Raw genomic sequence first — 57671 nt, forward strand, 5'->3', positions numbered from 1 at the left:
ACCTCAACAACCGTTAGCAATGGCAAGTGCCTCCTTAGAGGAAGACTCCCAGGTAGATATGGATGAGGAATCATTTGAAGACGAATCGCTTTCAAGTAGTGTTGTTATTAAGAAAACTGTTGGAGATAGCAATTCACAACCATCCTTCGTCATTAATAGCATTGTAGAAACCGATGGAGACAAACAATCACCGTCAACTCATCAATCCGAAGAGGACGGTGAGGAGGAAGAAAACTCCGGCAGCGTAGTTTATATTCCAAATCCAAGTTCAGATACAAATCCAGAAGCAGAAGCTGATGCAGAAGAGAAACAAATTGAGAGGGCAGCAAAAACAAAGGCAACTTTGCGATTTTTTGCCGCAGTTAAAAAACAACAACCAAGCTCTTATCAAGCTCGAAAACAACATAGATTCTTCAATAAAGCGACTCTACGTGGCACGAGTATTGTTTTTAAAGGAGAAGCACTCAATTCATTGATGGCGGCTGTTGCTGCACAGGAAATTGAATCCACTACCTCCTCCACTCAAAGCTCACTAGCAGTCGTTTGCTAAAGTACTACAAGATAAGCGCTCAAGGACGTGCGCTTATTTTAATAAACTCAATAAGTTAGACAAAGAAAAAACAAGTAAGTCTTACAGTTCAGGCCAACAAGTTATATTATACGCGTTTTCCAATTATATTTAGCAATGCTTTAAAAATTGTCTATATTATAAGTAAGTTGGTCTTTTCAAAGCTAACCATATCTAAAACAGACAGTTTAAAGTATATTGAATAAATGGAGTTATTATGCCAATACATGAACGACGACAACACTTCCGGATCGAGGATTATATATACTTTAACTACCGAATTATGGAATCGGGTGAAATGTGCTCGGATAGAGCCGTTGTCGATGAGTTATTGGGTAAAAATGGACAACGCTATTTGGAAGCATCGCATTATTTCCAAAATATTGACTACGAACTAGCTGAATTAACCCAGGCTATTGCATTAAAAGACCCAGCTTTAGCGCATTATCTTAATCTGTTAAATACTAAAATAGACTATTTGTCTCGACAAATGCTTATGACCAATACCATTCAAATGCGTAAAGTAAACATTAGTCTTGGCGGCATGGCATTTAAAACATCAGAGCTTATTAAAGAAAAAACCAATTTAAAGATGGTTATCTATACTAAGCCCAAAATGATTCCAATTATTTTGGAAGCAACCGTGGTGTATAGCCAATATCAAAGTGAACACCATTATCGTACGGCGGTAACCTTTAATGGTCTAACGGATGAACAAGAACAAATATTATCCCAGCATATTTTACTGGGACAAGTAAAAACTCGCTCCGACTAAAAAGGTTACAAATTAGTTAATCCACAGTAAACTACACCCTTTCTAATAGGTCCGTACCCCTGCGACCTATTAATTACATTGAATCACACTCTCCGACATTCTACAGAGAAATAGAAACCTGTTTGACAGCAAACAGGCTACACTAACTGCGATAAGAGGTAAATTATGACTAGAATCGTACATTGTTGTAAATTAAAGCGCGATGCTGAGGGTATGTTAAAAGCCCCCTTCCCTGGCGCTCTAGGTGAACGAATTTTTAATGAAGTATCTAAAGAAGCCTGGAACATGTGGCTGTCTCATCAAACTATGTTAATCAACGAGTATCGCTTAAATTTGCTCGAATCCAAATCAAGAGAATTTTTAAAAGAAGAAATGCAAAAGTATTTTTTCGGTGAAGGTTCAGAAAAACCTGCTGGATATACTCCAAATTAATCCATTTTGAAACATAATAACCCAAACTGTTGAATGGCCTCAGATTTTTTCATAAAAAATGAAATCAGTGCTTGACTCTAAGGCCATAAAAGGGTTTAATGCATCCCATTGGGGCCAGATAGCTCAGTCGGTAGAGCAGAGGATTGAAAATCCTCGTGTCGGCGGTTCGATTCCGTCTCTGGCCACCATGTAAATCAAATATTTAAATCCCCGTGTAAACTCAATGTAAAAAAACTCGCACTATTTTCCATTTAAGACGGCAGCTATAATCACCTACAAAGAACCTTAACGCGCACTCTGTAATTTTCAAAATTACAAAAATCATAAGCTCTTCGTTGAATCATTAACAACACAGCGCCCTAACATGAGTTCTATAAATGTAGGGTTCGGATTTTTCACAAACTTTAACAACGAACCCAGGATGATCCTGGCTCCATCGGATTTGCTCTTGTACTTCTGGCCGGAGGTCTCATGGTTTATTTTAAACTCACTTCGCAGCACATCCCTCTGGCGCTGTTTTGCCTGCTCAAGATCAAGAGAGCCTTGCGCTCAAAGAGCTTGTTAATGAGCTGATAAAACTTATGAAAGATGCAGAGCGAGGGCCCGAAGATTGGCAAATAACCTTTTAAATCTGCGCAGTCGTAGCTCGCAGCAGATTCAACTACCGAGTTCAGGATAATATAAAGGGGGCTGATAGAGCCCCCCAAAGCCTACATGTGCATGCTAGAGTTATCGTTATGGTCCGCTTCAAACATGAGGGAAGCCACTTGATCGGCCTTCGTTTTATCAATTTTCTTGCTAGTATAATTAACTATATGGAGGAATAGCTCACAAAAAATTTCTTCAGATTCACGCTCACCAATAAAAGTCTCAACCTCAGTTATGTGATTATCAATAGCTTGATTAAAACATTCCAAATCACTCATTGAGAAACGTCGCTCGGGCGAATGCAGATGTAATGATTCTGTAATAGCTCCATATTCCCGGTACGCATGAGCGCAGTGTGGATCAATCATTAGCGCATCAGAATACATTGAATAAGCGATTAAATGAGCCTTGGTAATGTTCATTTCGTATGGGCATTTTTTATAATAATAAAAATGGGCTACAAAAGATAATAACGTTGCCAAAAACTCAGGCTCGCTATAATTTTGTGCTACGCGCTTCATAGCAGATGCAAATATTTGGCTGGATGGGGTTGTCCCCGGTTTGGGCGCCCTGTCTTTTTGTGCAAAAAATGAATTACTTATTGGAGCTTGCAAAATATGCATAGGTTGCCCCAGTTGTTCATTATTTGCCTCTTGCAGTTTAGGTCGTTTTGCTCGTTCTTGCTCTAGCAGGATTAGTTCCTCTTCATCTTCTTCTATCACTCTTCTAGAAGATTTCTTATTTAAATTTTGTGGTTGTGCTTTTAATTGTATAGATTTTTGGATTAATTCACCAATGTCATTAATAACTTGTCTATTCTGTATTAGACGGGGGAGTGCCTTTATGAGTATTCTGTATTGGCGAATGAAATGAGCAGTCTCATTGGAGCTCTTTTGTTCTATAGCAATTAACAATTGATAATTTAAAAGTTCTAAATGATTGGAACTACCTGGTCTTATGTTATTTTCTAATGCATTAAGTCGGATGTAATCTTTCATCTGTACTAAGAAATCTTGGTCTTTTTCTATTCGAAAGGCACGCTCTAATAAATTTAAATAGCCAAGATGCAGTTGCATTTTTATAGGCAGCTCTATTGCTTTACGATACTCTAGAGCCTTTTCTAGCCACGACAATGCCATTAATAAGTTGTCTTCGGCAGGATCTTGCTCGAAAATATCAACTAACCGATCGCTCAAAGCCTCCGCTACACTCGCCAAAACACCATAAATTTTTGCTCTTCGGCGTCTAGCATGCAAATCATTGAGTACAATTTTTGTCAGCGCTTCATCCACAGAGTGCATCCGCTCAAGATGAGCCATTATTTCTTGTCTGAAATCGGCGATTTTTTGATAGCTCCATTGTTCCAGAGAGTTAAGAGATAAATGTGCCGAACAGAAAATAATATCACTTAACGCGCCAGCTAAACCATTATAAGAATAAAGTGACTCAACAAAATTAGGACGTGCGATTATTTGATTTAAGTGGGTAAATGCTTGCTGATAATAAAATAGGGCCTGTTCATAGTTTTCTTCATCTTTTGCAGCGTCACCAAGTTTTTTCTGTGGGCTATCAAAATAAAATTTAGGCATAAAAATCTCTAACTAAAAAAATCAAATTGTATCAAAAAAAACACAACTGATCAAAATCACCTCTTTCTGGATATGAGATTATTGACCCGCATAATATGCAAAGAAAATCCGGATGAATGTTCAGGGCTCCTACGTTTATTCGAATTCGGGTTCTACTTCCATTATTTTTTGATTTGGAGTTTCTTCGCTCAATTGAACGATGGCTTTAGCCCTACTATTAAAACTATAAGTTACATATTCATAACTGGTATTAATCGATACGTATAACTAAGCTCATGCGTCTAGACACAGTATTAACTTCATTTTTCGAGAGGCCTTCTTTAATGTCATTAAGCTTTCTAAAACACCACATCCGTACTATCTCGGCTTTCGATCGACAAAAGGACGGATGTTGGGAAAAACTGGAAGCTCTTCTTATCCTGGTTTTTTCCCTATTCCAGGTAACTTTACACTACCCGGCGGTGTTGCGCTTCCATCACTGTTCTTTCTCGGCGACTTAGTATTTTCTCCTCTCTTAAAGATCTTCAACTGTTGCGAGCCTCCTAGTGCTTGTTTGGGGAGATGGCTAACCGCTTCTCGCCCTTGATCAAAACTACTTGAGCTAGAAGCTGCCTGATCTACAGAAGATGAAAACATTGAATGGCCAGCAGAAACCTTGGGAACACCGGAAGACCCAGCTTGGGGTTCGATGTGGTTTGCATTTTGTCGCCGATGCCCCGTATTAACAACGCTAATCTCATCTGGCAAATCCGTCTCAAACAACATGCCTATCTCTTCAATTGATAGATGGTTCTGCAGTACAATTGATACTCTGGATTTCCTCTCCCCATCATCATTAAACAGACGTATCATCGCTTCATTTGACTGCATGGTCTCTGCCAACAGCTCCTGCTCCGCTTGAGGTACTTCTACCTTTAAAGCAGTAATCGCATTTGATATCAATACCTTAAAATCAACACACTTCTCTTCCCATTCACTTAAGTTTAACAAATTAAACTGGATAATAAGCAAAGATAATTGTAGGTGAAAAACTTTGATAGCTTCAGATAATTCAGTCGCAATAGTATTAGTATTTTCTGCTGAGGATGACTGAGCCTTTTGAGTTGACTTTTTACTTATCCCACCGCCATCAACATTATCTGCTAGTTGATATTGTCGGTGCTCTTCAATACGTTTTAAATTTTCTTTATGTTTCTGTTGCAATTGCTCCCATTCATCACTTGTCATATTTTGTTTAGTTTTGTTACTGTCTTTAAACGATTTATTTTCTTCTTCGACGAGCTGTTCCCTGCGCTTAACAATTGCTTTATATAGCCGTGGAATACACTTATCGATAGTCTCTTCGTTAATAAAATCTTTATTTTTTAATTCAAGCTGTACTCCACCACGAAAGCGCATAGGCTGTTCATAGAGTCGATTAGCATCCTCAAATAGTTCGCTGAATTTTTTATAATCGTTCAGGCAATTTTTTAAATCATGCAACAAGCGCAATAAGGTATCAACATTCTGCCCAGCCCTTTCTAATTTTTCAATTCTCCTAGCAGCGCGCTCAATCAGGCTCTCATATCCCACTATTTCTTTTTGATAACATATCAATCTGATTATGAAATCTTTGCCTGTGACTGTTAACTTGGCCTGTTTCGGTGGAGCCATCTTTTACCCCTCACTATTCTTACCATTATGCTCATTATAGCAAGGACCAGCTTGCTTAGCGAAGCGATGAGAAACATTAAGAATCAAGTTGATGATGATTAACACAGTGATGGGCGATTGAAGAGCAAGTTTTGTCTCTAATTGTGTCTTATTGCTCATTGAAATAAAAATAATTAAAACAATGAAGCACAAAGATCAAATATTGACCACAAAGTTGTTTTTTAATATAATTGAGCCTTCTATAGCTAGTTTCCAGGAGTGCAGCATGGCATTAACAGAAGTTCATGTACAAAATCTACTCTCATCTGATGCAAAAAAAATGACCGAAGACCAGCAAGTATATTTGCTCCACGCCATTCTTGAGGATGCAAAACAACCATTAAACTCACAGCTAGAGCAAGATAAAAATATAATTACACTTATTTCTAGCTGCCAAGAAACCCTTAAGCCAGGAGGATCATTAGGTCCTGCTAGAGATAACGTAAACAAATTAATTGCTCTTCTTGAGCAGACAGAGGGTGGGCAATCCACACTGAATCATTTTAAACAAAATGGGGTCTATCGTATTCTTTATCGCAATCCCAGGATGCATGGTCAGCAATTACCCCAAAATGATGCTTTGAATCAACTTCTACGTGCAGGTTTTACAGGTGTTGGTATCTCTGCAGTAATTGTCGCCTTTTTTGTGGCAACCACTCTTATTGGTGGTGCTCCTTTTTGGCTTACCGCAGTTTCTGCTGGCCTTTTTACCGGTGCCTCAGCCTATTTAAGTGGCATTTTATACGGCGTAGTAAATGATCTTTTTGCAACAAGAGCTAATCTGCCTTACTTTCTTTTAGGCCATCAACCTCAACAACAAAGCATGCTGCGCACCAATGATAAAATAGCTCAAGGTATCGCCTGGGGAGTAGCAGCCACCTTTCCGCTTGTAGCGCTCGCATCCGTCTTATTTGCGGTGGTGGCAACAACTACTGCTTTTTTTGTTCCACTAGCTACATTCCTATTACCTGCCATGATGGTTGCCATGCCTTTAATCGCCATTGGAGCTGAAATGTATGCTCGCAAAATGACCAAGGCTAATGAAGAAAATTATGGTGATAATCTGTACAATATAAGTTTCTACCTAAATGAATACCAACGCGAAGGGCTTAACTTGATGTGTCAAACACGCCAAGAGCTTGCGGCCTGGAAGGCCAATAGTGACCGTAATGTTTTTGGTTTTCATCGCGTGCCCTTGATTGGTGCAGGTGCGTTAGTAGGTTTTGTGGGTTTAAGCGTCTTAAGTGCATTCATCCCAGCCGTGCTTTTTGCTTCACCAATTATTGCTATGGCTGTTCCTGCTGCATTTGCTGGACTTGCCACACTTTCGCTTGCTGTAGGCGGAATTTACACCTACGTTAACCGCAACACATTATTAGATGATCGCTACCGTATGGAGTTTGATGGAGAACTTAAGCCAGATTTATATCTTGATGAAGATGCAGAGTATGTACAAACTGTACTTCACAAATATCCAAGCCCAGCGGAAAAAGCGATGAAAGCAGAGATGACAACCGAAAAAGCTCCTCAAGAGGTCGCTCATTTTGGCCCCGTGATTTCTCTCCCTACTTCGAAACCAACTCTGACCAGCACAACTGAGGAAGAAAAGACGGATGACCTAACTACATCCCCATCTTACTAAGGAAACACATTGCAATGACTTATGACATTCCCTGTTTTTTTTAAAATTATCTACTATAGTTTTAAGACTCTAATAAGAATAATAACAAACGGGGGATGTCATGTTACGTCGATGGACCGCTGTCGCTTTATTATTTTGTACCCTCCCATGCTTTGCTGCTGATGAGCATGAAATAGCCATTACTATTGATGATTTACCCTTTGTTGGTTCAGGCACAAGTACTCCAGCCAGTTTAAAACGCACTCAAGATCGATTTATGGCTATAGTGAAAGCCCTTGTTGATAACCAAGTACCCGCTACAGGTTTTGTGATTGGTGGTGCTGTGGCTAAAAATGAATGGGATCTGTTAGAGACATTCCGCAATCAAGGCTTTGCTTTAGGTAATCATACTTATACCCATGACAGTCTAAACAGCATGAGTGCAAACAAGTACATTGCGGATATTGAGCGAGCAGATGTTAAATTAGCCCCAGTAATGACTGAACCAAAATATTTCCGCTATCCTTACCTTGCTGAAGGAACTGGTGAGAAAAAACAACAGGTGATGAATTACTTAGCAGCGCATCAATACACCATTGCTCCAGTTACTATTGACAGTAAAGATTATGAGTTCAATGCCCAATTTTATAGAATCCCCTATCGCAAGAGAGCACAAAGTATTAATCAATTTAAAAAGCGTTACTTGGCCTACATTTGGAAACAAACTCTGGCAGCAGAACGTAGAACCAACAAGTATAATGGACAGCCTATAAAACAAATATTACTTATCCACGCAAATCTACTAAACAGCTATTGTTTGGAAGACATTATTGAGATGTATAAAAAGAATGGATATAAATTTATTAGTCTTGCTGATGCGTTGAGAGGAGATACGGTGCCTTCATTAAATGCGGGTGCAGAATCTCCGAATCTTGCTGAGCAGACTCCAAAAGAGGCTGTAGTAAATAAGGCGGCGCCTTAATTGTGAAGGGACTCTATCTCGAGGGTATTTTCATTGTAAGTTGGACCATGGCCCAACTTACATATCTCTAAACTAGATATTACTTTGAAGAAACCTGGGCTACACGAGAAATAGCATGCTTAGGTAATAATAACCAATAATGTCCCGTGTTTTTCATATGACCTGCAATCGAGGTTGCGCGATCTCCGTCTCCCCAAAATACATCCCCACGGATCTTGCCACGAATTGCACCACCCGTATCTTGGGCGATCATCAAACGCTGCATAGGCTTATTTTCATCAGGTTTAAGACTATTTGGACGTGTCGTATTCAACCATAATGGAGTTCCCAAAGGAATCCATTGCTTATCTACTGCGAGAGAGTACCCCGGGGTCAACCATACACCTTGCGCCCCCAAAGCCACTCCTTGATTCATTTTACGGAAAAATACAAAAGACTTATTTTCGTTAATGACTGGATTTAATTGTTTAGGATGTTCCGTCAAATAACGCTTAATTGCTTGCATAGACGCATTATGTCGAGTCATAACCCCTTTTCTGATTAAAACTCCAGCAATAGCCGTATATGGCTGTCCATTTTGTGCATCGTAACCTACAGAGATACGCTCACCATCTTCAAGTTCAATAAGCCCTGAGCCCTGAATTTCTAAAAACAGGCGGTCAATAGGACTATTAATCCAAACCAAGACTTTAGCTTTATCCTTTAAAGCTCCTCTAGTGATTTGAGCACGCGTATAATAAGGAACGAGTTGTTTTTTTACCAAACGGCCTACAATACGGCGATTTTTCAGATCTCCGGAAAACATTCCTAAATCAGAAGTAATTAAATCGTCGGGGGTTTCATATAAAGGCACGCTAAATTCCTTCGATTTAGTATAACTGCCCTTAATTGTTGGAACATAATAACCAGTAAACAAACCAGGTCCAGACTCCGGATCAAAAAACTCTACCGGTTGAAACCATTCTTCAAAAAACAATTTAGCTGATTTATCAGTAATCGAATCTATGCTTAAAGCAGCAGCACAGGCAGGTTGCCAATCTTTTACTTGCAGCTCAATATGATCAGTTCCAACCACTTGCTCGGGATTTTGCTTCACAAAAGCACGACAAGAAACTTGAAATGTTGCTAATGAGCGCTTCAAATCGGCAGACGTCCATCCAGGAAGTTGGTTAAAAGTAACCGGCCTGAACATAGATGCCGTTTTTTGCGGTTCTACAGGTTGCTTAAGTTGCTTGGAATGCCAAAACCACCAGGATGTTGTACCTAGTGCAGCAATGGCGACGAATAATGATGTATATAGTATTTTCTTTTTCATAGAGGACAATTTTTACACGTTATGGAGGATAATGCAACCAAAAGCTGGTTATTTTTAAACCAAATTATGAGCTACAGCTTTTAAAAGGTCAATAGTATACCCCATCAACCAATTGATTTCATTTATTTTATTGAGGGAAGTACCTAGACAGCTCCTAAATAACGCCAACTACTAATCCCTAAGCGAATTAGACGCTCCTTGCCCACACAATTCGCTATTGTTCCTGCACTAAGATAACGAATTTGCAAAAAAGAAACCGCTATCCCCTCCTCCTGTGACACCACCGAAATGCGTTGATGATGGCTTGCTCGTTTTTGCCCTTGCTCATAAACCACCAAACAGGGAAAGGAACCTAAATCCTCGATAAAATACTGATAACTTAGCTCCCCATTCTTAAAAGAACAGCCTTGGTGCTGCAACAAAGTATCCAATGCATGATTGGCGTCGTCTTGATGGCGAATGCAACTCGAGGCAAAAAATTTTTGCTGCGCTAATTGGAGAGCTACTGCCTCTAACTGATAAAAACGTTGGTGCAAGGCCTCTTGATGATTACTTGTTTTGAAATAGAGCAACAGATGCTGCATGGAGCTTACTACCAACAAACTAATAACTGCCGTAATTAGTAAGACAATTAGAAAAATAAATCCCTGGTCCTTTCGTTTCATGAGCCCCGCACCGTAACCATAATATCCTGCATGTCTCCCTCTACAAGCCCCAAGGTTACTTGCACCACAACAGTTCCATGTCTGCGTTGCCGACGGCTATGTAAAGACCGAATGAATGAAGTAAGCTCCTCTGACTGGCCAAGTTGGTAAAATAAAGCAGGTTTTCCTTCAGCATTTTTCTTAATAAACCAACGCTCCTCCCAATATTCACCTACATAAACAGTACCTCTATACTTAAACTGCAAAGGCTTAGCTAAAGTAATTAATACTCCTTTTGCATGGGGCTTCATCGTGAAACTTTGGTGTATTTCTGCCTGTTCACAGTCCGCAATAATTAAGGGGTGTTTTTTATTAAATGAAGTAGCATGAGGCACAAGAATCTGCTGTGTATTGAATATGCTTCGTACCTCCGCAAACTGCTCATGCATGCGATTGATTTGCAGTAAATATCGTGGTCCATTTTCGATGTATAAACCAGGAACCGACTTCCCCTGTTTTTTTAGATTTAACTGCTCGATGCCCAGACATGGGGTAAAGCCCGCCCTACGAATGCTGTCACTCAATAAATCACTAACCCAGCGCAGATCAAAATGCGTGGCAAGTAGGCGTTCCATTTCCATATAACCCTGTTTACTTTGGCCATAAAATTGCATCAGCGTCGTCATGAGCAAACTTGCTAGAAACAAACCGATTAATACTTCTGATAAGCTAATTCCTGACTGATTCTTCATGAAGAACCTGTTAACTTCTGATGGTGTCGAGTAAGAACATTCAGTTTGGCAGCATGATGTATACGCAATACCATGTCTTGAGCGTTATCTTCAATCTGTAACTGATAGCCTGGAGGAGGAACAGGAAGCTGTTGCAGCTGAGCGAATAAGGCTTCGTCAATTGCATCCAAAAACCACGTGCTTTGTTCCCGCCAGATTATTTGTCTGAGTAATTGCTTACTTTGCCATTGCTGCTGCAATAAAAATAAAGCGACCAGTGTCACGAGCAAAAGCGATGCCAGCACTTCGACAAGGGAAAATCCCTGTTGCTGATTCATAGTCCATAATTCCTGAGGTTGGTTAACCTGCGCAGAATAGCGCCCTAATTAGCAAAACTCAAGTAGATACTGTTTCTACATAATATTGACTTAATCTTTATCCCGTACAATACAATTTTTTTTAATAAGAGTGTTATTGATGAACAAAGTTGTCATTATTGGTGCGGGGCCCATAGGACTCTACCTTGCTTACAAACTGATGCAAAAAGGAATTAAAGCCTCCATTTTTGATCCGCGCGCAGGTGTTTATTTACGCCCAGGGCATGTGAACAAAGAAGATCTGCAAAAGGTGTTGAAAGAAATAAATGAAACAAAACCAATAACGAAACGCGTTCATATCAAAGATGTTGAGCGTGTACTTTATAAAAAAATCCAATATCTTAACATTCCGGTAGAAAAGAAATTGTTTGTTCGTTTAAGCACAACCGGAAAAGGCGTTATTGTGGCCAATGATGAGAACGTAGAAGAGTTCATCGAATGTGATTTCGTTTTTGATTGCACCGGCTCGAAACGAAGCGTGGTCCATGCAGTAAATAACATCATCTCACCGAAACCATTTACTATCAAACCCATTGTCACCGAAGTTAATGTAAAAAATAACTTTCTTGCCTATGTCAAAATGGATGAGGCCCACAAAAGCCTGATTGACCTATTTGAAAATAAAGCAAACCGATTTAACCCTGACATTGAAGAACCACTTCTTTATGCCCGAAGGATAGAACAAGTTCGCGCTTTAGGCTGGAAGGAACTGGGTTACCCTAAATACTATAGCGTCAACTTTGGTGAAGAAAAAGTGTGTATCTATATGGAAGCTCCCGATAATTTACCAAAAGAGCTGGAAAGTGCCTGGGTTGAAACGTTATTGCGTAGTATGTCTGGATTTGATTCCATCTCCTTTAAAAAATTAGAACCCTCGAAAAAACCGCGTTTTGTCCAGTTTCAAGTTTATCCGCAGGAAGTTAAAGAAGTTGTCTTTGAACATAAAAACTATCCGACTGTAATCCCGCTGGGTGATGCACAAATGGAACCCCATTATCGCCTAGCTTTAGGATTAAAATCAGGCATGGGACGAGTGGATTTGCTCATCGATCATATCGAAGCACATCAAAATAATATTGCTTATTTTGATGCTCAAGAATATTTTGAAGTGATTAAAAAAAATCTCAAAAATCATAGAACTCGAGTAACATCTCATTTTGAAGACCGTGCGCAATATCATGCAAACTGGTTAGTACAAGCAGAGAAACATTATGAGGACGCGATTCAAAAAGCAAAAGAACAGCAAGAACCTACAGCCCATTTTGAAAAAACACTCATAGAAATCAAGGCACGAAATAATTATCAACAAGTACAACAACGGCTAGCAGAGCTTGGTAACGAAGAGAAGATCCGCCAACAAATCGATGCTAACCCTGAGAAGATGAAGCTGCAATTAGAATCTATATACAAGCTACTAAAGGAAGCACAGGCTAATTTACCAGAGTCATTTGCTACAGAGCATGCGAAATTAGCACAAAATTTAGTGCATATTGCTAAAGTATGGAAAGAACTCGGTAATCATTATTTTAAAAAACAATTGTTCACCACTACTAAGCTCATGTTTGAAAAAGGTTTAGCCATTTACGACGAGATTAAACTACAAGAAACACATGCCCTGGCAGAATTGACCCTTTATTCCAATTTAATTGTGTGCAAACGTAAATTGAATGAGAATGAAGAAATTATTGGACTTGGAAAAAAAGCCTTATTAATATATCCGAAAAGTCCAGAGCTCATGGTGATTAGTAGAAAAATTCTAGCCAATTTGCTTATTTCCATGGAGGAGCAGGTAAATACGGGTATGCTTCACTCACAAGAGTTCAAGGTGCAAACTCAAGAGCTTTGCGAATTACATCCTGAATTAGTTGACCAACAATTAAAGAAAAATCTAACTGGCATGGGTAATATTACCCATTATATGCAAGAGTTTGGCTTGTTTAAACAGGATATTAAGGTAGATAAACCTAACCCACAACCAACATCCATTACCTCTAATTTTATCATGTAATTATTTTCTCTTGATTACCCTTACAATTAGCTTTCTCTTCGAAGTTAATTGTAAGGGTATCATTCGCAACAAAAGTCCCATCTCCCGAATTAAAGTGTTTGCATCGTGACAGAAAGCATTGCCTTAGGTAATATGAAGTCAATTACTAAGCAAGGAATGTTTATGGCAGTTAATTATCAAGAAGTACCTCATCCAGGAATACGTTCATTGGTTCCTTATAAACCAGGAAAATCCATCGAAGAACTGGCTCGTGAGAAAGGGATTAGTGACATTATTAAATTAGCCAGCAACGAAAACCCTTTAGGATGCAGCCCTAAGGCTTTAGCAGCCTTCCGAGATATGTCGCCTCATATACTGGCAATGTATCCCTCCCCTGCGAATCATCCATTAATACCTAAATTAGCCCAAAAACATCAAGTAGATACAAATCAAATTTTCGTTAGTAATGGCTCCGATTACATCTATACCATTTTGTTAAATTCATTCGTATTACATCATGATAAACATATTCTTGTTCATGATTATGCGTTCAGTACTTATGCGATTCAGGCCCAAACATTGAACATCCCCGTCCATTCTGTTGCAATACATGATGATTGGCATGTTGATATCACCGCAATTATTGAAGCATGTACCCCCAAAACAGGCATTATTTTTTTAGCCAATCCTAATAATCCAACTGGGGTACTCATTAATCAACAAGAAATACAGCATCTGCTTAATAGCATTCCTGAAAGTACTTTATTAGTCATTGATGAAGCCTATTATGAATTTGCAGCATCGCACAATAATAACAACAGCATCGATTGGTTAGCCAAACACCCTAATCTCATCATTACGCGTACTTTCTCTAAAATCTATGGCTTAGCCGGATTACGTTTAGGTTATGCGCTGGCTCATCCATCGATTATCGACATCATGCAACGGGTACAACTCCCATTCACCGTCAATCAAGCAGCACTGACTGCGGCCCATGCAGCATTGGATGATCACGAGTTCCTCCAGCTAAGTTTGAAAACCAATGCTGAGGGAATGGAGCAAATACGTGCAGGCTTTGAAGACTTAGATCTAGAATACCTACCCTCTGCATGCAATTTCTTTACCTTTAACTGTAAGGAAGATGGGATGTCACTCTATAATTATCTTTTAGACAAAGGTATCATTGTGCGACCGCTTCATCCCTATAAAATGAATAATTACATTCGAGTAACTGTCGGTACCCAAGAACAAAATGCTCGTTTTCTTGAGGCATTGAAGAGTTACTATCGTTAAGGAGTCAAAATGACAAGTGATTTAAGCAGCAAACATTGTGAATCATGTGAAGGAATTGGGGCTGCATTGACTGCAGAGCAAGTTAAAAATTTGCTACCTCAATTGAATAAGCAATGGCAGGTTAGTGCAGATAATCGCATTATTCGACGTGAATTATCCTTTAAAGATTTTTACGAAACAATGGCTTTTGTGAATGCGCTTGCCTGGATAGCAAACGTTGAAAACCATCATCCTGATTTAGAAGTTGGTTATAACTATTGCCATGTAAGCTTTACGACTCATGCCTTAGATGGTTTAAGTCATAATGATTTTATTTGTGCCGCAAAATTAGACAAACTGTTGCTGGGTTAACAAAAAATCAAATTGCCACGGAAAATCGTTTGCGTGGCAAAATAAACACACCAACATATATCAACAAAACATATTGATCAAAAATTGAATTTATCGTATCATGTGATAACGATATTCTACTGTTTTATTCGATATGCCTAAGTCATACACACACAGCACTATTGACAACAGCTCTCATGATCTAATCGATGATTTACTTTTTGCAGCACGATATGTTCCCAAAGCCGTATTAACTATTTCACTCCATTCACTTACTGGTGCAGTCTTAGGTTGGAGTTCCAGTTATATTTGTAAAGAGTCATGGAATGAATATGCTCGCGCCAATCATGAAGTTATTGATCCTAATGGCGAATATGCCACTGAAGATGAAAAATATCTGCATTTTTCACGCAGTCAACAATTTAATCAGATAACACCGACCATTACGGAAGCAATCCCAACCTATGCCGCATTACTTGGAGCATGTACCGGAGGTTTTTTTGCAGCGACTAAGGTCTTGGGTAACTTTAAACAGGAATTAGAAAACGATCGAATTACCAGACATTTAGATATAGTTTAGTTTTTCAGCGATCGGAATTAGTTATCCGTGAAGGATAAACCTGGTTGCAAGCAACCAGGCTACAATAATTACAATTACTTTTAACGGAATCTATAATTTCCACTATCAGCACAAAGATCCACTACCGCATGAACAAGACTGGATACTGGACGGGTAAACAATCCTACAATACTTAGCAAAGGATTAATAATTGCCGCAGCAAGCGCAGACACACAATAGCAAAAATGCTCCTTCGTATGCTCCCAGCGATTACTAGCTGCTGATAATGTCTCATCGCTGTGAAACCCTTTGGGGGAAACACTACTAGCCCAAAGCTGGCCCGCTGCAATCAATGAAGTAACACAATTGAATGCCGAAATTACCGCATCAAGTAAAAAAGAAGGAGCAGCAATCACATCCATCACCGGACGACCAGCATAAATTAAAAAATCGGAGCGCTTGTAAGACCGTGATTGAATAGGACTTAATAACGCGTTAAAACGAACCTTGGTAGAACTAAAGATACCATACTCAGTGACTAAACTAGGGTGAATTACATCATTAGACATTTTAAACTCCAAAATAAATCTTAATATTTCATTACTGCACACTCATCACCAAGCAAGTTGCTTAAAAGTCCTAATAATTCATCACTCGGTTCAACATACCACTGTTTCGCTAAACTTAATTGTGCCTTTGCATGCTCATTGGTATAAGCAAACTGTACGGCACAGCCACCTGAATGACCTTTTAATATAGTTTGAATTGAGGACAACATACCCTGGTGCTCTGATTTTAAACGTAATTCCAAACAACGGGCAAATCTTGAGCGCGCTGAGGAGACATTATACAGACAACTGGCCGTCATTTTAACTCCCCCACTAAAATCATCGTGGGCAACCTCACCTTCCACTACGAGCATGTCGCCAGCTGCTAGAGGGGATGTAAATGATTCAAATACTTCCCCAAAGACCACCACGTCCATCCTGGAAGTCGAATCATCCATACCAATTATTACTAATTTTTTACCACGTTTGGTAATAATCTTACGAATACCTGAGACTTGAGCACAAATTACTGCTTTTTTATGCATGGAGGGATTTAATTGGCTTATAGGAACTATAAAATCCACAAACTCGCGACGATATTGATCTGCAGGATGGCCTGTTAAATAAAAACCTAAAACTTCTCGCTCACCATCCAACCGCTGTGCTTCAGACCAGGGTTTACATTCTACATATTCTTGGTTGCTGGCATCATCTTCTAATAGGGTAAATAAATCGAATTGACCGCTGGATTGATTTTGATGCTCTTTTTCAGCAACCTTTAATGCTTTTTCTAATGACGCTGTCAGCACCGCACGCTCAACCTTCCACGCATCAAACGCACCACTTTTAATCATGGCTTCAAGCACCCGACGGTTCACCTTTCGTAAATCCAATCGTTGGCAAAAACTAAATAAATCGGTATAGATTCCTTGCGCTTCACGTTCCTGGGTAATGCAATCAATCGCATTTTCCCCTACCCCTTTAATCGCACCAAGGCCATAGACAATAGTGGTGTCATCAGTCACAGTGAAGTGATACATCGATTGATTAACTAATGGAGGAAGCACAGTTAGCTTCATATGCGCGCATTCATCGATAAAAGTTACTACTTTATCCGTGTTATCCATATCCGAAGACATTACCGCAGCCATAAAGGCTGCTGGATAATGGGCTTTAAGCCACGCCGTTTGGTACGCAACTAAAGCATATGCAGCAGAGTGCGATTTGTTAAAACCATAGCCTGCAAATTTTTCCATCAAGTCGAAGATATAGGTTGCGACTTTTTCATCGACCCCACGTGCCGTAGCCCCCTCGGTAAAAATTTCCCGCTGTTTAGCCATCTCTTCGGGTTTCTTTTTACCCATCGCTCGACGTAACATATCCGCAGCACCTAAGGTGTAATTCGCAAGAACCTGAGCGATCTGCATCACCTGTTCCTGGTATAAAATAACCCCATAGGTTGGTTTCAAAATAGGTTCCAAATCAGGATGAGGATAATCAACCGCCGCACGCCCATGCTTACGGTCAATAAAGTCATCCACCATTCCTGATTGCAAGGGTCCAGGCCGGAATAACGCCACCAACGCGATGATGTCTTCAAAACAATCCGGTTGTAATCGACCAATCAATTCTTTCATCCCGCGGGATTCCAGCTGGAATACGGCGGTTGTTTTACACGCTTTGAGCAAATCAAAAGTGGCTTCATCATCCGTAGGAATTTGGCTGATATCGATTATAGGCAGGCCATTTTTTTGATTTTGTTTATTTACGGTCGCCAAAGCCCAATCAATAATGGTCAGTGTTCTTAAACCCAAAAAGTCAAACTTCACCAAACCCGCGGCTTCAACATCATCCTTATCGAACTGGCTCACAATTTGAGTGGAGCCTTCTTCACAATAGATTGCGGTAAAATCAGTAAGCAAGGAAGGCGCAATAACTACGCCCCCCGCATGCTTTCCAGCATTACGGGTAATCCCTTCCAGTTTCAGCGCTAAATCAATAAGCTCCTTAACCTCTTCTTCCTCTTGATAACGGCGCTCTAGCTCAGGCTCCTGCTCCATCGCCTTGCTTAAAGTGATTCCTATTTCAAAGGGAATGAGTTTGGCCAGTTTATCCACAAAGCCATAGGGGTGACCTAAAACTCGTCCCACATCACGTACTACCGCCTTGGCGGCCATAGTACCAAACGTAATGATCTGAGACACACTTTGGCGACCGTATTTTTCGGCCACGTAGTCAATAACGCGGTCGCGACCTTCCATACAAAAGTCAATATCAAAGTCAGGCATAGAAACCCGCTCGGGGTTCAAAAAGCGCTCAAACAGTAATTCATACTCTAAAGGATCAAGGTCAGTAATTTTTAGCGCATAAGCAACTAAGGATCCCGCACCCGATCCCCTTCCCGGACCTACAGGAACACCATTGAGTTTGGCCCATTGAATAAAATCCGCAACGATGAGGAAGTAACCAGGGAACCCCATGTTATTAATTACATCAAGCTCAACTTGCAAACGCTTGTCGTATTCGCCGCGTGCAGCAGCTAACTCTTCTGCCGATTTATTTTTAAATATTTGCGCTAAACGCTCTTCCAAACCGACTTGGGATAGATGCGATAAATAATTTTCAACCGTAGAGCCTTCTGGAATGGGGAAGTTCGGTAGGTAATTATTCCCTAAATCCAGTTTTACTGTACAACGTTTACTAATTTCTACGGTATTTTGAATCGCAGAAGGCAAATCGGCAAATAAAGCCTCCATTTCTTCTGCAGAACGTAAGTACTGCTGCGCGCTGTATTGTTTACTACGGCGTGGATCCGCTAAGGTATAACCATCGTGAATGCAAACACGCGCTTCATGGGCGTCAAAATCATCGGCATCAATAAAACGTACATCATTGGTTGCTACCAACGGCAATTGCAATTCATCAGCTAAAGCAATCAATTGTTCATTGTATTGAGTTTCATCCGGTCTACCAGTACGTTGGATTTCCAAATAAAAACGATTGGGGAAAAGATTTTGCCAATATCGCGCACGGTTTCTAGCTAACTCTAAATCATTAGCCAATAAGGCTTGCCCTATGTCACCAAACTTGCCACCGGATAAAGCAATTAAGCCTGCCGAGTATTCTTCAATCCATTGATTCTGAACGCGAGGTTGCCCTTGGTGTTGCCCCTCTTGGTATGCTTTAGAAACTAAGCAGGTCAAATTTTTATAGCCTTCCGCATTAAGGCACAAAAGTACTAAAGATGAAATTCGCTCAGGCTGCAAAGGATCATGGCAAGGAAGGTCACTACCAATAATCGGTTTAATTCCGGAGTCTAATGCGGATTTGTATAATTTTACCGCAGCAAATAAATTGCAATGATCGGTGACCGCAACGGCGCACATCCCCCGAGAGGGCAATGCCTTCATTAATGGCTTTATTCGCACCAGACCATCAACTAGTGAAAATTCCGTGTGAACGCGCAGGTGAACGAAACGTTGTTGCATAGAAGAATAAACTCAATCGCCGGTTTTAATCTGATGTCGATTTTAACGTAATTATTGTCGGGGATCAAAAGCGTCTCTTACTGCATCAGCAAATAAGTTAATTGCTAGAACCAACAAAAACATAAATACAAAGGCTGCCAACATAGGCCACCATACCACAGGATCCCGCGCTAATTCCAATCGAGCACTGTTAATCATATTCCCCCAACTAATGGTCATAGGAGACACACCTACTCCAACGTAGGACAGCAAAGCTTCAGCCATAACTAAGAAACTAAAATCCAGGACCAGGGTAATTACCACGATATGCATCACATTCGGTAATAAATGTTTGCGTAAAATAGTAAACCAATTAGAACCTAAAGCACGCGCCGCCCAAACATAGTCAACCTCACGTAATTTCAAAGCTTCTGCCCGTAAAAGACGACATAAACTAGTCCAACTGGTTACCCCTAAGATCAAGCATAAGGCGAGCAACCGAGCATCTGCACTGCGAGCTAAGGTTGGAAATTGTTCGGGATGGTTGGCAATGTAGGTTTGTAGTGATAATACGGATGCGGTAATTAATAACACTCCGGGAATAGAGCTTAAAGTGGTGTATACATATTGAATAATGTCGTCCGCAAGACCACCGAAATACCCGGCAACTACCCCTAAAAATAAGGCCAAAGGCAGCATGAAGAGTGTGGTTAATAAACCAATGATTAAGCCCGTGCGAATACTTTTAACCGTAAAATAAAAAATATCCTGACCAATTTGTCCAGTGCCTAAAACGTGGAAAATACGAGATAGCTGATAACCATAGACGATAAAAAAACTAAGTAGGATTAACGTGATTAATACACTTAAATTTGTGGAGCTAAATCGCCATCCAGGAACTCCCCGCAAGTAACGATAAAGAAGAAGCACGCAGAAGAACGTCAGACCAATACCTAAGCTCCATTGCAATGAATACCAAGCCTTACTTTTAATCACCTGTTTCTTTTCTGCCTCTGTGCTTACCCATTTTGCCGGATAATTTAAACGAGGAAAAAACTGGGTAACCACGCCATTAACTAAGGTAGTATCGGTAACAAATTGATACAAGGCTAAGGGGGCTGAGTAAGTTTTTTCGTTAATTTCATCAATTGGCGATAAGATTTTATCCAGGACAGATATTGAGGATTCGGATTGACTATGAGATTGGAAATGAATGGAATCTAATACGCCTATAGTGAGAAAGGCTAAAAGAATAATCCCAGCACTGACAGCAATAGGACGATGCAGAATCATCGAAAATGAACGTCGTATGTGTTGTTTGCGTAAACTCAATAAAACAGTAAGCGTTCCCAATGCCAGAAGTATGAGAAAACATTTATCGGTCCACAAAAATTCAAATGTCATTTTTTATTCTCTATTATCATCACAGATTTCTTAAGCGTTCCACAACGTATCCTGTCAACTCGCCCTAATGAACACAGTTCTAGAATATCAATAATTACGATAACTTAACCCGCGGATCAACCAACATATAAGAAAAATCGGTCAATACCAAACCGACGATATACATAATTGACCCCAGAAATACCATAGCCCGCACAATCGCAAAATCCTGTTGTTGGATCGCATCAATAATGTAACTACCTAAACCGGGAATACCAAAAAAAGACTCCAAGATTAAGCTTCCCATAAAGAGCGAGGGAATAATCACCACAATCCCAGTAAGAATCGGCAACATGGCATTTTTTAGCACGTGCTTAAACATAATTTTGCGTTCGTTTAAACCCTTAGCGCGTGCCGTCTTCACATAATCCTTATTCATTTCTTCCAGAAACAAAGTTCGATACCAACGGCCACCTGCTCCTAAACTTCCCAATACCGCTACGACCACAGGAAGAATAATAAATTTAAATGCTTCTACTCCCCCATCATAGCCAGAAATAGGAACCAGGCGCAGTAATTTTCCAAACAGATATTGGCCACCGATAATGTAAAATAAACTGGAAATAGACATTAAAATGATGCAAATAATCACCCCTGTTAAATCAAGATAAGTACCTCGGAAAAACGCCATCGCCATTGCCAATACAATATTGCTTAACACATCTAAAAATAAAACGGGTATAGCGATAGCTAAGCTAGGCCACATTCTAAAAGTAATGTCCTGACTAATGTCACGGCCAGCATCCGACATCCCAAAATCGAAGGTAAATAAACGCATCGATTTTTGGAAAAATAAGGTCGCCTCAAGCTTTTCTAATCCGATTTTCTGCGCGTTAAAAAACAAGGGTAAATCATAGCCATGGGCCGTTTTCCAATCATCAATAACTTGTTGTTGCACATGCTTTTGCCCCAAATGCATTCGCGCAATATCATCAGGAGTATTGACCATAAAAAATAAAATAAAGGTAAGCACATTAATGCCAAAAAGGATGGGAATTGCATAAAAAAATCGACGTACTAAATACTTCATCATGGCTAATTAATCCTCTTAGCTGGCTGTTTTTCTTTCTTGGCATAGGCGATGAATAGAGGAACAACCAAGACTAAAACTAAAATCAGTAATAAACCTAAAGGCCAAAAAATGGGTTGATTCCACTCAAGTCGTAATCGATTACGTTCTGCCACATCAACCGCTACATATTTCAAACTACTTAATCCAATAGTGTTGTACTTCGTGGGAGAAACCCAATTATGAGCCAGAATCAAATTCTCTGTATTATATCCCCAAGACCAAGGAGCATCATGACGCACAATTTCCACCATTCGATCAATAATCTCTTGTCTTGTTGCATCGTTTTGACGATTTTTCATCAAATCAAATAAACGGTCAAACTCAGGATTTTGGTAATTCGCAGCATTTTCCCCGCCATGCTTTGCCTTCCCATTAGCGCCATAGAGCAAAAATAGGAAATTTTCCGGATCAGGATAATCCGCAGACCAGCCCCAGCTAAATATTTGAGCATTACCCGTCCGCATTTTTTCCTGGAATCGATTATATAAAGTGGCTCGTACATTCAAATCAATACCAATCCTGGCAAATTGTTTACGCACCCAATCCAGTATCGCCTTATCACCAGGCCCTCCAGTCGTCATCGTATCATAATGTAGGATAAGTGCCTTGCCAGTTTTCGGATCAATCCCTCCAGGATAGCCCGCATCAGCCATTAATTTTTGCGCATCACTTAGTGAACGTCGAACAGCCTCGCCATCTTTCCACTCAAAAACATAAGGATTAATACCCACCTGCCCCTCCCGGTACCCAAAAATACCTGGTGGAATAGGACCCTGAGCAGCATTTCCCCGCCCATTATAAAAAATAGCAATGCGCTCATCCTCATTGACTACAATAGAAATTGCTTGCCTTAATTTACGCGCGCGCTCGCTTTGCCCACCCACTACATTATCGAGCATATTAAATCCTAGATAATGAACGCTAGGTTCTTGGCTTTGCGTTAAATACACCCCTTTCCTATGCATTTCTGGAGTTAAAGTGGCATTGCCGTGCTTATTAATGTGAATAGCCTGATCGAAACTGTCCGAGCTGATAGCGGAATCATCATAATACCCTTGTAAAAACTTATTCCAGCGAGGAATACTTTCTTTTTCTAAAGTAAATATGATTTTATCGATTAAGGGTAATCGCTCTCCTGCATGACGCAAGAATCCCGCTTTTTTATCCTCCTCTGAACCCACGAGGGGGAAAAATTGCGAATGAAAATTAGGATTTTTTTCTAGAATCATACTGCGATTAGGATTATTAATGGTCAGCATAAAAGGCCCTGTACCTATAGGATACCAGCCTAGGGAAATGTTTTTATCGCTCATTCCTGGTTGGGAATAAAATACATTGGCCTCCCAGGGCATAGGCGCAAAAAAGGGCATGGCCAGCCAAAATAGGAATTGCATGTATTGGCCTTTTAAGGTGATTTCAAAAGTATAATCATCCAGTTTTTTGAGTCCCGCTAAAGGATAATTTCGTAAATCAGTGGACGCGCTTAGTCCAGGAAGTGTTTTTGCATACTCCTTAAAACCAAGAATATACCCACTCATTAATCCATAAATTGGCGAACTAACCGCAGGATTAGCCAAACGTTTAATCTGATAAATGTAATCATCTGCAATCAGCTCACGAGTGCCAGTATGGGCAAAATCGGATAACTGGTTAATATCATATTCATCTAAATAGTCAGGAGTTAAATGGTGGTACAAATAATGCCCATCTTGGGTCCGTGCTAACGCGGGATGAGGTTGATAATAAATCCCTTTCTTTATCCGTAAGGTATATACGGTATAAGCCGGTACTATTTCGCTTTTTTCGGGCAAAGGTTTACCCTGAGCATCCAAATATCTAATTTGTGGAAACAGAGCCGCTGTAGAAGGTACTAATTGATAGGGTCTGATCAGGTAATCATATTCGAGTAAAGGCTCATAAATTTGGGAAATAAATAGGTATTCGTTTGACGAGTAAGCTAATGCAGGATCTAAGGTTTTTGGTTGCTCACCAAAAGAGGTATAAAAAATACGTTCGTTGGCTTGGCTTTGCGGATAAGGATTGTTAAGAACCCAAGAGCGAGCATAAGTTAAATTGAGGCTACTTAGCATCAATATCAGGAACAATCCTGTTCTTAGTATCATGGTACATCCTTATTCTTTAACTAATTAAGGGTTAGCCCCAAAGCATATAGCCCCAGAACCAACCAACAGCCGCTTTATAACCCAGCAATCAAGCCCAAAAACTGTTCTTCATCCAAAACCGTCACGCCCAGACTAGTCGCCTTATCCAACTTGGACCCAGCTTCAGTCCCGGCAACCACATAACTCGTCTTCGCAGACACGCTGCCACTAACCTTCGCCCCTAAAGCCAATAATTTAGCCTTCGCCTCTTCTCGCCCCATACTACTTAAAGTTCCGGTCAAAACCACCGTTTTACCAAAAAATGGATTCTCCTGGTTGATTTGTTTTTTCTCGATTATTGGCCAATGTATTCCTAACTCCAATAAGCGTTTAATGATTTGTAAATTGTGTTCTTGAGCAAAGAAATGCACTACATAAGACGCACCTACCGGACCAATATCATTTAAACTCATTAACTCTTCTTCGGTAGCGGCTGCAATTGCAGGAATATCACCAAAATGCTCCGCTAAAACTCGAGCACTGGACTCACCAATCTCGCGAATACCTAAAGCATATAAAAAGCGACTAAAGGTCGTTTTTTTACTCTCCTCTAAAGCCTGTAATAAATTGTGTGCGGATTTAGCCCCCATGCGGGGCAGTTTTTCTAACATAGCCACATCAAGCTCATAAAGATCCGATAAATGCCGAATGAAGCCTTCATCCACCAATTGCTCAATTAATACAGAACCTAAACCTTCAATGTACATTGCCTTACGCGAAGCAAAATGCCACATCATTCGTTTTAATTGTGCTTTACAGAATAAACCTCCGACACAACGAGCAACTGCCTCCCCTTCTTCACGTACAACATCAGAACCACAAACAGGGCATTTTTCCGGTAAGTGAATCATTTGCGTCTGTTCAGGCCGCCGTTCCATAACCACCGAAACCACCTCTGGAATCACATCTCCAGCACGACGAATGATCACGGTATCGCCAATGCGAATGTCTTTTCTGGCTATCTCATCCATATTGTGTAAGGTCGCATTACTCACGGTAACCCCTGCCACACTCACCGGCTCTAAACGCGCTACGGGAGTTAAGGCGCCAGTACGCCCAACCTGAAAATCTACGGCAAGCAATATTGTCATTTCTTCAGACGCCGGAAATTTATGGGCGCAAGCAAAACGAGGGGCTCGAGAAATAAAACCTAATTGCTGTTGCAAGCGGATGCTATCGATTTTGTAAACAACGCCATCAATTTCAAAAGGCAACTGCTCCCGTTTTGCCAGGATGCTATGGTAATAATCCAAACAACCAGCCATTCCATTAACACGCTTAGTTTCAGACGACACACGAAAGCCAAACTCCTTCAGCAACTCTAATTGCTGCCAGTGAGTTTCGGGGAGCTTATAGCCCTCACAAGCACCAATACCATAGCAATAAATTGCCAGTGGCCGATGTGCCGTAACCGCCGGATTTAATTGGCGTAAACTTCCCGCTGCTGCATTCCGTGGATTGGCGAAAACTTTTTCCCCTTGCATTTGCGCTTTTTTATTATATTCAGCAAAACCCGCCTTGGGCATGTATACCTCACCACGAATCTCAATAAAACGAGGAGGATTATCTGTTCGCAGCTTTAAAGGGATAGATGCGATTGTTTTAATATTCGCGGTAATATTTTCACCAGTAGTCCCATCTCCGCGAGTTGCCGCAGAAACCAAGATTCCATCTTCATAAGTGAGATTAACAGCCAACCCATCCAGCTTGGGTTCGCAAACAAATACTAACTGTTGATTAGGTTCATCGAGTTTATCTGTGACGCGCTTTACAAAAGCGTGTAGTTCATCATCAGTAAACACGTTAGAAAGAGACAACATTGCTTGTCGGTGAGATACTGGCATAAACGCATCTGCAGGAGTACCACCAACACGCTGTGTGGGTGAATCTGCAGTAAGCAATTGCGGATATTGCGTTTCTAAATCCTGTAATGCTCGAAAGCAGCGATCGTATTCTATATCAGGGACAAGAGGTTCATCGAGCACATAATAATGATGATCATATTGCCGAATCTTCTCTTTTAACTGGTTAATTTGCCCTGCTATTTCGTTACTCATAAACTATCCGTTAATTTAATAAGGTAAAACCCGCCCCTTCTAAAAATCACGCTAAATTGCTTCGCTAATGCGCGCAATGCCGGTGTTTTATACGTCATTATAAAAATGGCTAAATAGGAACTTAAAACATTAGTTTATCACTAAATTTTATGCTATAGATACAGGTTCAATCGAATATTGAGGCATGATAAAAATGGACTTTAAACGTGTTTTAATTGCTTTTTTATTAGCTGTATTTTCAACATTAATTCAAGCCGATGAAAATACAGGCGTTGCCTTTGTACATGGAACAGGAGATCATCGTCAGGATGCCTATGGAGGTTATTGGAAAGTTGATTTTATCGACAGCGTCACTCAAGGATTAGCAAATCCTGAAAACTATGTCGTCACTCATTGTAATTACAGTAATTACATGTGGGATGAAACTGCTGGTGAATGCACTGTGGAACAATTATTAAAATTCATACACGCTAATAATATCAGCACACTTACAGTTTATACCCATTCCAATGGGGGTAATGTATTGCGTTGGATTTTATCAAACCCTACATACAGTAATCGCTACATGGAACTAAAAAAACATATTGGAAGAGTAGTTGCTTTAGCCCCATCGAGCACAGGCACCCCCCTTGCTGACTTAGTATTAAGTGGCCATGTTATGAGCTCAAGCTTATCCTGGGTTTTAGGCTTCCATGGCGATGCCATCAAACAGCAACGCATCGGTGATATGCGTATATATAATGAAGAATTATTATTCGGTACCCAAGGGCGCCCTTCATTGCCCGTATCGTTTAACCCAATCATTGGGAGCGATGTAGTTGCATCACCTTTATCCTCCGCCAGTTATTGCAATGGCTACTTGCTTAACAGCGGATTAAAAATTACTAAATTATATCTTGATAAATGTTCCGATGGATTTTTAAATTGCAGCTCTCAAGAGGCAGCAGGAGAAGTCTGGTTTCACGATAAAGATCGCCTGGAAAACAATTGGACTTTAAGTCATAACCAAAGCAGACATTCCTGCTTTGGACTGGACAAAATTCTTATAAGTGCCTTAGCTACAGAAGGAGCTGTACAATGAAAACAACCCATCTTTTTTTAATGTCTGCATTTTGCTTGAGTCAAGCCCATGCATATACATTACCTCAGCATCCTACCAAAGCTTATGAATGTAATGAGTGCGATAAGTTATCTCATGAAACCTTACGTGCGAGTTGGACAATCGCGCAAACGCCCTTAGCACATCAGGTTAGTAATGATCAGAAAAGTTATAGCTATAATCAAGTCATTACTCTGGAACAGCTACGCCAGGGTGTTGCCATATCGACTCGCGCCCCCGGGGCTGTGGTGCGCATTACTCCCCTACAAAAAAAATCTGTGCCCTCCTTAGCACTGCAAACACCACAAAAGCTGCATCTAAGTCTGAAAGAAGCTTCCGCGCTGTACTCTAACGATGAAGATTTTGATGAATCATTGCTCGCCGCGGAGCATCAAACCATGACTCAACTTAAGCCCGAACTAGGCTTTGGTACCTTTATTCTTAAAAGCCAAACCACATCAGCCAATGATGCTAATTCCTACCTGATTAACGTGTTTGATAAGTTTTCATTACTCTATTTAAAAGTTGAACCAAGTTCTTTGCAGTATCAATATGGTGATGAATTTTCAGCAACAATTTCCTTAAAAGATTATGACACCGACTATTCTGTAGATGATCTTAGTGTGTCATTAATAGGCACCAATGATGAGTTTATTCCGTTAAAACTGAGTAGAGTAAAACGTAATGAATTTAAGGCGAAAACAAGGTTACTGTCTGAGTTAAATACACAGGGTGACAATTGGTATGTGGAAGCAGAAGTATTCAGTGAGCAAGAAGACGGCTATGTACGTCGTACTGCACGAAGCGCATTTTCTTACTCAATTCCATCTGCAAGCTTAATCGCACTGAAAAAGGTATCCTCTACTCCACTAACCTTTACGGCAACCGTGGATGTAGCTACTGCTAGTCGCTATGCACTACAAACAGTACTTTTTAATCGCAACAGTACGGGAAAGCTGTTGCCAGTGGAAACAGCTCAAAGCGCACAGTGGTTGGAACCAGGAAAGCAAACGATTAAATTTAGCTTTGACAATTCCAAGCATTTAACAGAGGATACGCTATCCGTTGGTTATCTGCATCTTACTGATTACGGTCAATTAAAAACCGTTTATCAATATGATGAGCCAATAAAACTTAGCAAACTCATGGATTAATGCATGCAATTTTTATCTTCGTTTACCCTGCTTGAGGGCGTTGCATTGGCAATTGCCCTACAGTTTTTCTTCTTTATTTGGTTCTTAGTTAAGCAAAATCAACACAAAAAATTAAGTGCCCAACTTAATGAAAAAGTGCTTGAAACGTTTACCAATCAACTGCATCAAGTACATCTTGATATCAATGAAAAAATCGGTCAGGGACAGTTACTTACCCAACAATTAATTCATGACACCGTACACAAACAAATGACTGACGTACGTGAGCAAATAAGCCATAGCTTCAAACAACACGCCAGTTCCCTCACCTCTCATCTACAAATTCTCACCGAGGAAATTCGCACCCATTTACATAGCCTAACGCAACAGGTTAATCATAAGCTTACGGAAGGGTTTGAAAAAACTTCATCAACATTTATTGATGTAGTAAAAAGACTAACCATTATTGATGAGGCACAAAAGAAAATTACGGAGCTTTCAAGTCATGTGGTCAGTTTGCAAGATGTATTAGTTGATAAAAAAGCCCGTGGAGCCTTTGGCGAAGTTCAACTCTCAGCCTTAATTGGGAATATGATTCCAGCAACCCACTATCAAATGCAGTACACCCTGAGTAATCAAAAGCGTGCGGACTGTATTTTGTTTTTGCCAGACCCTACAGGAAATGTAGTGATTGATGCGAAATTCCCCTTAGAAACTTATCAACGTATTATTAATAGCGAAGTAAGTTCTGTTGAACGCAAAACCTTGCAACAGCAATTTCGCCAAGATATTCAAAAGCACATTAAAGACATTGCAGAAAAATACATTATCCCTAACGAAACCAGTGATGGCGCCATGATGTTCATTCCTGCCGAATCAATTTTCGCAGAAATTCATGCAAACTATCCTGATTTAATTGCCTTATCGCAACGCTTGAAAGTATGGATGGTTTCTCCCAGCACCTTAATGGCTGTTCTAACCACCGCAAAAGCGGTGCTTAAAGACGATGCCACCCGCAAACAAATCCATATTATTCAAAAACATTTACATGCATTAGCAGATGATTTTCAACGTTTTGAAAAGAGGATGGATAAATTATCCAAACATATTAATCTGGCACATCAAGATGTGAGCGAAGTGAATACTTCGGCGAAAAAGATTAGCTCTCGCTTTCAAAAAATTGAATCAGTAGATATCGATTTAGAAGAAATAGAATTAATTGAAACGGATGAAATAAGTCAGGAGGCTTAAAATAAGTTTGTTGGGAAGGATGAATCGTGTTTTAGAATAAACACATTAACAAATTGAACAGTTTATATTCTAACTTCCCAATTTGTTTGCTACAATCCACCTCGATTTTACAACACTGGAGTAAAACATTGTGATCACACTATATAACTATTTCCAATTCGCCAAAACAGCAATGACCATTGGTCTTTTGGTAGCCGCAGGATTACTTTTCTGGCCTGGTGCTTTAGCTACCGTTGCTAACTTCTCCCTTTTTGGATTATCTATTGCTGCTTATGTTGGCTCCAATGTTCTATATCAAGCAGGCGCAGTGGCGGCCTTAACCTTTGTAGGCCTTCATGCATTAGGCATTACCATGGATGTCGTTGGCGGTTTCTTCAGCCTACTAAAATCTTGTTGTTGTTCTTCTAGAGCCCAAGAAGAGGACTATCCAACTTATCGTTCTCACCAGGCAAGAGCGCCGCAAGCAAAACAAGATTCATATCAAATGTTTAACCAGGCAATGCCACCTTCATATGGCCAACACGTTGCCCAAACTCAGAGCCCGCCCAGTTATCAGACGATTTACCAGCAACCATCCCAGCCTAGCTATCAGCCAATTTATCCTCAACTTGGTGGCCATGGTAATCAGCAAGAAACATATAGCGGATATCCTAAGCTCCAATAGGCATAGTCTGGTTGCTTGCAACCAGGTTTTCCTCAAAGTAATAACCAGATAGGACTCTGGTATAGGCAGAGTAAAAAGAATTCCTGGTTGCAAGCAACCAGGCTACCGTTAAATATCAAATAGTGTAGCCCGTATTAGCCCAGCGTAATACGGGGATTTGTGCCGCAACCACCCGTATTACGACTTCGTCTAATACGAGCTACGAATTTTTAATTTTTGAAGATTAAGTAAATAATAAACATGGAAACATTACTCTACCAAAACACACAGACCAAACAAATATGGGGGCAACTCCATGGCAGTAGCTTAGCTCTTGCTTTAGCCGAATATTGCCAAAAAACGCCGGGCATTAAATTACTCATTGCTCAGGACAATCTCAGCGCCAATCAATTGCAGTCTGAATTAGAATTCTTTTTAAATCCAAAACAATCAGAGCAAGAACTTTTATTTTTCCCTGATTGGGAAACCTTACCCTATGATCAATTTTCTCCACATCAAGATATTATTTCAGAACGGCTCTATACCTTAAGCCGCATTCAGCAAGTCAGCGATGCCATTATTATTACTTCTGCAAACACTTTAATGCATCGACTCTGTCCCCCTGAGTTTTTAAATCAATATGCCCTAATGCTTAAGAAGGGGCAAAAACTGGATCTGGAAGCCTTCAGAAACCAGCTGCAGCAATCGGGTTATCATTGCGTTAATAAAGTATTAGAGCATGGTGAGTTTGCCTTACGCGGCTCAATTATTGATGTATATCCCATGGGCTCTACCCGACCCTTTCGTATCGAGCTTTTTGATGATGAAATCGAAAGTTTAAGGGAGTTTGATACCGAAACCCAACGCACTATAGAGAAAATACCTTACATAAACGTATTACCAGCACGTGAGTTTCCACTCAATGAGCAAAGCCAAACCCTATTTCGCAGGGCATTTCGTGAATTATTCCCGGGAAATCCCAGCAACTGCCCCATCTATGAAGCCATTAGTCATGGGCAATTTCCTGCTGGCATAGAATACTATCTACCACTATTTTTTGAAAAAACCGTCACCTTTTTTGATTATTTGCCTCAAGATGCCAAAGTTTGTTTGATTGAAAACATTCAAGATAATGCCGAACAATTTTGGCAGGAATTAACCGGGCGTTATGAACAACGCCGTTATGACATCAGCCGCCCTATTCTTGAGCCAACAGCATGCTTTCTTAATCCATCTGAGCTTTTAACCAAAGCTAATGAATATCAACAATTGCGTTTATTCCATACACCGAGTAGTAAAAAAGGTGCAGTAACGAATTTTGATATTACTCCAGCTCCTGAATTGCCTATTGATAGAAAAACACAAGAGCCGTTGAGCCGTTTACGTGAATACTGTACGGATACCTCTCGCCGTTATCTAATCGTGGTAGAAAGTGCGGGACGCCGCGAAGTATTACTTGACCTGCTTAAACCCAGTGGCATCCTTCCTAAAATTCAAAGCAGTTGGCATGATTTTATCAAGGATACCGCTCCGATTAATATCACCACCGGAGCCTTGGTTACCGGTTGTGAATTAACGCAGAGCAATACGGTTTTAATTGTAGAGTCGCAGCTATTTGGGGAGCAAAGTACTCCTCAACGACGTAGTGCACAAAAAACGGTTGACCCGGATTTAATTATCCGAGATATGGCTGAATTGCGTTTAGGTGCCCCAGTCGTTCATTTACAATTTGGCGTGGGACGTTATCAGGGATTACAGCACATCGAGAGCAACGGTACTGCCAGAGAATTTTTAGTTTTAACTTATGCCGGTGAAGATAAAATTTATGTTCCGGTTACCTCCTTACATTTAATTAGCCGCTATACAGGTGTAGACAGCGAACATGCTCCCTTGCATAAATTGGGTTCGGACCAATGGCAAAAAGAGAGGAAAAAAGCTGCTGAAAAAATTCATGATGTGGCCATCGAACTTCTTGATCTCTACGCGAAGCGAGAAGCACAACCAGGCCATCAATATGAAGTCAGTCACAACGAATATGCACGCTTTGCCAGTGCCTTTCCCTTTACCGAGACTGTAGATCAGCTGCAGGCTATAGACCAAATCATGAATGACATGTCTTCGACCAAACCCATGGACCGCTTGATTTGCGGTGATGTAGGTTTTGGTAAAACTGAAGTCGCCATGCGCGCGGCATTTATTGCTGTGCAAAATAACAAACAAGTTTGTGTACTGGTACCAACTACCCTACTTGCCGGGCAACATTTTGAATCATTCAGAGATCGTTTTGCTGATTTTGCAGTGAACATTGAACTGCTGTCGCGTTTTCGCTCAGCCAAAGAAACAGAGGCGGTGCAAGCCTCATTAAAGTCCGGGAAGGTCGACATTGTTATTGGTACGCACAAGCTATTTCAAAGCTCTATTGCCTTTAAAAATCTGGGCCTATTAATTATCGATGAAGAACACCGTTTTGGCGTTAAGCAAAAGGAGCACATCAAAGCATTGCGTACTCATGTTGATATTTTATCAATGACGGCGACCCCCATTCCAAGAACGCTGAATATGGCAATGGCAGGAATCCGTGATATATCACTGATGACTACTCCGCCCGCCAAACGTTTGGCAATTAAAACCTTCTGGCAGGAAAAGAAAGATCCCACCATTCGTGAAGCAATTTTGCGTGAAATATTAAGAGGCGGGCAGGTTTTCTTCTTGCACAATAATGTGGAGACCATTGAGCGTATTAGTCAGGATCTACAAACATTGGTTCCTGAAGCCAAGGTTCGTACTGCGCACGGTCAAATGCGTGAGCGCGAATTAGAGCGGGTAATGTCTGAGTTTTATCACCACCGCTTTAATGTATTGGTATGCACCACCATTATTGAAACGGGAATCGATATTCCTACAGCCAATACTATCATTATTGATCGCGCAGATAAATTTGGGTTAGCTCAGTTACATCAATTACGTGGTCGTGTTGGCCGTTCGCACCATCAGGCTTATGCTTATTTATTAACCCCAAATGAAAAATCATTAACTTCTGACGCAATAAAACGTTTAGAAGCTATTGTATCCTTAGAAGACCTAGGTGCCGGTTTTACCTTAGCAACCCATGATTTGGAAATTCGCGGTGCGGGTGAACTGTTAGGTGCAGAGCAAAGCGGTAATATGCACGCAATTGGCTTTAGCCTATTCATGGAAATGCTCGACAAAGCTGTCAGCGACTTAAAGGCAGGAAAAATACCCGAACTGTCTGCCCCAATGTATCAAGGTCCTGAAATTGACTTGCGTATTAGTGCAATTATCCCTGAGGATTATATTGGTGACATTCATAATCGACTCATTATGTATAAGCGCATTTCTAATGCCAAAGACAAACAACAATTGCATGAGCTGCAAATCGAGTTAATTGACCGCTTTGGTTTATTACCCCCACCTGTGAAACATTTACTGTTAATCACTGATTTAAAATTAAAAGCCCAGCAAATGGGCGTTCTAAAAATCAGCGCCGGCGCACAACAAGGCAAAATAGACTTTAATGAAACCCCCTCAATTGATCCTGGAGTTTTAATAAGTCTGATTCAAGTGCATGCCAAACGCTATCAAATGGAAGGCCCACAACGTTTACGTTTTACCTTGGATGGTACGACTCCAGAGGAGCGTATTTTTGAAATTCACAGCTTACTTGATAAATTAATGACATAAAAATAATACATGATTTTTGAGCTAAAGAAGACATTGCTTGGAAGAGTAATAACAATACCATGGAAGGCCTTCATCATCTTCGCACTGTGTGGTGTCATACTGACTTTATATCTACATCAAAGTATGGCGCTAAACTTCGCGAAGGCAAGCTTTGCCGTTACCCTACTTGCCGCATTGCTGATGTGGATTTTAAGATTGGTTCCTGAATATATCCCTGCATTAATTCTCATTTTAGCTTCCATTTTTCTCCATATAGCCCCAGAAAATATTACCCTTTCAGGTTACAGTTCCAACAGTTTTTTTCTTGCTACAAGTGTATTTGCTGTTGGTGCCATTATTACTAAATCACGTTTGTTCTATCGATTGTCATTAATTTTATTAATACACTTACCTTCTAAACAGTCCTTTCTACAAAAGTTTTTGTTCCTCTTTGGTGCGCTTATCACCCCAATAATGAGTGTACAAAGCTCACGAGTTGCCCTAATGGCTCCGTTGTTAGATGATATTTTAGAAAGTAGCACTATTGATCCCCGCAGTGATACAGCAAATGCCTTAGCAAATGCTGCCTTTAATGGCTGTATTTTATTATCGACTATTTTCCTTACAGGTAAATCAAGCAACTTTATTGTGTTTGGTTTGTTGTCAGAACAAAATCAATGGCAAGGAAATTGGTTGGGCTGGTTATGGGCCGCCTCTTTTCCAGGAATCTTGCTGGTTGCTTTATTCTTTTTGATGCAATCTCGAGTTTTCAAACCAACAACTCCGTTAAAAATGGATCATCTTAAATTAAAAAACGAGTTTAAAACCTTAGGAAAATTGTCATTTGATGAATGTATTGCCTTATTATGCCTTGGACTTTTTATTGCAGGCTCTGCTATTGCCACTTGGAAAAATACGTCTACTTCGTGGACTTGTTTGAGCATTTTCGTCTTGTTATTCAGTACTGGGGCATTAAATACAAAAGAGTTGGCCTCTAAAATTAACTGGAGTTTTTTATTTTATTTTGGCGCCATCATTGGCATCATGCATGCCTTACAGAATACAGGTCTGGAAACTTGGGTTCTGGAACATTTTCAATGGTTAAACCATTTGGCAACAATGAATTATCTCTACTTCATCATTGTAGTTTATGTTATTAGTTGGTTAACCGGGTTGCTTCTGGGTACGATGATTGCCCCCGCAATTTTATTTACCTTAATTATGCCTATTGCCAATCACAGCTCAATTAGTAATTGGGTGGTTGCCTTTGTCATTTTGGTGGCTACAGAAGCCTGGATTTTCCCTTACCAGTCCAGTTATTTTCTGTGTTTTGAGGAGTTGTTAAAACCAAATAATAATTTTCATCTGAATCCTTTGCTTAAATTAAATGCTTGGTTTTCGTTCTTAAAACTGGGGATCGTAATTGCTTCTATCCCTTTTTGGTATTTTTTTGGATTATTAAGTTAGCAGTTTTTCTATGTAATATAAAATGAAAAGGGCGTAAGAACTACGCCCTTGATTTGAATTAAACAAACAGCAAGATTGAAAGCAGTCTTGGGTCACAAAAGCGGACACCTCTGGAGTACTTTAGGCTTCTTAAAACTACTAAGCATGCACACCACACTCTCTATCTGGTCCCAAATGTCGTGATATTGGCTGATCAATATGTACCGTCTATGCTTCTAGCTTAGGTCACTTGGCGCAGTTTCGCCACTAATCTATTGTAAAGGTTTAGTTAATCTGATCGAAACTGCAACATTCATTATATTGGCGATGGGGGCACATAGTGACTAGCAGCATCTTCATTGATCGTAAGCCCCTCAAATAAATCAGGCCCACCTCTATCTTCCCACGCATTGCTTTGCGCGTGGGTAACGGCCGTGCGATCTAATACATTATCAATAATGACATCGGGTAATCCTGTAAACATAGGTCTTATCCCTTCATTAGCACATTTCTTTGTATAATCATGGATTACTTCGTCTAAGACCTCAACCTGCTTCTGTACTTGCGTTTTAACATCGGCAGCAGTTGCAGTTTGCAGTGCATCACCTCTTTTTTCTAATGCGTTCAATCTGAAAATTGCAGTGGCCATAAATCCGATATCTAAGGGATGAGGTCCGTCTTCACGTCCATCTGGTACATGTTCTCCAAACTTTAATGTAATTCCAGTAGCCTCTCCATGACGATTATTGAGGTATCGCGAAAGCACTCCACCAACTTGCCCGGAGGTATTTTCCATCCATTCTTGCGATACATTCATAAAACAGCCGCGCAAAATCATCTTCCCTGTGTTATTAGGACCAATTTGATCTTCTGGTTGGATTTTCATAGCTCTTCCTTGAGTATTTATTAATATAAGTATAGCAAATACTGTACCCCAACCTTCTCGCGCCCCTATACCTTATAAAGATTTATATCGTCTTTCAGATGCTTAGCAATCTCATCCAAATTATTGATAAATGCCATCAACTCTTTAATACTACCGGAAAATGTTGCTGTGGTACGGTTAATCTCGTTCATCCCTTCGACGATTTGCTCGATACCAACCGCCTCTTGGCGAATGGATGCCTCAATATGCTGACTTGAAATCGAAGCATCATTAATCATTTTACTTAGGGCCTGGATAATCTGGCCTGCTTTTTCAATGAGTTTTAAGCCTGAATCCAGCGTTTTTTCTCCTTCAAGGGTCACGGTGACTGCTTTTTCGGTAGTGCGGCGAATATCCTCAAGAATTTTTTGTACTTGCGCTGTTGACTGTTCTGATTGTTCAGCAAGATTACGGACTTCAGTTGCCACTGCAGCAAATCCTCTTCCTGCCTCTCCTGCTTTTGATGCTTCAATCGAAGCATTCAAAGCCAGCATTTTTGATTGCTGTGCTAACATATTCACTACCGAAGTAATATCTCCAATTTGTTGTGTATGATTACTTAAATCAAGAATCGTTTGCGCAATAAGCTTCATTTTTTCCTCTGAAGCCTTGATACCTACAATGCTCTGTTCTACTGATTCAGTACCTAGTCTCCCTTGTTCATACGTATTTTTAGCAACCTCTCTAAGAGCCTGCGCCTTAGCCATTGTTTGCTTCGAACTCTTATCAATTTCCTCTAAAGAGGCACTAATTTCATTAATTGCTGAGGCTTGAGAAATAATGCCTTCTGATTGTTCATTTGCTGAAGAAAAGACCATCTCTACCATACTCACAATATCATTACTAACCTTAGTAATTTTCTTAGTAATAGAAGCCAACCCATCCGTCATTAAATTTAAATCCGTACCTAAATCCTGTAAAACGTCTTGCTCATCAATTTTCAGACGCTCTCTTAAATCTCCGGCAGCAACTTTACTGCTATGCTCTCTAAATTTTCTCGACGAACTAACTAATTTTTCAAATAACTCTCGAGACTCTTCCTCTTTAATGCGAAGACTTTTTTCATTATTCCTAATGGCTTCTTGCATGACTTTAAGCGATGAAAGCAGTTTTCCTAGCTGATCTTTGGAGAGAATGTTAATTTCAATATTACGTTCTCCAGCAGCAATTTGTTCTGCTATATTAATTGCTTCCTCTACTGGACCAGATATAGCTCTTTGGGTCATATAAGGAACAATTAAAGTTAATAAAGCCGCAAAAATTAATAGCCCATAAGCAAACCGCTCTAATGCGATTAAATCAGTACTAATTAAATTTGCGCTACGCTCAACACCAGTTGCCAATATATTAAATATACCGCCTACCCTTTTTCCCTTTGCCGTAGAGTAAACCCCATCCAGAATAGAAATCATTTCTTTTATAAGAGCCTGGGTATTGGCTTTACTATTTTCTACACTGTCTTTATCGTTAACATTTCTGGGGGCATTTATTATGGTTGATTGAACGTTATAAAGAGACACATATAATTCTTGCAATCGGTCCCATTCTTTGCGTAATCGAGGGTTATCGAGAGAATGTATCGTTGTATCCCATACTTCTCTTGCACTATTAATTTCTTCCCATAGATGCTGAAAATGTTCGCGAGCTCGAATGTCTCCGGTCATTACCCATTCCTCAAGTGTATCTTGAGTTTGCAGGATTTGGCTGTCCAGAATTTGCGGTAAACTTTCCTTACCTATTTTTTGATTTAAATAAATAATGGTATGTACTTTAGGAATTAAAAAGATAATTAAAAACAATAAAGGTAAGCCCAGCGCCATAAATCCAATGAATAAGCGAGCTCGTATGCTAATTACAAACCCTCCTTTATTTGCATTCATGTACCTCTCCTATCCCGCAATACGCTTTTTTAATATATTTTAGAATAACACCAAAAGTGAGTTGATGTAATTGAGAAATATCTTACAGTAAATTGAGCTTCTGTCATCCTGACATTTTAAGTTACATATCCTATGCTCTATACACGAGGAAAGACAAAGGATGTCGTGCAGGGAGTACTATCGCTTCACGGATCGAGGCAGTTCCACAAGGATGTGGCACTTATTCCTCGTACCCTCTTAATTAAATAATGCACTGTGGTTTAATGTAGTCGCTTCACCTTCTTCTAGAGTATGCTCTCTAAAAACTCCTAAATGCCCCAAATAGTTTTGTGAACTAATTTTTTGACGGATGAACTCGTGTAAGGAACTTTGTTTTTCATACTGTTCGGTGCAAAGCTCTCTAAAATTACATTGCCCTCGTTTAATCTCAGTAATAAGTTCTGAAACGCTGTATCCCGAAAATCGCTTCGGACTTTCTACTGCACCATTTGGCGTATCACTTTTTATTTTATTGATTAACTCTCTTAATCCATCAAGAGTGACTGATTCGGCAGTTAAACCGGATGCGACATGCGGCTTAAAACCCAAATATTGGTTTCTTTGCTCATGATAAGCCATATCATGTAACTTAATAATTAAGTCACAGGTTACAAGCTCATTCATGGTTTCTAATAAATATAGAAACCCTTAGATACCCTTTTCAGGTACCCAGGCGAATCTTGCTTATCGAAAATGGACGCATCATTGTCAACCCAATACTCATAGTCAATCAATAACTTCCAATAAGTTTCATTGGGAAGCGCTGCAAATACTTCTTCAACATCTAGGCTCATAATAAGTTACAGAGATGCCCTGATTACAGAATCATCATTGTAATTATCTGGATCTTCCTCAGTGTAATGAGCTGGATCTTCCTCGGCCAGCACCTGCTTATAGCGAGCTACGGAATTAGATGCCTCTGGAGTTGTCTTTTCATCAGATGCAAGAGATGACGATTTAAACAGCGAGAGAACCCACTCTATAGGTTTCAAAAGGAAACTCAATATTCGGACTCCCCAACCAGGCTGAGCCGCTGCAAGTTCTTTTGCTGCAACCTTAGCCATATGCTCAAGGAATTTACCATCAGTAAGATGGTTCACTTGCTTATAACATAAAGCAAGTACTTGTTCTTTTTGTTCTTCATTAATACCGATTAGATGATCGTGATCAATTAACAGATAGTCGATTTGCTTTGCATAATTCTGTATATGATTGTATTGGCCCAAGCTAATTTCATGCACAATTTGCTCTTGCAAGCGGGTAATGATTTTTGCATAGGCTGCCGCATGGAATACCTCTGGATTATGTAGTTCATCGAGCATCGTTTGATCTAATCGATCTATTCCGACATACAGTACTGCTAATAAAGGATGACTAAATATTTTTCTATGTTTATCAAGCTGTGCTGAAGTTTGCTCATATCCATTTTTAATGGCTTGCTTTCTTTGCTCTTCAGTTGGAGCTGTCGTAGTCGTAGTGACATCACCGGTATTGATATAAATCATATTATCGATGTGATGAAATACTTTTTCACGATTTAATAATGCAGCAGTAGCTTTCAGCCATTGCCCACCAATAGCATAAGTAATTACCGAATCTAAAGCGTGTTTAAATGCAGACACTATTTCTGGGAGATGTCGCTCTGCTTTTTGAACCCGAGCTTCATAGGCTCCCGCGGCCTCCGCTTTAACACATAAGACCTCTTCTCGATTCAAGCCTTCAATTTCAGGCATATTATCTAAGATGCCTCCATCAGCAACAAACTCTCCCTTGGCATTTTTTCCTGGCACAAAAAGAACTGGGTGTGCTCCTGACCATTGAACGACTTGAGCAATAGATTGTTGTGGCGTAGTGCCTTCACTGTAGCGTTCTAATTCCTGTTTTGTTTGATTTGTTACAGCTACTGATAAATTTTTAATGTGATGCTTTTCTGCGTCAGGTAATAATTCACGAAGCACTCCAAGATCGCCTAAAGTGATCCGTGGATTTTCTAATTCCTCACTATTTTGGCCTATAATTTGTTGAGGCACACTAACCATAGCCACATTCATTTTTTGAATGCTCTTAACCGATTGTGCCAATTTGATCACATCATCAACATTCTTAATTTCTATACCTTGTTCAGCAAGAGCTTGCTCGTAGAGACTTATCTTACTAGACAATTGCACGTAATTTATTTCTAAGTGTGCCGGAATTGGCTTAGGCAAATCCTGCAAATGCTTTTTGATTTGCATCATGTAAATCACATCAAGGAAATTTCGGAAACTGTCTCCTTTAGCCCTAAACCCTACTCCTTGAACATCAAGAAGTTTCTTGATATCCAATTCGTTAACTAACTTGGTCATATCTTCTGGGCTCATACCCACAGCAATAAGGCTCGCGGTCATCGCTCCTGCCGAAGCACCGCTTACATGAGTTAATTGCTCAAGGTAACCACGCTCTTGCAGCGCTTTGAGCATCCCCATATACGCAATACCTTTAGCCCCCCCACCACTGCATACTAAACCTCTATGTTTTTCCGATTGGACTACATATTGGCCATTTTCATCACAAATGATTGATACTTTCTCTCGTTTAAGTTGCTTATTTTTAGACATGATGCTCACGTTCCAAGTTATTTGCTTCAATATAATCATTATACTATGGAAAACTTATCCCAGCCTTAAGTACATAATTCAACATTGACCTTAATGTAAATAAATTATACAATAAGATCCTTTTAAAACCCCAGGTCGCAAAAATGAAACATAAAACTGGTCTTTTCTTTCACAGGACTACCCCCAAAAAACGTGTATTAACCTTCGAAGAGTACATAGAAGATACATTGATAATTGCAAAAAGAAAGGTGGAAGGCGCCCTAGGGCAACGTTATACAAGTGCTCAACTTGAAATAGCTCTCGTTTGTTTTTGCGATTTTAATGCATTAAAAAATGAGATGGACGAAGATATAGAGGTAATATTTCCTCCATTAAGCATTAATTATTGCGCGGGATTTGATTGGCTTGATTTGGCCGTCTCTTATTACGATGCAGATGCCATTCAATATTTTCAACAACGTCTACAAGAGCCAGATTTTGTAAAAAATTACTTTGAATATAAACACAAAGTTCGACCTGATTGCGCCTTACAAAAGCATGAAACAGCTAATTTTGAGGCTATAGAAACGCTTGTAAACCTGAATGATATGACAGGCCCACGACTTTAGAACCTAATTTGAAGCGTTTGTGATGGAGTTATTTATCCGTCGCAAGCTTCATCGTGTTTGTGCGACAGCTGTAATAATCCCTGCTAATTGTCCTTATCAAGTGCGACATCCTGTCGCTATTCCAGCTGCGCCAAACATGATTATTATAATAAATTAGCTTAAAAGAATATTGATGAATAATACCCGTTAGGGTGTAAGAAATGTCTTAAATTGCTTACAGGTAATAGCTCATACAAACCTGTAGCCATATTAACGCAGCATAATACAACGATTTTTGCCATGACTTCCCGTATTACGACTTCGTCCAATACGGGCTACGATTTCTAGGTCGCAGAAACTAACGATTAACTAGTTCCACCCACAGTTAGAGCGTCGATTTTCAACGTAGGCTGCCCTACCCCAACAGGCACAGACTGACCATCTTTACCACAGACTCCAATTCCTCTGTCCAAGGATAAATCATTACCAATCATGCTAACTTTTTTCATTACGTCAGGACCATTACCAATTAAGGTGGCACCTTTAACCGGAGCAGTAATCTTTCCGTCTTCGATCAGGTAAGCTTCACTCGCGGAGAAAACAAATTGTCCCGAAGTAATATCAACTTGTCCCCCACCAAAGTTCACTGCATATAAGCCTCGTTTGACTGAACGAATAATTTCCTCTGGGTCATGCTGGCCAGCCAACATATAGGTATTGGTCATTCTAGGCATGGGTACATGAGCATAGGATTCACGTCGGCAATTACCTGTAGATTGCATCCCCATCAACTTGGCATTCAGTTTATCTTGCATATAATTTACTAAGACCCCATCCTCAATCAAAGTAGTGCATTGAGAAGGTGTACCTTCATCGTCCATAGTCAAAGAACCACGTCGGTCTTTTAAGGTACCATCATCAACCACTGTAACACCTGGGGCTGCAACTTGCTGTCCAATACGACCTGAAAACGCAGATAGTCCTTTGCGATTGAAATCACCTTCCAAACCATGCCCCACTGCCTCATGCAATAACACACCAGGCCAGCCTGGTCCTAAAACAACAGGCATAGTCCCTGCTGGCGCAGGCTTCGCATCAAGATTAACTAAAGCTTCACGCACCGCCTCACGTGCATAACTTAAGGCATTATCTTTTTCAGTGAAATAAGAATAAGCAACACGCCCGCCCCCGCCAGAACGCGCTGATTCACGGCGACCATTTTTATCTTCCACAATAACACTTACATTCACACTGACTAGGGGACGTACATCAGCAACCATTTTGCCATGCATGTCTGCGACCATAACCACTTCATAACAGCCACTTAATGAGGCATTAACCTGTACTACTCGCGGATCAATACTACGCGCCTCTTTATCGATCGCTTCAAGTAAAGCAATTTTCTCTTGCTTACTCATTCCTTCAATGGGATTTAAGCCATGATAACGCGATTGCGCAACCGCATTGATAGGAACTGGCTGTAAAACCTTCGCCCCAGCTAAAGCAATAGAACGGGCAGCATCGGCGGCACGCAACATAGAGGGCAAAAGAATATCATCACAATAGGCAAAGCCGGTTTTATCGCCACTTACTGCCCGGATGCCCACACCCTTATCCAAAGAAAAACTACCGCTTTTTACTACAGAATCTTCTAAATACCACGATTCGTAGCTGCAACTTTGAAAATATAAATCAGCATCATCAATATGATGACTCATCATTGACTTAAAGAGTTTTTCAATACCGCTTTCATCCAGAGAAGCTGGAGCCAGTAGAATTTCTTTTGCTGTAGTTAATGCTTCTGTCATTTAAGTACCCTTTAAATTTAATACGTGATGGTCCACGGTTGGAAAGGTTTTGCGCAAATGATGCAGACCATGCAAATCAATTTCTGCGGTGACTATTCCAACACCCTCTTCCTGCTCAGCCAATACCCTTCCCCAAGGATCAATGATCATACTGTGACCATAAGTAGAGCGCCCATTTTCATGTTGCCCTCCTTGATTGGCGGCCAATACGTAGCACAGATTTTCAATCGCTCTTGCCCGTAATAAAACTTCCCAATGAGCCTGACCCGTTATTGCTGTGAATGCTGAAGGAACAGTGAACAACTGCGCGCCCTGGATCGCTAATTCCCGATACAGTTCCGGAAAACGTAAATCATAACAAACTGTTAATCCAACCTTACCTATAGGGGTATCCACAAGGGCAAACTCATGTCCTCTTTCTATAGTGGCAGATTCTTGATAACTCTCTTGTGCGGAGACGTTTACATCAAATAAATGAATTTTATCATAACGTGTAACACAAAGTCCTTGACTATCATAGACTAAACTACTCGCGCGAACCTTAGAGCCATTCACTTTTATAGGGATTGTCCCGGCAATAACCCACAATCCAAAACGTTTTGCTAATTGGCTTATTTTCTCTTGTATTGGTCCTTGACCATAGACTTCACCAATCTGCAACTTGTCTACATCTTTATGTCCCATGAAGGCCAAGTTTTCAGGTAATAAAATTAATTCTGCTTCCTGTTCACGTGCTTGCGCCATCAAGGTTTCAGCTTGCAACAAATTCTCCATTACATTTGCTGAAGAAACCATTTGGGCCACCGCAACTCGAGCCATTATACGCCTCATTTACTGCATTAAGAGTTTTTAATCATACTATAGACTAGTATAGATCCTCAAAGAATTTGGGATTCAAAAAATTCAAATATTTCTTGACAAAATTACCTCATACTACTTGAAATATAGGAAACTTATCTCCAGATATGCTACAATAAATATAAACGTAAAGAGGAGTTCTAAACGATGAACCGAAATGATGTTACCCTGATTGGCCAACGTAGGGAATCAGCACTGTCCAGCAATAAGGTGCTACGCAATACCTACCTTTTGCTTAGTTTAACGTTCTTATTTAGTGCGTTTACTGCCTATCTGTCCATGGCAAGCGGTGCACGCCCAGTAAACATCCTGGTGATGCTCGTTGGTGTTTATGGTTTAATGTTTTTAACCCATGCCTTACAAAATAGTGTTTGGGGTCTGGTGAGTGTTTTTGCTTTTACCGGCTTCCTGGGTTACACCTTAGGCCCAATATTGAATCTTTACATGCATAATTTTAGTAATGGACCTCAGTTAATCGCTACTGCGCTCGGTGGTACAGGTATGATTTTCTTTGCGCTTTCAGGTTATGCCCTAACCACGAAAAAAGATTTCAGCTTCTTAGGCGGATTCCTTTTTGTTGGTATGATGGTGGCTTTATTAGCAATGATCGCCGGAATATTTATTCATATCCCTGCGCTGCAATTGGCTATTTCAGCTGCATTTATCCTGATTTCTTCTGGCCTTATTTTGTTACAAACAAGTGCCATAATCCATGATGGTGAAACAAACTATATCGCAGCAACTGTAGGGCTTTTTGTATCAATCTATAATTTGTTCGTGAGCCTGCTCAATATACTAAGCGCATTTTCAGGCCGCGACTAAAATCGGTCTCCTCTACTTTGTCCCGGCGCATGCCGGGATTTTTTTTTGTTAAAATCAAAGAACTTACGGAGTACCTCACAAAGCCAGCCTGTCGAGTTGCGTGTTACACAATGACATTAACTTACCTTATTGCTTACAAACTGAACTGCCCCCACCTTCGAAACAACTCATACTAAACATATAACTAACAAACCAGGCGTATACTGTCACAATAACTCCTTTTTACTTTTGAGTTTTCTATAACCTTAAGACAGGAGGTTGAGGTGCTTCTGGAATAGTAAACGATACCAAGCTCAGCAAAGTCGCTTAATTGAAACTCCAATTATTTTTTTTATCATAAATTCTTATTGACTTAATTTAAACCACAAATAATCACGTCCGTTTTGCAGCTTCAACATAGTGTTAGGCCTGCGCTCTACAGCTGCTGTATAAATCGCAGCCTATCGCGGTCGCCTCGATATCTAGCCTTCCGTGGCGATATGATGCATGGCTCCCCTCTTCACAGGAACGATAATAAAAACGGATACCTCAGGCCGACTCCCAACTACACATCATTGCAACATGCTGAGAGGAATAATCCCTTTCTATTGCATTGAGAAATCAGGAAGCTCTATTTCGTTAACATCTAATACATTTCCATCCAAATCGATGATTTCATGGTTAATGTCCACCTCTGGAATTACCGCAGCAGCAAGCATACGAATCGAACCATGAGCACGCAAATCGTTTAACTGGGCTCTAGGTGGATAGCAATGATAACTGGTATGAGCATCAATTAATTGAATTTTAATCGCATGGTCATTATGGACTACTACTAAAGTCCCACGCATATCATCAAATGTAAATTGTACAGCCATCTGTTTTAATACAGCTTTTATTTGTGATAAGCCTTGAATTAAATCCTCATTGCCCATAAGAAAATCAAGATCATTAGGATTCGGCTTAGTCGCATCCTGTAATTGTTTCGCGGCACTACCCGTCAAGATAAATTGATGCTTAGGAAATTCAGCCAATAACAATTTAAATAAATCCTCCAAAAAAGGCTGATATACGGTTGTAGGAAGATTTTCTTCAAAATCAGGCTTAACAACGGGCTCATCAATAGAAAAGCTTGCTAATACCGGGGGAAAAAAACTATTACCTTTGCTATACATCTTCTTATCTCCAGAATATTAGGGATATTTCACCCAAAGAACAGAATTATAACAAATTATAAAATAAAGGTGCATAAAACTTCTTTTAGCCCTATTTCATCCGAATTTAATCTAAAAAGTAATAAGACTGCACATTGTTTTTCCTAAAATTATCCGATACTCTAAAAGTTCATTATCTCTCAACAACAGGAGGCCTTGCACACCATGAACCATTAACTACTTAACCATGACCGAATAATTAGGAGACGTCATATGCCTAAAGTTAAAGGAAGAACTATATCGTCCAAGGAAGTGGCACACAGGGCAGCTCCATCCGTTCCCTCAAGTCCTTCTACATCAAAAAAATCAGCTAATTTACAATTTTTCTCCACCCAAGAATGCAGTGCCAAACAATTAAAAGCACAAGCCAAAAAATTATTCCATCAACGCACACGCCAAAAGTTTACTTACCAACAAAATCATACTGCCTCACTCGCCCTTCCGTTAAGCAGTGAATTATTAAATCCACACGAACAATCTAACGCCCAACTTCTTTTACTCGCTCAAAAGAATATTCTCGAACATGCGAATATGCGTGTGGATTTATTTTTTTATACGATGATTGCTTATTATCAAAAAAATCTACATCCCGTATTAGGCCATACTTATCTGCAACATGGACGTGGTCGCAGCTCAGAAACTCAGCAACTACTTAGTGAAGCGTGCCATAATAGTATTCTTCCAGCCTTAATTGATGAAACTATTTTAAGCACCGACCCACAAAATCCGAAGGCTTGTTTGCTCAGTGGCACGCATTTTATGAATAGCCTCAATTCAACTACAGAGCTTCCCCCCTTTGTGAATGATCTTGATGATGTCATCGAGCAACTCTGTAGAGAAAGAGCATTAGTCATTCTACAAGCCGTGTCGCGAGGCAGCATTAATCCCGTTGAAGGTTTAAACCTGTTTTTACAACTACTTAAGACATCCTTAGATATGATAGGCCAAAAAGCGTGTAGAGAAAAAAATCTATTTCTGAGCGAGTTGGTGGACCTTGTTGTACAAGGCTCGCTAAGCCAGCGCTTTGATGAGGAAACAGAAACCGCTAGTGATGAATACGTACAAATGGTGTTGCAATTAAGTAGCAAAGAGAAAAAAGATTGCCTCAATAGGAAACAAAAAGACAAAGTTTACACAACTAAGTTTGCACAGATACAAACTGAAATATTAAGTACCGAGGTGGAGCTGTTAATATCTAGCACCGATTGTAAGCTTTGAGGAGTTCAAACCTATTAGTGGCAGGCCAAGGGCCACTATACTTGCTCTTGAATCTTATACATATCTTTATTTAGATCCCGCGGACAAACCGCGGGACGCGTAGAAGGCCTACTTACTCGATTTTCCAATAATAAAGCCAAGTAATGCGGATATGATTGCGGTAATAATTATTCTGGCCCATTCTTTTTCATAGTCCAAACTTCTAACATTGAAAATAGCTAAAACACAAAAATAAAAAACACCTAAAACCATAATCAAAACAATAAAAAAAAGAAGGCAATCTTTTATTCGCCTAATCTTAGCATCAGTTGGATGCTCCTCATTACATGTTTTAATAATCTTTGCATTCTGATTATGGTTAAGATTTTCCTCAGAAGATAAAACTTGATTTTTTTCTTGCTCTACTTCCATAAAATACCCTCACGTTATAAAACCTTTGTAATCATAGCAAGCTAACTCCAGCGCTAGGCCCCTTCTGTGAGAGAACTGGCACGTCATTAATTATGGTAAAGTCTCGCTTCAAGCATGAGTTGGCGCATGTGTCTTACTGCTTCTTTCATTCCACAGAATAAAGCACGTGCAATAATGGCATGGCCAATGTTAAGTTCATGTAACTCTTTGATTGCGGCAATCGCTTGCACATTATGATAATTTAATCCGTGACCAGCATTAACAATTAAATTTAGGCTGGCCGCGTATTCAGCTGCACGTTTAATGCGTTCTAACTCGTGTTGCTGTTGCTCAACATGAGTTGCATCGGCATAACATCCAGTATGCAGTTCGATAACAGGAGCCCCCACATCTGCTGCAGCTTTGATTTGGTCCAGATCAGGATCAATAAACAAAGAAACTTCACTGCCCATAGCCTGCAAACGTCGCACAGCACGTTCAACTGTTTTTTGGTGCGTTAAAATATCCAATCCACCTTCAGTTGTTATTTCCTCACGTTTTTCTGGCACTAAACAGGTATGCTCTGGAGAAATCTCTTCTGCAAACTCAAGCATAGCATCGGTCACTGCTAATTCAAGATTCATGCGAGTTTGTAATACTTCTTTTATCAAACGCACATCGCGTGCTTGAATGTGGCGTAAATCTTCACGCATGTGTAAGGTAATTCCATCAGCCCCGGCCTCTTCAGCATCCATGGCAGCCTGTACAGGATCCGGATAACGGGTACCACGTGCTTGTCGTACTGTAGCGACGTGATCAATATTTACACCTAATAAAATCAACTTACTCATTTTTGCACCACACAAGGTAAAAGGAAGAGTATAATGTTCCTGCCTACCTAAACTCAAGCTGAGCTTTGCATTAACCTAGTATACTTGTTACCATGCTGTCCATTTTTCATCAAAAATGGAATAATTATGAGATTTAACAAAGCACTTTTTTTGAGCATAGTGTTCAGCTGTAATGCCTTTGCTGCAGCTCCTGTTGGACAGAAATCCCTAAAATATCCTGCAACCCAAAAAACACATACCTTAGTGCATGCACGTCTGAAATCATTACAGCACTCAAACTTGAGCAGTGCAAACGACGGCTTAGCAGCAGCAAAACAGTTGGGTATGAATAATGTCCCAGTTTTAAATCAAGGCGATACCTACTTTGACTCGGCATACGCAAGCACAGCAACAATTGATGCCTTATTAAGCCGGGGTGATTTTATAAGCCAACTTTGCCTTATCCAATTAGGCAATTATATGGATCCTTCGAATAAAGGCTTTGGTTTCACATTGCATCATTCATTAAGCCGACTTGAAAATTATGGATACATCATGAAGGTGCATCAAAAAGTTGCTGGATGCGAAGATCCTAATACCCCTTTTATAAACTATGAAAGCTACAACCGGCTTAGTCGCAATACGGTTGCGGAATCCATTATGTGGTTCCCTATCTTAAACGTGCATAAATCAGTGAGTGAACGAGTCAATACCGAAAAAACACTAATAGAGATCAAAAAGGCTATTAACCAAGAACAACGCGTTACTATGGGATTTTTAGCATTCTACAAAGATGGAAACACACTAGGAACTATGGGTTCTTACCATGAGAAGAATGATACTTGGATTCTTAATGCATCAATGAAGCGAGATCTCTATAACTTCCCTTCCTTGTACTACCACAGCGTAGTAATCACTGGATATGATAATGATGCGATTTCCGTAGATGATACGGGGGAAAAACATAAGGGGCTACTGAAATTACGCGGCTCTTGGGGTAGTAAAGCAGGAGATCAAGGCGATTTTTATATGTCTTATGACTATTTCCGTGTCCTAGTAATCGAAGCGCAACAAATTGTTCGCGCTTACTTTGATTAATCGATTCAGTAGATAAAGGAGTTACTCCATGCAGTTAAATAAAATTCTTATGTTAAGTATTGCATTATTTGGTAATGCATTTGCTACTGAAATAGAGCCTGCAGGTACTATAGATTATGCCTTAAAACCCGCCGGAAAAACTCAGTTTGCGAAACCTAAAATGCTTAAGTTAATGCAGTTTAAGGTATCCAGCAATGCCATAGAGGCAATGCAACAGAAAGTTCAAGCAACCCAAAAAAAGAGCTTTATCCCATCCATTATGCCCGAGCAAAAGCAATTAGGGATGAATGGTGTCCCAGTTCTTGATCAAGGTTATTTTGGAACGTGTGTTACCTTTGCTAATACCGCAGCAATTGACGCAATCTTAGGAAAAGGCGATTACATAAGCCAACTGTGTTTACTCCAGTTAGGAAATTATAAATATTCTTATACTGCTAGTGGTTGGGCTGGCTCGTTAAATCGCAGCATTTTAAGTAGACTTGAAGATCATGGTTTTGTCTCTAAAGAAACTCAACGTACCGTAGGCTGTGGTGATCTTAATGAATATCCGGGGAATGAAGATGCAACCCCAACCTCCGCGATTAGCTTTGATAGTTACCATAAAATCAGTGAAGGCTTACTCGATAATAAGATTTATTCCGCCCCAATTCTTGATGCTTATAAAGTAATGCTCACCAATGAGGTCGATACACAAGAGTTAATCAGTGAGATTAAACAAGCGATTAATAGAGAACAACGAGTAACCATGATTAGCTTATTACCTGCAATTGATTTAGGTATTGCAGGGGCGGTAGGCACCCATCATGAAACTAATGATACCTGGGTATTATCGACAACGATTGAGCGTGAACTCTACCAATATCCATTCATGGCTGGCCATTCAATGATCATTACCGGCTATGATGATAATGCAACTGCTGTTGATGACTTAGGTCGGGTGCATATGGGCCTATTCACCTTACGTAATTCCTGGGGAGATCAGGTTGGAGATAAAGGCGATTTTTATATGTCCTATGATTATTTTAAAGTCTTGGGCTTTGAAGCAAATCAGATCGTTTATGATGAGTTCCTTAGTGATGAAGATGATGAAGATGAGTCTGATAATGGGGAAGTAGATGATGATGAGGATGATGAAGAAGTAAAATAACTGAATAGCCCGTATTACGCTGCACTAATACGGGCTACGTTCTTAGCCTAACGGGATTAAACAAGATACAATCCCCGAGCCTTAATTTCCCTTCCCCCCAACAAATGATCAACGGCCTTACGCATAACCACTTTTGCCGAGTGTAAACATCCAGGCTCCACCAAATTATCATGTGCTAAAGCAAAGATATGACTACCAGGTATACCCCGCTCACTCAGGACAAATCCCTCTCCCGCAATAAACTGATAATGCCTATCCACACGAATAAGCTCTTCTGATCTCGCCTCATACGTTAACGAAAAGGAATAGCCGCACGACTTCAACAAAGCCCATTCAAAACGCCTCAGTAACACTTCCAGTACTAAACGCTCCTTGGCCAAAGTCAAACCATTCAAAGTAAATAAATAAGCATCAAATAATGCAGGATCTGGGGCTTGAGGTTTTAAGACATAATAGAGAATTTCATTCACATACAATGCCGAAAAAAGAGCATGGCCTTCAAGAGTTAACGATGGGGAAATACTTTCAACCGTTTTCATGTACAAACGCTCATAACGCTCATCAACGGTCAACCATAAGGGAGTAAAGGCCTGTAACAAAGCCTGTTTTTTGGGGGTGCGCCCCCCTTTGTAAAGACAATGAACCAATCCTGAGTCACGAGTAAAAAAAGTTACTCTAGCACTAGTATCTCCGGTCCATTGTTTATGTACAACCCACGCTTCGATTGTTCTAGTCATAGCCCAATTGTTTTAACATACGCTCGTCGTCAGCCCAGCCAGATTTAACCTTACACCAGCATTGTAAGAACACTTTTTTGCCCAATAGCCGTTCCATGTCAATACGTGCCTCGGTTGCCATTTCTTTTAATTTCTGGCCCCTGTCACCGATAATCATTCGTTTATGATTGTCTTTCTCAACCAAAATTAACGCATGAATGCGTACTAAATTTCCTTCATCTTTAAACGATTCAATATCTACAGTAACTGCATAAGGTAATTCTTGTCCGCAAAAACGGAAGATTTTTTCGCGTAATAATTCGGAGCAAAGAAACTTTGTGGGGCGGTCAGTCAATTGATCTTCCGGGAATAAATGGGGACCTTCTGGTAAATAAGTCTGTAACTTATCCTGCAGCTCAGTAACTTGTACTCCAGTGCGCGCCGAAATAGGAATGATCGCCGCGAAGTCATGACGCTGGCTCATTTCTTCCATCCAAGGCAACAATTGTGTTTTATCGTCAATTTTATCCACTTTATTAACGACTAAAATGCACGGTATGTTGGCTTGTTTAACTAACTTCAATACATACTCGTCTTCATCTTGCCAATGTGTACCATCAACCAAAAATGCAATCACATCAACATCACGTAACACACTAATAGCGGTTTTATTCATCAGACGGTTCATTGCTTTTTTATTTCCCTGCTGATGAATGCCTGGGGTATCAACATATACAAATTGATAATCCCCTTCCGTACGAATACCTAAAATACTGTGTCGCGTTGTCTGCGGTTTTTTGGAAGTGATACTTACTTTTTGCTCTAAAATACGATTAAGCAACGTGGATTTTCCCACGTTCGGTCTGCCAACTAAGGCGATGTAACCACAATAACTAGTCATTAAATTTATTCCTGTATACTTTTAAGACATTTTATCAGTGCCCTCAGCAAATATCCAGACATCAATTGCCTCCTACTTGCTATTTCAGCTAAAAACAAAGTATGCTGGACGATATCTGCACAATGAACTACGTCTATGGCCGATTATCTCACAACTGAAGGACATACTCAGGTTATCATTCCCCTGATCATAACCCCTTTTAGCCATCAAGCGTTACCTACCGTAGCCGGAAATTTATTTAGCGATGAGGCCGGGGCTGTGCTCATAGGTCATTATAAAATGGAGTACCTCCTTCCCAATAATGATCGGATACGTCTTATCGCTAATCACGATCAAAAAACAGTACAACTCATGTTGTTTACATACCAAGCAGAGCTCATTAAGCTGCTTCCGGGAAAACGTCATTCTTCATTAATTGCGGATCTAATAAATAAGGTTCAAAGCTATTGCATCCGCTCCGAAAGTTATACTCGTCCTCTGTCCTTACCGCAAGAACAAAAACTACAAATCACCACTGAGTGCATTAACGCCCTAAAACCCTTATTAAAAGAAGAGCGTCGCTTAAGTAGCGATAATTACGAACAACAAGAAACATTAAGACGGAAAGCCATTAGCATTATTAAGCAGCACCACGATAAAAACCGCATGCTGGCGAATAATCCTCTTATTTCTGAAGGTTCATTAGGTGATTCCCTATTTGATGCCTATAAAATCGCACAGAATTACTCGTTTAGTCGTATTCACTCTGTCTCACGCCAAGATCAAATGGATTTTAGTAAAATCAAAAAAGCCAATACTGAAAATCCATGTTTCATATGGGACAGTGAACTACACATTGGACACAACAAACGGGATTTAGATGATGCATTAAGAGTTATTTGTCACTATTATGGGATCCCCCCGGCTCCCAGCTTAAATAATGTACCGGCAAATCGGCTTGAAAAAATCCATTCGTTTTTTTATAAAATGTGGCATGACGGTCATGATTGGATCAAACACTTAGCCTCAGAAAACAAACCTGAACATAAAATTGAAGAGGAACAACCGCGACAAGGTATTTCTCTAATACAAATCACCCCCTATTACAAACTGCAAGGGCTTGACCAAAAAGCTTATCCAAGTATCAATCAGCTTGTTGCTGATTTAATGAAAAGTCCCTATGAACCCATTTTGGCTACTAATGTAAAACAAGCAAAAAAGATACTAAGTAACCAAGGTCATGCGAGCTGCGCGATTATTGTCCAAGAACAACGAATTCTGATACGCCAGGAAAATAAAATAGCGGAATTACGCTATTTCCAGCATGGCGAGCATTTCTATCCCTTACCTACTGGCCAAGATCTTTATACTTTGGCTCAAGTTTGCAAACGTCATCTCTATCTTCCTGAGAGGGCCAGTTTGCAATTTAAAACCTTTGTCACGCGCATCCCCCATTTCTTTTCTAATTTTTATAAACGCATGCATCGATTTATTATTCATGACTTAAAAGAAGAGTTTATAAATCATGTACATGCCTCGCATCAACAGAAAACATCTCAAGAGCGAGCGATTCAACCTAAGCTACGAAGTCCTCATAAAAACTCATTGGCTAGAATCTTAAGAAATAAAGGGGTGCTAACTAATGGCCAAACCTTGGAAGGATTCATAAAAGAACAAATTCGTAATAACCCCTACGTAATTGCCCAAGCCAATCATCCCCCCAGCATTCCAGCCTATGATAATCCACTGCATCGCGTACTTAATATTGTTCGTCACATAGGAAGCATTTTTATCGACGCCAGTGAACGTAATCCATTGATTGGCTCCTTAGCAATAGCTGCGTACGCTTTCGGTGGCGGAGCTATTCTTGCACCGAAACAGTTAGAAGATATTTTAATAAAACTACACTTAAGCGGTTTGATTAGCGCCATAGAGCCAACTCAAAAACTAGCACACCTACTCAATCACAGTACCTACTCACAGGCCGTATCCATATCCACCTTATATTGGCAAAGCACGGTTGTGGGTGGGAATATGGATAAGTTTTTTATTGATGCCTTCCAAATTCTTAAAGAAGATCCCGCACAAATTGCTATTATTGCCGCATTAGCGCTCAGCCTAGGTTATGGCTTAACTAAAGCGATCCCGGTTCTAGGAAAAGAAATGGGAGATTTTCCCTATACAAACTATGCTGCCCTAGGAGGTAAAGGTGGTGCAGCAATGTATGATACTATCATGCATCCTGGCGATGATTGGTTTTTAGGCACGTGGAAGTGGGTTTGCAAAAGCTTCCTCACGCTTGGCAAACTGTTTATTGCACCATTTATCGAGGGCTTCTATTACGGCTTTCATGATGGATTCATCCATGGATGGAAAAAGAATGTTCCCTTATTTCAAAAGTTTGGCAAGCAATTATTTGCAGCCATTTCGGATCTGAGCTTATCACTATTTAGCTTGGTATTAATTGGAATCGGCTCGCTTTTTATCCATGTGCCATTTCGAGGGATAACAAATCTACTTACCAAAATTTTAGGTACCCTCGGTCACATTGAACCTATAGGTAAGGTATTTCGAGATTTTGCTGACAGAACTCCTAAGCCTAATCTTCTTGCTCGATTTAGCTTTTTACCACTTTATGGTTTTAGCTCCCCCTTCGGACATTTTACAGAAAACATCCTGATTAACATAAGCATTAATGTCGGGCGCGGGCTATTCTTACCTATCGTACAACTGCTTAAAAATCTGTTAATCCTGCCACTAATCGATGTATGCTCATTGAGCATACGTCTGGGCATTACCCTTCTTAATCCTATAACTCGTATATTGGCTCATTCTTTGGGAATCGTTCTTTGTACTTTTGGCGCAGTATGGGATCCTTCTGTAGGTTCCTTATTTGCAAGCAGTGCTAATGGGTTAACTGTATTATTTAATTGGATGGACAATGGAATAAGCGCCGGAAAACAATATTTGCTCTCGCATATAGAAACCCAACGCCGGCAGCTATATCACTGGGCCTTTGAGGACGCTCATAGCACATTCCATCCTCCCCTAACCGATGAACGCTATTTTCTAGACAAACCCAGTCGCTATGAACTAGTACCTCACCGCCCAAACAGTCATCATTGCTTATTAAAGGCTCTGCTGGAACAACCAAAAACCCCACCCCCTCCCTGCTTCGAGCCAACTCATTACAATTTGTTTTCCTCAATACCTCCCCTAGACCAATCCTTAGAAGAAAGAGCAAGTCCATCAAGGAGCTATTTGTAGAGCGAAACAAGGGATTTTGGTGCCACCTCATTCCTGATTACGACTTCGTATATATGGGCTAGCTCTTTTATTTTCATAAAAAAAGCAATTAATCCTACAAAAAATAGTTAAATCATAGTAAAAATATTTAATGTCCAGAGCAGGCATCAAAAAAACTGGTGCTTTATTAAGCAATATTGTGTATAATTAACAGAAATGGGGCAATTAGGAACATATATATGAGTAAATACCAATCTACCACCGATCGCGACTATCCCCTGGCAAATAACCCCGAGGCAGACCACTGGTTAGACGAAGCAATTATGTCTCAACCTTTGTATTTTGCTGAGCCATCTGATAAAGATCTGGACCCAGATTCCCCAATTAATTTAAGTCGTTTCGGCCTTCATAATGCAACCCAAGTAAAAGCATTCTTATCATCATCCGCTGGAGAAACCCTAAAAACTGAAATCAAGGCTCAAGCAGCTCTTGATGAAGCTATTGAAGAACAACATATGTTTGAACTCCGCGAACAAGAAAAACAAAACCAACTTATCAAAGCACATCTATTACTTTGGTTGATTGAAAAAAAAGGGCATGCAGCCAGTCATCTTAGAGAGCTTATTGAAGAGCAAAATGCGAAAGCTATTCATCAAAGCAAGCCTGACGAAAAAGAAACTAAAACACCAAAAGAATCACCCAAAGTAACTCCTGAGTTACAAAACACGTTAAATAGCTATAACGCAGCAATTAGAGCATGTGAAGACCAACATAAACTAGCCTCTGCGGAAGAATCTAAGTTAACTGACGAGTTCGAAAACTTACATAAGCTAAAAGTGCGTCTTGAGAGCAAACATGAATTGTTCATGAATCAAATGGCAGCCTTTGATGAGCAAGTGGAAAACTATGAACAATTATCCGATGAAGAACTCGATGAAAAAATGAACGAGATCGAAGCCGAAATTCATCGTCAAACTGAAGTTATTTTGGATATATTAGGCAGTGACGAGCCAGGAAGTGAAGAGAAGGCACGCGAGCTATTAGATCAACAAGTTGCGCTAAACTTTGATTTGGCACAGTTAAAAGACATACGTTCTAGCCGTGAAAAGCAAAAGACTTTTTATGATGCAAACGGTGTAGAGGTCCCATCAGCCAAAGAAGCAACCTTTATTATCAACAACGATAAAAAGGTGATTAATAAAGATGGACAATATTACCTTATGAAGAAAGAAGATAATATTGAGGAAATGACAAAAGAGCAACTTGCTCAAGCATCTGCTGATTTCCAAAAAGCAGAACATGAGATATCAACCGTTAGTAAGGCAGTAACCAAAAATATGAAAATGGAAAAAGAATTTCATAATCTGGATCAACGCCTCGATAATGTCAGTGCAAAAACTCAAGAAAAACGTGATGAAAAAATGAATCTTGAGAATAAAATTGCACTTTTACAGTCTGTAAAAGCTTCTTTTGCTCAGCAAAATCCAGGATTAGAACAAGATACTGCACCTAAGCCTACACCTACGCTTTCAGGTAAGGCTCAGCCAACATCGGTGCCCACACCAGCTCCACAAGCAGTAATTAAAATCACTCACACATTAATACCTTTCTTGAGTTTGAGACCCCGTTCACCGAACGACATATCTGAAGAGATAGATAAAAATAAAAGCCTCGATGCTAAAGAGAAAGGGCAAGCTAAGGATTATTTTAGCCGATTAATAAAGCTCTTAAATCTGGGTAAAATCCCTTCTATTGCCCCATTACCGGAGACAACAATGCAATCATTGTTACAACATATGTCTCGATTTGGTGCGGTCCAAGCCAAGCCTGGAGTAAGTACAGAAAAAGGGCCTTTAGATTTGCAACAAGATGTAAAAATGTCACCTCCTGTA

General features: G+C 40.1%; 45 protein-coding genes and 1 tRNA gene (2 of these 46 only partly in view). 23 read left to right on the forward strand and 23 right to left on the reverse strand.

Translation table 11 applies throughout. The features are described 5' to 3' along the window. The 4 genes from J2N86_RS10585 to J2N86_RS10600 form a co-directional block, all read left to right on the forward strand. Window positions 1-550 carry the final stretch of a hypothetical protein gene (locus J2N86_RS10585; protein WP_252579410.1) on the forward strand. It extends 2426 nt beyond the left edge of the window, so only the last 550 of its 2976 coding nucleotides appear in the window; its start codon lies beyond the left edge, outside the window; its stop codon occupies window positions 548-550. A gap of 235 nt (window positions 551-785) precedes the next feature. Then, window positions 786-1343 (forward strand): PilZ domain-containing protein, encoded by a 558-nt coding sequence (locus J2N86_RS10590; protein WP_252579411.1) that lies wholly within the window; start codon window positions 786-788, stop codon window positions 1341-1343. Window positions 1344-1508: 165 nt separating this feature from the next. Then, the gene (locus J2N86_RS10595; RefSeq protein WP_252579413.1) at window positions 1509-1775 is read left to right on the forward strand and encodes an oxidative damage protection protein; all 267 of its coding nucleotides are present in this window, start codon (window positions 1509-1511) and stop codon (window positions 1773-1775) included. Window positions 1776-1887: 112 nt separating this feature from the next. Further along, a tRNA-Phe gene (locus J2N86_RS10600) sits at window positions 1888-1963 on the forward strand. A 522-nt stretch (window positions 1964-2485) separates the two neighbouring features. On the opposite strand, the gene J2N86_RS10605 is transcribed toward J2N86_RS10600, so the two are convergent. Continuing rightward, a complete protein-coding gene (locus J2N86_RS10605) occupies window positions 2486-4012 on the reverse strand; it encodes a hypothetical protein (protein WP_252579414.1) in 1527 nt (508 codons plus the stop codon). Window positions 4013-4426: 414 nt separating this feature from the next. After that, the gene (locus tag J2N86_RS10610) at window positions 4427-5665 is read right to left on the reverse strand and encodes a hypothetical protein (protein ID WP_252579416.1); all 1239 of its coding nucleotides are present in this window, start codon (window positions 5663-5665) and stop codon (window positions 4427-4429) included. Window positions 5666-5930: 265 nt separating this feature from the next. On the opposite strand from J2N86_RS10610, the gene J2N86_RS10615 reads away from it, so the two are divergent. Both J2N86_RS10615 and J2N86_RS10620 read left to right on the forward strand, forming a co-directional pair. Continuing rightward, a complete protein-coding gene (locus J2N86_RS10615) occupies window positions 5931-7346 on the forward strand; it encodes a hypothetical protein (protein ID WP_252579418.1) in 1416 nt (471 codons plus the stop codon). Window positions 7347-7446: 100 nt separating this feature from the next. Continuing rightward, complete coding sequence (locus tag J2N86_RS10620; RefSeq protein ID WP_252579420.1) at window positions 7447-8307, forward strand: polysaccharide deacetylase family protein; 861 nt, start codon at window positions 7447-7449, stop codon at window positions 8305-8307. 79 nt (window positions 8308-8386) lie between these two features. On the opposite strand, the gene mltA is transcribed toward J2N86_RS10620, so the two are convergent. From mltA to J2N86_RS10640, 4 genes are all read right to left on the reverse strand, one after another. Then, window positions 8387-9622, reverse strand: a complete 1236-nt coding sequence (gene mltA / locus J2N86_RS10625) for a murein transglycosylase A (protein ID WP_252579422.1) — start codon at window positions 9620-9622, stop codon at window positions 8387-8389. A 143-nt stretch (window positions 9623-9765) separates the two neighbouring features. Next, a complete protein-coding gene (locus tag J2N86_RS10630) occupies window positions 9766-10287 on the reverse strand; it encodes a type II secretion system protein (protein WP_252579424.1) in 522 nt (173 codons plus the stop codon). Further along, window positions 10284-11018, reverse strand: a complete 735-nt coding sequence (locus tag J2N86_RS10635) for a PilW family protein (RefSeq protein ID WP_252579425.1) — start codon at window positions 11016-11018, stop codon at window positions 10284-10286. Before J2N86_RS10635 ends, J2N86_RS10630 begins: the two co-directional genes overlap by 4 nt. Beyond that, window positions 11015-11335, reverse strand: coding sequence for a type IV pilus modification PilV family protein (locus J2N86_RS10640; protein WP_252579426.1), 321 nt, complete (start codon window positions 11333-11335; stop codon window positions 11015-11017). The genes J2N86_RS10635 and J2N86_RS10640 overlap by 4 nt, the downstream gene beginning before the upstream one ends. 139 nt (window positions 11336-11474) lie before the next feature. On the opposite strand from J2N86_RS10640, the gene J2N86_RS10645 reads away from it, so the two are divergent. The 4 genes from J2N86_RS10645 to J2N86_RS10660 all read left to right on the forward strand — a co-directional run bounded on the left by J2N86_RS10645 (window position 11475) and on the right by J2N86_RS10660 (window position 15564). Beyond that, window positions 11475-13382, forward strand: a complete 1908-nt coding sequence (locus J2N86_RS10645; protein WP_252579427.1) for an NAD(P)/FAD-dependent oxidoreductase — start codon at window positions 11475-11477, stop codon at window positions 13380-13382. Window positions 13383-13544: 162 nt separating this feature from the next. Further along, complete coding sequence (gene hisC, locus J2N86_RS10650) at window positions 13545-14654, forward strand: histidinol-phosphate transaminase (protein ID WP_252582442.1); 1110 nt, start codon at window positions 13545-13547, stop codon at window positions 14652-14654. A 9-nt stretch (window positions 14655-14663) separates the two neighbouring features. Then, the gene (locus J2N86_RS10655) at window positions 14664-15005 is read left to right on the forward strand and encodes a 4a-hydroxytetrahydrobiopterin dehydratase (RefSeq protein ID WP_252579428.1); all 342 of its coding nucleotides are present in this window, start codon (window positions 14664-14666) and stop codon (window positions 15003-15005) included. Between the two features lie 133 nt (window positions 15006-15138). Then, a complete protein-coding gene (locus J2N86_RS10660; RefSeq protein ID WP_252579430.1) occupies window positions 15139-15564 on the forward strand; it encodes a hypothetical protein in 426 nt (141 codons plus the stop codon). An 80-nt stretch (window positions 15565-15644) separates the two neighbouring features. Here the strand turns inward: J2N86_RS10660 and J2N86_RS10665 are convergent, their stop codons facing one another. The 6 genes from J2N86_RS10665 to ligA form a co-directional block, all read right to left on the reverse strand. Further along, window positions 15645-16112 (reverse strand): hypothetical protein, encoded by a 468-nt coding sequence (locus J2N86_RS10665; protein ID WP_252579431.1) that lies wholly within the window; start codon window positions 16110-16112, stop codon window positions 15645-15647. A gap of 20 nt (window positions 16113-16132) precedes the next feature. Then, window positions 16133-19579, reverse strand: coding sequence for a DNA polymerase III subunit alpha (dnaE, locus tag J2N86_RS10670; RefSeq protein WP_252579433.1), 3447 nt, complete (start codon window positions 19577-19579; stop codon window positions 16133-16135). Window positions 19580-19630: 51 nt separating this feature from the next. Beyond that, window positions 19631-20962 (reverse strand): ABC transporter permease, encoded by a 1332-nt coding sequence (locus J2N86_RS10675; protein WP_252579435.1) that lies wholly within the window; start codon window positions 20960-20962, stop codon window positions 19631-19633. Window positions 20963-21056: 94 nt separating this feature from the next. After that, a complete protein-coding gene (locus J2N86_RS10680; protein WP_252579437.1) occupies window positions 21057-22034 on the reverse strand; it encodes an ABC transporter permease in 978 nt (325 codons plus the stop codon). Between the two features lie 2 nt (window positions 22035-22036). Then, window positions 22037-24196, reverse strand: coding sequence for an ABC transporter substrate-binding protein (locus J2N86_RS10685; protein ID WP_252579438.1), 2160 nt, complete (start codon window positions 24194-24196; stop codon window positions 22037-22039). A gap of 74 nt (window positions 24197-24270) precedes the next feature. Next, window positions 24271-26292 carry an NAD-dependent DNA ligase LigA gene (gene ligA, locus J2N86_RS10690; protein ID WP_252579440.1) on the reverse strand — a complete coding sequence of 674 codons (2022 nt, stop codon included), beginning with the start codon at window positions 26290-26292 and terminating at the stop codon, window positions 24271-24273. A gap of 193 nt (window positions 26293-26485) precedes the next feature. Between ligA and J2N86_RS10695 the strand changes: the two genes are divergently transcribed. From J2N86_RS10695 to J2N86_RS10720, 6 genes are all read left to right on the forward strand, one after another. Then, window positions 26486-27373, forward strand: a complete 888-nt coding sequence (locus J2N86_RS10695) for a hypothetical protein (RefSeq protein WP_252579441.1) — start codon at window positions 26486-26488, stop codon at window positions 27371-27373. Then, the gene (locus tag J2N86_RS10700) at window positions 27370-28545 is read left to right on the forward strand and encodes a DUF4785 domain-containing protein (RefSeq protein ID WP_252579442.1); all 1176 of its coding nucleotides are present in this window, start codon (window positions 27370-27372) and stop codon (window positions 28543-28545) included. Before J2N86_RS10695 ends, J2N86_RS10700 begins: the two co-directional genes overlap by 4 nt. Window positions 28546-28548: 3 nt before the next feature. Then, window positions 28549-29775: a DNA recombination protein RmuC gene (locus J2N86_RS10705; RefSeq protein WP_252579443.1), complete on the forward strand. Its 1227-nt coding sequence runs from the start codon at window positions 28549-28551 to the stop codon at window positions 29773-29775. 130 nt (window positions 29776-29905) lie between these two features. Then, complete coding sequence (locus J2N86_RS10710; protein WP_252579445.1) at window positions 29906-30439, forward strand: hypothetical protein; 534 nt, start codon at window positions 29906-29908, stop codon at window positions 30437-30439. 234 nt (window positions 30440-30673) lie between these two features. Next, complete coding sequence (gene mfd / locus J2N86_RS10715) at window positions 30674-34120, forward strand: transcription-repair coupling factor (RefSeq protein ID WP_252582443.1); 3447 nt, start codon at window positions 30674-30676, stop codon at window positions 34118-34120. Window positions 34121-34129: 9 nt separating this feature from the next. Next, window positions 34130-35566, forward strand: coding sequence for an SLC13 family permease (locus J2N86_RS10720; protein WP_252579446.1), 1437 nt, complete (start codon window positions 34130-34132; stop codon window positions 35564-35566). Window positions 35567-35861: 295 nt separating this feature from the next. Here J2N86_RS10720 and J2N86_RS10725 read toward each other — a convergent pair whose 3' ends face one another. From J2N86_RS10725 to J2N86_RS10740, 4 genes are all read right to left on the reverse strand, one after another. Further along, window positions 35862-36431, reverse strand: coding sequence for a hypothetical protein (locus J2N86_RS10725; RefSeq protein ID WP_252579447.1), 570 nt, complete (start codon window positions 36429-36431; stop codon window positions 35862-35864). A gap of 65 nt (window positions 36432-36496) precedes the next feature. Further along, on the reverse strand, window positions 36497-38350 hold the full coding sequence (locus tag J2N86_RS10730) for a methyl-accepting chemotaxis protein (RefSeq protein ID WP_252579449.1): 1854 nt from the start codon (window positions 38348-38350) through the stop codon (window positions 36497-36499). Window positions 38351-38587: 237 nt separating this feature from the next. Next, window positions 38588-39013, reverse strand: a complete 426-nt coding sequence (locus J2N86_RS10735; RefSeq protein WP_252579450.1) for a hypothetical protein — start codon at window positions 39011-39013, stop codon at window positions 38588-38590. Between the two features lie 176 nt (window positions 39014-39189). Continuing rightward, on the reverse strand, window positions 39190-40986 hold the full coding sequence (locus J2N86_RS10740; RefSeq protein WP_289781831.1) for a patatin-like phospholipase family protein: 1797 nt from the start codon (window positions 40984-40986) through the stop codon (window positions 39190-39192). Window positions 40987-41129: 143 nt separating this feature from the next. Here J2N86_RS10740 and J2N86_RS10745 point away from each other — a divergent pair, with 143 nt between their 5' ends. Then, on the forward strand, window positions 41130-41594 hold the full coding sequence (locus J2N86_RS10745; RefSeq protein ID WP_252579452.1) for a hypothetical protein: 465 nt from the start codon (window positions 41130-41132) through the stop codon (window positions 41592-41594). A 344-nt stretch (window positions 41595-41938) separates the two neighbouring features. On the opposite strand, the gene tldD is transcribed toward J2N86_RS10745, so the two are convergent. Then, entirely contained in the window at window positions 41939-43381 is a 1443-nt protein-coding gene (gene tldD / locus J2N86_RS10750; RefSeq protein WP_252579454.1) for a metalloprotease TldD, read from the reverse strand. Beyond that, window positions 43382-44200: a carbon-nitrogen hydrolase family protein gene (locus tag J2N86_RS10755; protein ID WP_252579455.1), complete on the reverse strand. Its 819-nt coding sequence runs from the start codon at window positions 44198-44200 to the stop codon at window positions 43382-43384. It abuts the gene before it with no gap. 186 nt (window positions 44201-44386) lie between these two features. Here J2N86_RS10755 and J2N86_RS10760 point away from each other — a divergent pair, with 186 nt between their 5' ends. After that, the gene (locus J2N86_RS10760; protein WP_252579458.1) at window positions 44387-45061 is read left to right on the forward strand and encodes a Bax inhibitor-1/YccA family protein; all 675 of its coding nucleotides are present in this window, start codon (window positions 44387-44389) and stop codon (window positions 45059-45061) included. A gap of 584 nt (window positions 45062-45645) precedes the next feature. Here the strand turns inward: J2N86_RS10760 and J2N86_RS10765 are convergent. Beyond that, window positions 45646-46215 carry a hypothetical protein gene (locus tag J2N86_RS10765; protein ID WP_252579460.1) on the reverse strand — a complete coding sequence of 190 codons (570 nt, stop codon included), beginning with the start codon at window positions 46213-46215 and terminating at the stop codon, window positions 45646-45648. Between the two features lie 252 nt (window positions 46216-46467). Here J2N86_RS10765 and J2N86_RS10770 point away from each other — a divergent pair, with 252 nt between their 5' ends. Further along, complete coding sequence (locus J2N86_RS10770; RefSeq protein WP_252579462.1) at window positions 46468-47472, forward strand: hypothetical protein; 1005 nt, start codon at window positions 46468-46470, stop codon at window positions 47470-47472. A 108-nt stretch (window positions 47473-47580) separates the two neighbouring features. Here J2N86_RS10770 and J2N86_RS10775 read toward each other — a convergent pair whose 3' ends face one another. Together J2N86_RS10775 and pdxJ are read right to left on the reverse strand one after the other, a co-directional pair. Next, a complete protein-coding gene (locus tag J2N86_RS10775; protein ID WP_252579464.1) occupies window positions 47581-47883 on the reverse strand; it encodes a hypothetical protein in 303 nt (100 codons plus the stop codon). Between the two features lie 86 nt (window positions 47884-47969). Further along, window positions 47970-48713 carry a pyridoxine 5'-phosphate synthase gene (pdxJ, locus tag J2N86_RS10780; RefSeq protein WP_252579465.1) on the reverse strand — a complete coding sequence of 248 codons (744 nt, stop codon included), beginning with the start codon at window positions 48711-48713 and terminating at the stop codon, window positions 47970-47972. 126 nt (window positions 48714-48839) lie between these two features. On the opposite strand from pdxJ, the gene J2N86_RS10785 reads away from it, so the two are divergent. Together J2N86_RS10785 and J2N86_RS10790 are read left to right on the forward strand one after the other, a co-directional pair. Continuing rightward, the gene (locus tag J2N86_RS10785) at window positions 48840-49790 is read left to right on the forward strand and encodes a C1 family peptidase (protein WP_252579467.1); all 951 of its coding nucleotides are present in this window, start codon (window positions 48840-48842) and stop codon (window positions 49788-49790) included. Window positions 49791-49818: 28 nt separating this feature from the next. Then, complete coding sequence (locus J2N86_RS10790; protein WP_252579468.1) at window positions 49819-50937, forward strand: C1 family peptidase; 1119 nt, start codon at window positions 49819-49821, stop codon at window positions 50935-50937. A 56-nt stretch (window positions 50938-50993) separates the two neighbouring features. On the opposite strand, the gene recO is transcribed toward J2N86_RS10790, so the two are convergent. Beyond that, window positions 50994-51674, reverse strand: a complete 681-nt coding sequence (recO, locus tag J2N86_RS10795; protein WP_252579470.1) for a DNA repair protein RecO — start codon at window positions 51672-51674, stop codon at window positions 50994-50996. After that, window positions 51667-52554, reverse strand: coding sequence for a GTPase Era (era, locus tag J2N86_RS10800; RefSeq protein WP_252579472.1), 888 nt, complete (start codon window positions 52552-52554; stop codon window positions 51667-51669). Before era ends, recO begins: the two co-directional genes overlap by 8 nt. A gap of 135 nt (window positions 52555-52689) precedes the next feature. Here era and J2N86_RS10805 point away from each other — a divergent pair, with 135 nt between their 5' ends. Together J2N86_RS10805 and J2N86_RS10810 are read left to right on the forward strand one after the other, a co-directional pair. Beyond that, the gene (locus tag J2N86_RS10805; protein WP_252579474.1) at window positions 52690-55800 is read left to right on the forward strand and encodes a hypothetical protein; all 3111 of its coding nucleotides are present in this window, start codon (window positions 52690-52692) and stop codon (window positions 55798-55800) included. A gap of 218 nt (window positions 55801-56018) precedes the next feature. Continuing rightward, window positions 56019-57671, forward strand: the 5' portion of a protein-coding gene (locus J2N86_RS10810) for a hypothetical protein (protein WP_252579475.1). 108 nt of this gene lie beyond the right edge of the window; 1653 of the gene's 1761 nt are visible here — the first part of the coding sequence; it begins with the start codon at window positions 56019-56021; the stop codon falls past the right edge of the window.

The organism is Legionella lytica, from assembly GCF_023921225.1.
In the GTDB taxonomy this organism is placed as follows: Bacteria; Pseudomonadota; Gammaproteobacteria; order Legionellales; family Legionellaceae; genus Legionella; species Legionella lytica.

Excerpts from the sequence above, each read along its gene's own strand:
- J2N86_RS10630 (WP_252579424.1), bottom strand. The coding sequence starts at position 10,287 with ATGAAACGAAAGGACCAGGGATTTATTTTTCTAATTGTCTTACTAATT.
- J2N86_RS10775 (WP_252579464.1), bottom strand. The coding sequence starts at position 47,883 with ATGGAAGTAGAGCAAGAAAAAAATCAAGTTTTATCTTCTGAGGAAAAT.
- J2N86_RS10590 (WP_252579411.1), top strand. The coding sequence starts at position 786 with ATGCCAATACATGAACGACGACAACACTTCCGGATCGAGGATTATATA.
- J2N86_RS10700 (WP_252579442.1), top strand. The coding sequence starts at position 27,370 with ATGAAAACAACCCATCTTTTTTTAATGTCTGCATTTTGCTTGAGTCAA.
- J2N86_RS10725 (WP_252579447.1), bottom strand. The coding sequence starts at position 36,431 with ATGAAAATCCAACCAGAAGATCAAATTGGTCCTAATAACACAGGGAAG.
- J2N86_RS10790 (WP_252579468.1), top strand. The coding sequence starts at position 49,819 with ATGCAGTTAAATAAAATTCTTATGTTAAGTATTGCATTATTTGGTAAT.
- J2N86_RS10615 (WP_252579418.1), top strand. The coding sequence starts at position 5,931 with ATGGCATTAACAGAAGTTCATGTACAAAATCTACTCTCATCTGATGCA.
- pdxJ (WP_252579465.1), bottom strand. The coding sequence starts at position 48,713 with ATGAGTAAGTTGATTTTATTAGGTGTAAATATTGATCACGTCGCTACA.
- J2N86_RS10695 (WP_252579441.1), top strand. The coding sequence starts at position 26,486 with ATGGACTTTAAACGTGTTTTAATTGCTTTTTTATTAGCTGTATTTTCA.
- J2N86_RS10745 (WP_252579452.1), top strand. The coding sequence starts at position 41,130 with ATGAAACATAAAACTGGTCTTTTCTTTCACAGGACTACCCCCAAAAAA.
- ligA (WP_252579440.1), bottom strand. The coding sequence starts at position 26,292 with ATGAGTAACGAAATAGCAGGGCAAATTAACCAGTTAAAAGAGAAGATT.
- recO (WP_252579470.1), bottom strand. The coding sequence starts at position 51,674 with ATGACTAGAACAATCGAAGCGTGGGTTGTACATAAACAATGGACCGGA.
- J2N86_RS10675 (WP_252579435.1), bottom strand. The coding sequence starts at position 20,962 with ATGACATTTGAATTTTTGTGGACCGATAAATGTTTTCTCATACTTCTG.
- J2N86_RS10680 (WP_252579437.1), bottom strand. The coding sequence starts at position 22,034 with ATGATGAAGTATTTAGTACGTCGATTTTTTTATGCAATTCCCATCCTT.
- mltA (WP_252579422.1), bottom strand. The coding sequence starts at position 9,622 with ATGAAAAAGAAAATACTATATACATCATTATTCGTCGCCATTGCTGCA.
- J2N86_RS10605 (WP_252579414.1), bottom strand. The coding sequence starts at position 4,012 with ATGCCTAAATTTTATTTTGATAGCCCACAGAAAAAACTTGGTGACGCT.
- J2N86_RS10805 (WP_252579474.1), top strand. The coding sequence starts at position 52,690 with ATGGCCGATTATCTCACAACTGAAGGACATACTCAGGTTATCATTCCC.
- J2N86_RS10595 (WP_252579413.1), top strand. The coding sequence starts at position 1,509 with ATGACTAGAATCGTACATTGTTGTAAATTAAAGCGCGATGCTGAGGGT.
- hisC (WP_252582442.1), top strand. The coding sequence starts at position 13,545 with ATGGCAGTTAATTATCAAGAAGTACCTCATCCAGGAATACGTTCATTG.
- J2N86_RS10765 (WP_252579460.1), bottom strand. The coding sequence starts at position 46,215 with ATGTATAGCAAAGGTAATAGTTTTTTTCCCCCGGTATTAGCAAGCTTT.
- J2N86_RS10665 (WP_252579431.1), bottom strand. The coding sequence starts at position 16,112 with ATGTCTAATGATGTAATTCACCCTAGTTTAGTCACTGAGTATGGTATC.
- J2N86_RS10720 (WP_252579446.1), top strand. The coding sequence starts at position 34,130 with ATGATTTTTGAGCTAAAGAAGACATTGCTTGGAAGAGTAATAACAATA.
- J2N86_RS10655 (WP_252579428.1), top strand. The coding sequence starts at position 14,664 with ATGACAAGTGATTTAAGCAGCAAACATTGTGAATCATGTGAAGGAATT.
- J2N86_RS10645 (WP_252579427.1), top strand. The coding sequence starts at position 11,475 with ATGAACAAAGTTGTCATTATTGGTGCGGGGCCCATAGGACTCTACCTT.
- J2N86_RS10685 (WP_252579438.1), bottom strand. The coding sequence starts at position 24,196 with ATGATACTAAGAACAGGATTGTTCCTGATATTGATGCTAAGTAGCCTC.
- J2N86_RS10660 (WP_252579430.1), top strand. The coding sequence starts at position 15,139 with ATGCCTAAGTCATACACACACAGCACTATTGACAACAGCTCTCATGAT.
- J2N86_RS10755 (WP_252579455.1), bottom strand. The coding sequence starts at position 44,200 with ATGGCTCGAGTTGCGGTGGCCCAAATGGTTTCTTCAGCAAATGTAATG.
- J2N86_RS10635 (WP_252579425.1), bottom strand. The coding sequence starts at position 11,018 with ATGAAGAATCAGTCAGGAATTAGCTTATCAGAAGTATTAATCGGTTTG.
- J2N86_RS10785 (WP_252579467.1), top strand. The coding sequence starts at position 48,840 with ATGAGATTTAACAAAGCACTTTTTTTGAGCATAGTGTTCAGCTGTAAT.
- dnaE (WP_252579433.1), bottom strand. The coding sequence starts at position 19,579 with ATGCAACAACGTTTCGTTCACCTGCGCGTTCACACGGAATTTTCACTA.
- J2N86_RS10705 (WP_252579443.1), top strand. The coding sequence starts at position 28,549 with ATGCAATTTTTATCTTCGTTTACCCTGCTTGAGGGCGTTGCATTGGCA.
- tldD (WP_252579454.1), bottom strand. The coding sequence starts at position 43,381 with ATGACAGAAGCATTAACTACAGCAAAAGAAATTCTACTGGCTCCAGCT.
- J2N86_RS10620 (WP_252579420.1), top strand. The coding sequence starts at position 7,447 with ATGTTACGTCGATGGACCGCTGTCGCTTTATTATTTTGTACCCTCCCA.
- J2N86_RS10740 (WP_289781831.1), bottom strand. The coding sequence starts at position 40,986 with ATGTCTAAAAATAAGCAACTTAAACGAGAGAAAGTATCAATCATTTGT.
- J2N86_RS10640 (WP_252579426.1), bottom strand. The coding sequence starts at position 11,335 with ATGAATCAGCAACAGGGATTTTCCCTTGTCGAAGTGCTGGCATCGCTT.
- J2N86_RS10610 (WP_252579416.1), bottom strand. The coding sequence starts at position 5,665 with ATGGCTCCACCGAAACAGGCCAAGTTAACAGTCACAGGCAAAGATTTC.
- J2N86_RS10730 (WP_252579449.1), bottom strand. The coding sequence starts at position 38,350 with ATGAATGCAAATAAAGGAGGGTTTGTAATTAGCATACGAGCTCGCTTA.
- era (WP_252579472.1), bottom strand. The coding sequence starts at position 52,554 with ATGACTAGTTATTGTGGTTACATCGCCTTAGTTGGCAGACCGAACGTG.
- J2N86_RS10735 (WP_252579450.1), bottom strand. The coding sequence starts at position 39,013 with ATGAATGAGCTTGTAACCTGTGACTTAATTATTAAGTTACATGATATG.
- J2N86_RS10760 (WP_252579458.1), top strand. The coding sequence starts at position 44,387 with ATGAACCGAAATGATGTTACCCTGATTGGCCAACGTAGGGAATCAGCA.
- J2N86_RS10770 (WP_252579462.1), top strand. The coding sequence starts at position 46,468 with ATGCCTAAAGTTAAAGGAAGAACTATATCGTCCAAGGAAGTGGCACAC.